At 48.0% G+C, this 54,129-nt stretch carries 54 protein-coding genes, 4 pseudogenes and 1 riboswitch; of the genes and pseudogenes, 41 read left to right on the forward strand and 17 right to left on the reverse strand.

The features are described 5' to 3' along the window. Positions 1-258 precede the first annotated feature (258 nt). The 3 genes and pseudogenes from ACWGOO_RS21285 (at position 259) to ACWGOO_RS21295 (ending at position 3,637) form a co-directional block, all read left to right on the forward strand. On the forward strand, positions 259-714 hold the full coding sequence (locus ACWGOO_RS21285; RefSeq protein ID WP_452486724.1) for an AraC family transcriptional regulator: 456 nt from the start codon (positions 259-261) through the stop codon (positions 712-714). A gap of 367 nt (positions 715-1,081) precedes the next feature. Further along, positions 1,082-1,393 (forward strand): annotated as a pseudogene (locus ACWGOO_RS21290) (transposase); the annotation flags it as partial. 261 nt (positions 1,394-1,654) lie between these two features. Beyond that, positions 1,655-3,637, forward strand: coding sequence for a heavy metal translocating P-type ATPase (locus ACWGOO_RS21295; RefSeq protein WP_452486726.1), 1,983 nt, complete (start codon positions 1,655-1,657; stop codon positions 3,635-3,637). A gap of 115 nt (positions 3,638-3,752) precedes the next feature. Here ACWGOO_RS21295 and ACWGOO_RS21300 read toward each other — a convergent pair whose 3' ends face one another. Next, positions 3,753-5,276, reverse strand: a complete 1,524-nt coding sequence (locus tag ACWGOO_RS21300; protein WP_452486631.1) for a DHA2 family efflux MFS transporter permease subunit — start codon at positions 5,274-5,276, stop codon at positions 3,753-3,755. 9 nt (positions 5,277-5,285) lie between these two features. Next, positions 5,286-5,921 (reverse strand): HlyD family secretion protein, encoded by a 636-nt coding sequence (locus ACWGOO_RS21305; protein WP_452486633.1) that lies wholly within the window; start codon positions 5,919-5,921, stop codon positions 5,286-5,288. Positions 5,922-6,053: 132 nt separating this feature from the next. Here ACWGOO_RS21305 and ACWGOO_RS21310 point away from each other — a divergent pair, with 132 nt between their 5' ends. Both ACWGOO_RS21310 and ACWGOO_RS21315 read left to right on the forward strand, forming a co-directional pair. Then, on the forward strand, positions 6,054-6,608 hold the full coding sequence (locus ACWGOO_RS21310) for an NAD(P)H-dependent oxidoreductase (protein WP_452486635.1): 555 nt from the start codon (positions 6,054-6,056) through the stop codon (positions 6,606-6,608). 10 nt (positions 6,609-6,618) lie between these two features. Continuing rightward, positions 6,619-7,062, forward strand: coding sequence for a hypothetical protein (locus ACWGOO_RS21315; RefSeq protein ID WP_452486637.1), 444 nt, complete (start codon positions 6,619-6,621; stop codon positions 7,060-7,062). A 79-nt stretch (positions 7,063-7,141) separates the two neighbouring features. On the opposite strand, the gene ACWGOO_RS21320 is transcribed toward ACWGOO_RS21315, so the two are convergent. Beyond that, positions 7,142-7,873: a ZIP family metal transporter gene (locus tag ACWGOO_RS21320; RefSeq protein WP_452486639.1), complete on the reverse strand. Its 732-nt coding sequence runs from the start codon at positions 7,871-7,873 to the stop codon at positions 7,142-7,144. 282 nt (positions 7,874-8,155) lie between these two features. Here ACWGOO_RS21320 and trxB point away from each other — a divergent pair, with 282 nt between their 5' ends. Then, on the forward strand, positions 8,156-9,097 hold the full coding sequence (trxB, locus tag ACWGOO_RS21325; protein WP_452486641.1) for a thioredoxin-disulfide reductase: 942 nt from the start codon (positions 8,156-8,158) through the stop codon (positions 9,095-9,097). A gap of 62 nt (positions 9,098-9,159) precedes the next feature. Further along, the gene (locus ACWGOO_RS21330; protein WP_452486643.1) at positions 9,160-9,390 is read left to right on the forward strand and encodes a glutaredoxin family protein; all 231 of its coding nucleotides are present in this window, start codon (positions 9,160-9,162) and stop codon (positions 9,388-9,390) included. A gap of 159 nt (positions 9,391-9,549) precedes the next feature. Here the strand turns inward: ACWGOO_RS21330 and ACWGOO_RS21335 are convergent, their stop codons facing one another. Genes ACWGOO_RS21335 through ACWGOO_RS21345 form a run of 3 tightly spaced genes read right to left on the reverse strand, consistent with a single transcriptional unit; the run spans position 9,550 to position 12,070 of the window. Continuing rightward, positions 9,550-9,726 (reverse strand): FeoB-associated Cys-rich membrane protein, encoded by a 177-nt coding sequence (locus tag ACWGOO_RS21335; RefSeq protein ID WP_452486645.1) that lies wholly within the window; start codon positions 9,724-9,726, stop codon positions 9,550-9,552. A gap of 35 nt (positions 9,727-9,761) precedes the next feature. Next, positions 9,762-11,771 (reverse strand): ferrous iron transport protein B, encoded by a 2,010-nt coding sequence (gene feoB, locus ACWGOO_RS21340; protein WP_452486647.1) that lies wholly within the window; start codon positions 11,769-11,771, stop codon positions 9,762-9,764. Continuing rightward, positions 11,762-12,070 (reverse strand): FeoA family protein, encoded by a 309-nt coding sequence (locus tag ACWGOO_RS21345; RefSeq protein ID WP_452486649.1) that lies wholly within the window; start codon positions 12,068-12,070, stop codon positions 11,762-11,764. Before ACWGOO_RS21345 ends, feoB begins: the two co-directional genes overlap by 10 nt. A 216-nt stretch (positions 12,071-12,286) precedes the next feature. Here ACWGOO_RS21345 and ACWGOO_RS21350 point away from each other — a divergent pair, with 216 nt between their 5' ends. Together ACWGOO_RS21350 and ACWGOO_RS21355 are read left to right on the forward strand one after the other, a co-directional pair. Then, positions 12,287-13,414: a transglutaminase domain-containing protein gene (locus ACWGOO_RS21350; protein WP_452486651.1), complete on the forward strand. Its 1,128-nt coding sequence runs from the start codon at positions 12,287-12,289 to the stop codon at positions 13,412-13,414. Between the two features lie 51 nt (positions 13,415-13,465). After that, complete coding sequence (locus tag ACWGOO_RS21355; RefSeq protein ID WP_452486653.1) at positions 13,466-14,848, forward strand: MFS transporter; 1,383 nt, start codon at positions 13,466-13,468, stop codon at positions 14,846-14,848. Between the two features lie 128 nt (positions 14,849-14,976). Here ACWGOO_RS21355 and ACWGOO_RS21360 read toward each other — a convergent pair whose 3' ends face one another. The 4 genes from ACWGOO_RS21360 to ACWGOO_RS21375 all read right to left on the reverse strand — a co-directional run bounded on the left by ACWGOO_RS21360 (position 14,977) and on the right by ACWGOO_RS21375 (position 20,136). After that, complete coding sequence (locus ACWGOO_RS21360) at positions 14,977-16,443, reverse strand: amino acid permease (RefSeq protein WP_452486655.1); 1,467 nt, start codon at positions 16,441-16,443, stop codon at positions 14,977-14,979. A 134-nt stretch (positions 16,444-16,577) separates the two neighbouring features. Then, positions 16,578-16,779: riboswitch (Lysine riboswitch) on the reverse strand. 122 nt (positions 16,780-16,901) lie between these two features. Continuing rightward, the gene (locus ACWGOO_RS21365) at positions 16,902-18,035 is read right to left on the reverse strand and encodes a virulence factor (RefSeq protein WP_452486657.1); all 1,134 of its coding nucleotides are present in this window, start codon (positions 18,033-18,035) and stop codon (positions 16,902-16,904) included. Positions 18,036-18,271: 236 nt separating this feature from the next. After that, complete coding sequence (locus ACWGOO_RS21370) at positions 18,272-19,540, reverse strand: MFS transporter (protein ID WP_452486658.1); 1,269 nt, start codon at positions 19,538-19,540, stop codon at positions 18,272-18,274. Between the two features lie 41 nt (positions 19,541-19,581). Further along, entirely contained in the window at positions 19,582-20,136 is a 555-nt protein-coding gene (locus tag ACWGOO_RS21375; RefSeq protein ID WP_452486660.1) for a MarR family winged helix-turn-helix transcriptional regulator, read from the reverse strand. A gap of 327 nt (positions 20,137-20,463) precedes the next feature. Here ACWGOO_RS21375 and ACWGOO_RS21380 point away from each other — a divergent pair, with 327 nt between their 5' ends. The 4 genes from ACWGOO_RS21380 (at position 20,464) to ACWGOO_RS21395 (ending at position 24,123) form a co-directional block, all read left to right on the forward strand. After that, the gene (locus ACWGOO_RS21380; protein WP_452486662.1) at positions 20,464-21,810 is read left to right on the forward strand and encodes a cytochrome ubiquinol oxidase subunit I; all 1,347 of its coding nucleotides are present in this window, start codon (positions 20,464-20,466) and stop codon (positions 21,808-21,810) included. Then, positions 21,807-22,838: a cytochrome d ubiquinol oxidase subunit II gene (locus tag ACWGOO_RS21385; RefSeq protein ID WP_452486664.1), complete on the forward strand. Its 1,032-nt coding sequence runs from the start codon at positions 21,807-21,809 to the stop codon at positions 22,836-22,838. The genes ACWGOO_RS21380 and ACWGOO_RS21385 overlap by 4 nt, the downstream gene beginning before the upstream one ends. A gap of 6 nt (positions 22,839-22,844) precedes the next feature. Then, positions 22,845-22,955, forward strand: a complete 111-nt coding sequence (locus tag ACWGOO_RS21390; protein ID WP_430036791.1) for a cytochrome bd oxidase small subunit CydS — start codon at positions 22,845-22,847, stop codon at positions 22,953-22,955. A 163-nt stretch (positions 22,956-23,118) separates the two neighbouring features. Continuing rightward, positions 23,119-24,123, forward strand: a complete 1,005-nt coding sequence (locus ACWGOO_RS21395; RefSeq protein ID WP_452486666.1) for an MBL fold metallo-hydrolase — start codon at positions 23,119-23,121, stop codon at positions 24,121-24,123. A 113-nt stretch (positions 24,124-24,236) separates the two neighbouring features. On the opposite strand, the pseudogene ACWGOO_RS21400 reads toward ACWGOO_RS21395, so the two are convergent. Next, positions 24,237-24,359: pseudogene (locus ACWGOO_RS21400) on the reverse strand (heme oxygenase); the annotation flags it as partial. A 210-nt stretch (positions 24,360-24,569) separates the two neighbouring features. On the opposite strand from ACWGOO_RS21400, the gene ACWGOO_RS21405 reads away from it, so the two are divergent. Together ACWGOO_RS21405 and ACWGOO_RS21410 are read left to right on the forward strand one after the other, a co-directional pair. After that, entirely contained in the window at positions 24,570-24,761 is a 192-nt protein-coding gene (locus tag ACWGOO_RS21405; RefSeq protein ID WP_452486668.1) for a hypothetical protein, read from the forward strand. Positions 24,762-25,016: 255 nt separating this feature from the next. Further along, positions 25,017-26,645 (forward strand): ABC-F family ATP-binding cassette domain-containing protein, encoded by a 1,629-nt coding sequence (locus tag ACWGOO_RS21410; RefSeq protein ID WP_452486670.1) that lies wholly within the window; start codon positions 25,017-25,019, stop codon positions 26,643-26,645. A 178-nt stretch (positions 26,646-26,823) separates the two neighbouring features. On the opposite strand, the gene ACWGOO_RS21415 is transcribed toward ACWGOO_RS21410, so the two are convergent. Then, positions 26,824-27,006 (reverse strand): hypothetical protein, encoded by a 183-nt coding sequence (locus tag ACWGOO_RS21415; protein WP_452486672.1) that lies wholly within the window; start codon positions 27,004-27,006, stop codon positions 26,824-26,826. Between the two features lie 544 nt (positions 27,007-27,550). Here ACWGOO_RS21415 and ACWGOO_RS21420 point away from each other — a divergent pair. Beyond that, positions 27,551-28,420 (forward strand): cation diffusion facilitator family transporter, encoded by an 870-nt coding sequence (locus ACWGOO_RS21420; protein ID WP_452486674.1) that lies wholly within the window; start codon positions 27,551-27,553, stop codon positions 28,418-28,420. 187 nt (positions 28,421-28,607) lie between these two features. After that, on the forward strand, positions 28,608-29,777 hold the full coding sequence (locus tag ACWGOO_RS21425; protein WP_452486676.1) for a C40 family peptidase: 1,170 nt from the start codon (positions 28,608-28,610) through the stop codon (positions 29,775-29,777). 143 nt (positions 29,778-29,920) lie between these two features. Here the strand turns inward: ACWGOO_RS21425 and ACWGOO_RS21430 are convergent. Continuing rightward, positions 29,921-30,086: pseudogene (locus ACWGOO_RS21430) on the reverse strand (DUF1328 domain-containing protein). A 270-nt stretch (positions 30,087-30,356) separates the two neighbouring features. Here ACWGOO_RS21430 and ACWGOO_RS21435 point away from each other — a divergent pair. From ACWGOO_RS21435 to ACWGOO_RS21460, 6 genes and pseudogenes are all read left to right on the forward strand, one after another. Then, complete coding sequence (locus tag ACWGOO_RS21435) at positions 30,357-30,878, forward strand: DUF948 domain-containing protein (RefSeq protein WP_452486678.1); 522 nt, start codon at positions 30,357-30,359, stop codon at positions 30,876-30,878. Between the two features lie 513 nt (positions 30,879-31,391). Further along, entirely contained in the window at positions 31,392-32,600 is a 1,209-nt protein-coding gene (locus ACWGOO_RS21440) for a PP2C family protein-serine/threonine phosphatase (RefSeq protein ID WP_452486680.1), read from the forward strand. 60 nt (positions 32,601-32,660) lie between these two features. Then, positions 32,661-33,320, forward strand: a pseudogene (locus ACWGOO_RS21445) (ATP-binding response regulator); the annotation flags it as partial. Positions 33,321-33,469: 149 nt separating this feature from the next. Further along, positions 33,470-33,808 (forward strand): STAS domain-containing protein, encoded by a 339-nt coding sequence (locus tag ACWGOO_RS21450; RefSeq protein ID WP_452486682.1) that lies wholly within the window; start codon positions 33,470-33,472, stop codon positions 33,806-33,808. Positions 33,809-33,825: 17 nt separating this feature from the next. Beyond that, positions 33,826-34,278, forward strand: a complete 453-nt coding sequence (gene rsbW / locus ACWGOO_RS21455) for an anti-sigma B factor RsbW (protein WP_452486684.1) — start codon at positions 33,826-33,828, stop codon at positions 34,276-34,278. Further along, positions 34,275-35,048 (forward strand): sigma-70 family RNA polymerase sigma factor, encoded by a 774-nt coding sequence (locus ACWGOO_RS21460; RefSeq protein ID WP_452486686.1) that lies wholly within the window; start codon positions 34,275-34,277, stop codon positions 35,046-35,048. The genes rsbW and ACWGOO_RS21460 overlap by 4 nt, the downstream gene beginning before the upstream one ends. A gap of 250 nt (positions 35,049-35,298) precedes the next feature. Here ACWGOO_RS21460 and ACWGOO_RS21465 read toward each other — a convergent pair whose 3' ends face one another. Both ACWGOO_RS21465 and ACWGOO_RS21470 read right to left on the reverse strand, forming a co-directional pair. Then, positions 35,299-36,012, reverse strand: a complete 714-nt coding sequence (locus tag ACWGOO_RS21465) for a phosphatase PAP2 family protein (RefSeq protein ID WP_452486688.1) — start codon at positions 36,010-36,012, stop codon at positions 35,299-35,301. A 575-nt stretch (positions 36,013-36,587) separates the two neighbouring features. Next, positions 36,588-36,815 carry a DUF1128 domain-containing protein gene (locus tag ACWGOO_RS21470; RefSeq protein ID WP_452486690.1) on the reverse strand — a complete coding sequence of 76 codons (228 nt, stop codon included), beginning with the start codon at positions 36,813-36,815 and terminating at the stop codon, positions 36,588-36,590. 182 nt (positions 36,816-36,997) lie between these two features. Between ACWGOO_RS21470 and ACWGOO_RS21475 the strand changes: the two genes are divergently transcribed. Next, on the forward strand, positions 36,998-37,234 hold the full coding sequence (locus ACWGOO_RS21475) for a DUF1256 domain-containing protein (protein WP_452486728.1): 237 nt from the start codon (positions 36,998-37,000) through the stop codon (positions 37,232-37,234). A 110-nt stretch (positions 37,235-37,344) separates the two neighbouring features. Here the strand turns inward: ACWGOO_RS21475 and ACWGOO_RS21480 are convergent, their stop codons facing one another. Beyond that, entirely contained in the window at positions 37,345-37,692 is a 348-nt protein-coding gene (locus ACWGOO_RS21480) for a pyridoxamine 5'-phosphate oxidase family protein (protein ID WP_452486692.1), read from the reverse strand. 246 nt (positions 37,693-37,938) lie between these two features. Between ACWGOO_RS21480 and ACWGOO_RS21485 the strand changes: the two genes are divergently transcribed. Both ACWGOO_RS21485 and ACWGOO_RS21490 read left to right on the forward strand, forming a co-directional pair. Further along, entirely contained in the window at positions 37,939-38,646 is a 708-nt protein-coding gene (locus tag ACWGOO_RS21485; protein ID WP_452486694.1) for a DUF6483 family protein, read from the forward strand. Then, positions 38,633-39,847, forward strand: coding sequence for a class I SAM-dependent methyltransferase (locus ACWGOO_RS21490; protein ID WP_452486696.1), 1,215 nt, complete (start codon positions 38,633-38,635; stop codon positions 39,845-39,847). The genes ACWGOO_RS21485 and ACWGOO_RS21490 overlap by 14 nt, the downstream gene beginning before the upstream one ends. A 115-nt stretch (positions 39,848-39,962) precedes the next feature. Here the strand turns inward: ACWGOO_RS21490 and ACWGOO_RS21495 are convergent, their stop codons facing one another. Next, positions 39,963-40,286 (reverse strand): dehydrogenase, encoded by a 324-nt coding sequence (locus tag ACWGOO_RS21495; protein WP_452486730.1) that lies wholly within the window; start codon positions 40,284-40,286, stop codon positions 39,963-39,965. Positions 40,287-40,430: 144 nt separating this feature from the next. Here ACWGOO_RS21495 and ACWGOO_RS21500 point away from each other — a divergent pair, with 144 nt between their 5' ends. The 15 genes from ACWGOO_RS21500 to ACWGOO_RS21570 all read left to right on the forward strand — a co-directional run bounded on the left by ACWGOO_RS21500 (position 40,431) and on the right by ACWGOO_RS21570 (position 53,646). Beyond that, a complete protein-coding gene (locus ACWGOO_RS21500; RefSeq protein WP_452486698.1) occupies positions 40,431-41,045 on the forward strand; it encodes a DedA family protein in 615 nt (204 codons plus the stop codon). 1 nt (position 41,046) lies between these two features. Then, positions 41,047-41,616 carry a thioredoxin family protein gene (locus ACWGOO_RS21505; protein WP_452486700.1) on the forward strand — a complete coding sequence of 190 codons (570 nt, stop codon included), beginning with the start codon at positions 41,047-41,049 and terminating at the stop codon, positions 41,614-41,616. A 3-nt stretch (positions 41,617-41,619) separates the two neighbouring features. Continuing rightward, on the forward strand, positions 41,620-42,249 hold the full coding sequence (locus ACWGOO_RS21510) for an MBL fold metallo-hydrolase (RefSeq protein WP_452486702.1): 630 nt from the start codon (positions 41,620-41,622) through the stop codon (positions 42,247-42,249). Between the two features lie 245 nt (positions 42,250-42,494). Further along, positions 42,495-42,704: a hypothetical protein gene (locus ACWGOO_RS21515; RefSeq protein WP_452486704.1), complete on the forward strand. Its 210-nt coding sequence runs from the start codon at positions 42,495-42,497 to the stop codon at positions 42,702-42,704. A gap of 81 nt (positions 42,705-42,785) precedes the next feature. Beyond that, positions 42,786-43,172 carry an ATPase gene (locus ACWGOO_RS21520; protein WP_452486706.1) on the forward strand — a complete coding sequence of 129 codons (387 nt, stop codon included), beginning with the start codon at positions 42,786-42,788 and terminating at the stop codon, positions 43,170-43,172. A gap of 244 nt (positions 43,173-43,416) precedes the next feature. Further along, the gene (gene gatC, locus ACWGOO_RS21525) at positions 43,417-43,704 is read left to right on the forward strand and encodes an Asp-tRNA(Asn)/Glu-tRNA(Gln) amidotransferase subunit GatC (RefSeq protein WP_025684464.1); all 288 of its coding nucleotides are present in this window, start codon (positions 43,417-43,419) and stop codon (positions 43,702-43,704) included. Between the two features lie 27 nt (positions 43,705-43,731). Then, the gene (gene gatA, locus ACWGOO_RS21530; protein ID WP_452486708.1) at positions 43,732-45,189 is read left to right on the forward strand and encodes an Asp-tRNA(Asn)/Glu-tRNA(Gln) amidotransferase subunit GatA; all 1,458 of its coding nucleotides are present in this window, start codon (positions 43,732-43,734) and stop codon (positions 45,187-45,189) included. Positions 45,190-45,215: 26 nt separating this feature from the next. Next, positions 45,216-46,661 carry an Asp-tRNA(Asn)/Glu-tRNA(Gln) amidotransferase subunit GatB gene (gatB, locus tag ACWGOO_RS21535; RefSeq protein WP_452486710.1) on the forward strand — a complete coding sequence of 482 codons (1,446 nt, stop codon included), beginning with the start codon at positions 45,216-45,218 and terminating at the stop codon, positions 46,659-46,661. Between the two features lie 161 nt (positions 46,662-46,822). Continuing rightward, positions 46,823-47,284: a GNAT family N-acetyltransferase gene (locus ACWGOO_RS21540; RefSeq protein WP_452486712.1), complete on the forward strand. Its 462-nt coding sequence runs from the start codon at positions 46,823-46,825 to the stop codon at positions 47,282-47,284. Positions 47,285-47,359: 75 nt separating this feature from the next. After that, a complete protein-coding gene (locus ACWGOO_RS21545) occupies positions 47,360-48,073 on the forward strand; it encodes an MgtC/SapB family protein (RefSeq protein WP_452486714.1) in 714 nt (237 codons plus the stop codon). Between the two features lie 82 nt (positions 48,074-48,155). Beyond that, on the forward strand, positions 48,156-48,809 hold the full coding sequence (locus tag ACWGOO_RS21550) for a hypothetical protein (protein ID WP_452486715.1): 654 nt from the start codon (positions 48,156-48,158) through the stop codon (positions 48,807-48,809). 7 nt (positions 48,810-48,816) lie between these two features. Next, on the forward strand, positions 48,817-50,220 hold the full coding sequence (locus tag ACWGOO_RS21555) for a DUF4097 family beta strand repeat-containing protein (protein WP_452486717.1): 1,404 nt from the start codon (positions 48,817-48,819) through the stop codon (positions 50,218-50,220). Positions 50,221-50,329: 109 nt separating this feature from the next. Continuing rightward, entirely contained in the window at positions 50,330-50,764 is a 435-nt protein-coding gene (perR, locus tag ACWGOO_RS21560; RefSeq protein WP_452486718.1) for a peroxide-responsive transcriptional repressor PerR, read from the forward strand. A 177-nt stretch (positions 50,765-50,941) separates the two neighbouring features. Further along, positions 50,942-52,660 carry a glycosyl hydrolase family 18 protein gene (locus tag ACWGOO_RS21565; protein WP_452486720.1) on the forward strand — a complete coding sequence of 573 codons (1,719 nt, stop codon included), beginning with the start codon at positions 50,942-50,944 and terminating at the stop codon, positions 52,658-52,660. Positions 52,661-52,767: 107 nt separating this feature from the next. Next, the gene (locus ACWGOO_RS21570) at positions 52,768-53,646 is read left to right on the forward strand and encodes a nucleotidyltransferase-like protein (protein WP_452486722.1); all 879 of its coding nucleotides are present in this window, start codon (positions 52,768-52,770) and stop codon (positions 53,644-53,646) included. Positions 53,647-54,129: the final 483 nt, after the last annotated feature.

The raw sequence follows: 54,129 nt of genomic DNA on the forward strand, positions 1-54,129 counted from the left end.
CTAATTTCGGCGTCAAATTGGGTTTAGATAGTACGTAGAGATTTCTGAGGAATAGCTTGAGTGAAACAATTTCTTCAGATCATTGAGCTAACGGGGAACGTTAGTTGAATAACCAGGGAGCAGATTGCCGTTGCAACTGTTCCCTAGTTTTCATTGAAGTAATGGGCACTATTTTTAAAATTGAGTTGTTTCTCATTTTAAAGCATTATAAGATGGTTTCAGACATCGATGTACTTTAAAAAGAAAAGAGAAGAAAATATGAATGCTGAAATTGAAAAAATACCGTCTTGTAGAATTGCATACATGAGACAGATTGGTCCTTATGGAATTGCAAATTCACAACTAATGGAGAAGTTTAAATGCTGGGTTAAATCTAATAAATTATTTAATAATAAGTCTATTATCCTCGGTATTGCCCAAGACAATCCTGCATTTGTAAAACCGGAAAATTGTCGCTACGATGCATGTTTGGTTGTTCCTGATGATTACTGTGTAGATGCTGATGGAGTAAGCCTGGGCAACATTAGTGGAGGAAGATATGCTGTTTTTAAGATAAATCATACAGCAGAAGCTGTTCAAAAAGCTTGGGTTGAAATATTCCTGGGGTTGGAAAACCAAAGGTTCAGATTAGATGAAACAAGACCTATTTTGGAGCGGTATAAAGTTGAACTTGTTAATAATCATTATTGCGAAATTTGCGTTCCGGTTCAGTAAGACGTATTAAGATATAGTTTGAATAATCAGATTGTAAAAATTGAACAAGTATCATTCTGCAAACTTGAAGGGTAAACTTCTTAACAATTGAGCAGAAGGGGTAAATCGTATAATAGTGAATGTACCGGAGTTGGGATTTACATCAACCGGACGATTGGACCCGCGATTTTCTGCGAGACAGTCGAATGCGGATCAACAAGGGACTCTCGTTGATCGACGATGTTCTATAGTATCCAAGTGGTGGATGCATCGAACTAACGGAAACGTTAGTTGAATAAAATAGCGGCAGTCTAGGACTTTATTTTCTTGTCCATGGCTGCCGCTGTTTCTTTTATTAAGGTCAGTCTAATACTTCGTTTTCCTTGAACATCAGCAAGGGCAGAGTGCAAGAGCCATTTTCGCAAGAATTGGGAAGACACCATGCCACCATTTGCCGGGAAATCCGTCGGAATTCCGAGCAAAAGTTTTACGAAGCCGGACGCTCTCACAAGCTTACGAGCATCGTCGCAAAGCTTCGGTACCGAAGGGGAAATGGACCCAAGAACAGGCTGCACAAATCGAAGAGAAGCTGCATGCGACCTGGTCGCCTGAGCAGGTTGTGGAACGATTCAGGCAGGAAGGCAGGCCCATCGTGTGCTGGAAAACCATCTATTGTTGGATCTATGAAGGTCGCTTGGCGAACGTCCGAAGCTCAGCTTCGGCATCAAGGCACTGGGATAATCTCCTGTTTACAATTGGAAAAGAAAAGGTATATAATAAAATAAAGTTTCACTACAGCAAAATAATTGTACAAATGCAAAAATGATTATCATTCTCATTTCCAAACATGCTGCTTCGGGCTTCCCGAAGCAGCATGTGCTATTTTAAGGCACTTAACAATGGATATCATTCTCAATGAGATGCAGTTACAAAGAACAAAAAAGGAAAGGAATGTGACATGATGCAAGCAGTTCAACAGCTTCAAAAGACACTGTCTCCCTCTAATCGGATACTTTCAAAAAATAGTGGCAGCGGAAGGCCAGGCCCGAATCGCAAACCGCAATTCCAGCTCAAAAGCATGCTGAAAAACAAGGAGATGCAGGCTGCCCTGGGCAGTGGAACGCTTATGCTGATGGCATGGGGCGTCTCACATTGGTCGCAATGGCTGGCGGTCATCCTGTATGTGGTTTCCTACGCTCTAGGTGGCTGGTCTAAAGCCAGAGAAGGCATTGAGACGCTGATCCGTGAACGGGATCTGGATGTCAATCTGCTCATGATCGCAGCGTCATTGGGGGCTGCGGCTATTGGCTACTGGAATGAAGGAGCAATGCTGATCTTCATTTTTGCACTCAGCGGTGCGCTGGAGAGCTATACCACCGAGCGCAGCGGCAAGGATATTTCCGAGCTGATGGCGTTGAAGCCGGAAACGGCTTTGCGTCTGACCCGCGAGGGGACGGAGATGGTCGGTATTGAGCAACTGCTGCCGGGTGATCTGCTGTTGGTGAAGCCGGGCGAACTGATTCCGGCGGATGGCCGGATTTCCAAGGGCGTTTCGGCGGTGAATCAAGCCTCTATTACCGGGGAGTCCATTCCGGTGAACAAAGCGGCGGGTGACGAGGTATATGCGGGCACCATTAACGGGGAAGGCGTGCTGTACGTGGAGGTAAGCCAATCCTCCGAAGGCACTTTATTTTCAAAAATCATCCGTATGGTGGAGGAAGCACAGACAGAGGTCCCCGATTCCCAACGGTTTATCAAAAGGTTCGAGTCGATTTACGCCCGAATTGTTGTTGCGGTTACGCTGATCGTTATTGCAGGTGCGCCAATGGTATTGGGCTGGACGTGGGCAGCGGCGTTTTACAAGGCAATGGTATTTCTCGTTGTGGCCTCACCATGCGCACTCGTGTCGTCCATTATGCCAGTTATGCTGTCGGCTATTTCCAACCGTGCCCGTCGGGGCATCCTGTTCAAAGGTGGTGCGCATGTGGAAAATATGGCGCTGACCTCTGTCGTCGCCTTTGACAAAACAGGTACGCTGACCATCGGATCGCCTGTTGTAACAGACTGGATTACCGCCACAGGCTACGATGCCGATGAGCTGTTACGCATTGTTGCGGTAATAGAAAGCTACTCCATGCATCCGTTGGCACGAGCGATTGTAGCCAAAGCTGAAGCCGAATTGGGGCAGCGAGAGCTTCCCGCAGTGGAGCAAGTACAGTCCCTGACGGGATGGGGAATGGAGGGCATGGTAGACGGGATGAGGTGGAAAATCGGGCGCACGGATGCGCTGGATCACGCTAGTCCGCTGGCAGAGCCGGAATGGGTGGAAACACGTGCCCGGCTGGAAGCCGAGGGTAAAACCGTATCCATTATCCTCGCGGATGACCGGATTGCCGGGATGCTGGCACTGCGCGACGAGCTGCGGCCACAGGCGCAGGAGGCGGTGAGACGCCTGCAAGCGCAGGGCATCCGGGTCGTCATGCTGACCGGAGACCGCCCGGAAACCGCCGCCGTGATCGCAGTGCAGGCCGGAGTCGACGCAGTATACGCTGGTCTGATGCCAGAGGACAAAGTCAGCCATATTCGCATGCTTCGGGAGCAGTACGGGCATGTCGTCATGGTCGGTGACGGTGTGAATGATGCTCCGGCGCTGGCTGCCGCAACGGTCGGGCTGGGCATGGGTATGCACGGCAGCGGAGCCGCACTGGAGGTCGCAGATGTGGTGCTGATGAACGATGGGATCGAAGAGATAGCCCCGACGGTAGCACTGGCACGAAAGGCACAGCGGGTGGTCAAGCAAAATATGATCTTCGCCGTAAGCGTCATTTTACTGCTTGTCATTAGCAACTTTGTGCAAGATATAGCTCTGCCATTTGGCGTCATCGGGCATGAGGGCAGCACGTTGCTTGTGATTTTGAACGGGTTGCGCTTGCTGCGATCATAGAAGCAAATAAGATCATGATCATAAGATGATAAACGAGAAGGAGCATTCACATCCCTTAAAGGACAGGGGATGGGGATGCTCCTTTTTTTGCGTGCCAGCCTATCGTGTTGCAGGCTTATCTCCGACGAGGTGTAGACCGCCGTAAAAACAGGGAGAACAGCAGTCCCGCCAGCGCGATTCCGGTAGCAATGATAAAGGCATCGTTAATGCCGTGGATCGTCGATTCTGTGACGGCACTTCGATATACCTGCTGTAACGCAAGCGCCGAGCCAGTTTCCGTCGAAACACCCGCCGTTTGCGTCAGGGTTTGCCCCAGTTCAGCTACGCCTTCAGTTAAAGGTACATTGGCGGTGGTAGCCACATTCGCATAATCCGCCAAATGAATCGTAGCCCGACTACTCATCACGGTAATGAGCCATGCGGTGCCGATGGACCCGGCGATTTGCCGTACCGTATTGGACATAGCCGTACCATGGCTGCCGAGATGGGGAGGTAGCTGGTTTAGCCCTTCTGTCTGTACGGACATCATTAACAGCGACATCCCGAAGCTGCGAATCGTGTAGATGAGCATAATGTGTCCATAGGTGGTAGCATCCGTCAGCAGACTGAATTCCCATGTTGTGGCCGCTGTAATGATCAACCCGATAATCGCCAATGGCCTCGCACCAATACGGTCGAAAATCGCTCCCGATATCGGTGACATGACGCCCATCAGCAGTGCGCCCGGCAACAGCAGCAAACCAGATTGCAGCGGTGTAAAGCTGCGTATATTTTGCAGATAAATCGGCAGCAGCAGCATTCCGCCGAACATCGTCATATTGACGGTAGCGCCGACCAGCGTGGATACCGTAAATATATCATACTTAAACACACGAAACTCCAGCATGGGCTGCCTCATATTCAACTCGCGTACGACAAACAATATAATGAACACAAGCCCGGCAGCGATTGTGAGTACCACTGTATTGCTGCTCCAGCCCTTGTCTCCAGCGGAACTGAAGCCATACAGCAGAAAGCCAAAGCCGAGGGTGGAAAAGATCGTTCCCAGCAGGTCAAAATGCGGATACGTCAGCTTGGACACATTTTTGAGCCAGCGTACCGCAAATAGAATATCAATAATCGCCAGCGGAATGACCAGTAAAAATAGCAGTCGCCAGCTGTAATGCTCCACAATATAGCCGGATAAAGTGGGTCCTATCGCTGGAGCGAACATCATGGCAATGCCCATCGTCCCCATGGCTGCCCCCCGTTTTTCCGGGGGAAATACGGTCAGGAACACGTTCATAACCACTGGCATGATAATACCCGCTCCGCCGGCCTGAATGATGCGTCCGACCAGCATAGGCGCAAAGCCGGTACTGACGGCGCAGACGACAGAACCGGCAGTAAACAGCCCCATCGCGGCAATAAACAGCGCACGTGTCCCGAACGACTCAATCAGGAAGGCGGTAATCGGAATCAAAATCCCGTTGGTCAGCATATATCCGGTGGAAAGCCACTGAACGGTAGTTGCGGATACATTGAAGTCATTCATCAAATGCGGAATCGCCACATTTAGCAGGGTTTGATTCAAAATAGAAATGAAGGCGCCCAGCAGCAGTACGGACAGGATTCGTCCGATGGACATTTTTTGTTCCATGACAGCCTCCTACTTGTGTACTCTGATAGTCGCACTCATGCCCGGGATAATGCCCAGTCCTTTGTAGCCTTGAATAGAAATGTTAACAGGCACGACCTGCGTCACCTTGGTATAGTTGGCAGTGGTGTTGGAGGTAGGAAGCAGTGAAAAGGTGGCGGCCGTCGCCAGACCGATCTTTTCGATTTTGCCGCTTAGGGACGTGTCGGGGTATGCATCAATATATACATCCACCGTCTGCCCGACCTGAAGATCCTGCACAGCTGTTTCGTCTATATTGGCGGTAATCCATAAATTGTTCAGATCAAAGGCCTTGGCCAAAGGCATACCCGCCCCCACAATCGAGTTGTTGACCGCAGATTGCTGCACAATGGTGCCATCGGTTGGAATGGTAATGCTAACCCGGCTTCCGCCCCCCTCTACACTGCCAAGTGTGCTTCCAGCCGTGTAGGTTTTGCCGACTTCAGCGTTCCAGCCTGTAAGCTTGCCTGCGCTTGGAGAGGCGACGGTGACCGCTTGTCCGCTCACTTGGGCATTGTCAGTTTTTATGTAGTTAGAGGATTGATTGTAGTAGTAGGCGGCGGCTCCGCCCCCTGCCAGAATAATGATAATAACCAGCAGGTTGACCAATATGGCGCGTGAATTCATGTGTACATGCCTCCCTAGTTCTTGGATCTTTAAAGTATGCGCCAAATGTTTCACAATATTCAGAGGGATTTTGGGGAACGATAAGAGCGCATATGAAAAGGATGATTTTTCTGACAAAGGATGATGCGCGTAATGACGACCAGAATCATGATTGTATATGACAGTGAAAATGGCCATACGGAGCGTCTTGCCCGTTCAATTGCAGAAGGCGCACGCCATGAGCACACGGAAGTGTTGTTGAAGCATGTCGATGAAGCCGATGTGAATGAACTGGTGAATGTGGACGCGATCATTTGGGGATGCCCGGGTCATTTTGGGACGATCAGCAGTGGTTTGAAAAGTTGGATTGATAAGCTGGGGTATCTGTGGGCGCAGGGTAAGCTGATAGATAAAATCGGAGCGGTGTTCTGCACGACAGCTACCGTTCATGGCGGCTTGGAATCCACACTGCTGAATTTGATTACTCCGATGCTGCATCAAGGCATGATTATCGTAGGGCTGCCCGCCAATATTACGGAAAATGCGCTCTACGGCTCCTATTACGGCGTAGGGGTGACTTGTCCGGTGGAGACAGACCCGAACGGTCCGCCCAATTTCCCAACGGGTGATGATCTTGCACTTGGTCGGTCCTTGGGCAAACGGGTCGCTGAGACGGCGGGACGGTACCGTAACGCTGGCAGAGAATAGGAGGCCGCTCATGACCATTGCTTTTATCGTAGTAGCTGCGGTTGCTTTCATCTTTTTGCTGGTATTCAACACGAAAATGGCGCGTAAATCCTCTCCCAAAGCGGTCAGCCCGTCCGATCAGGATTCACGGCAAATAAACAAACGTCCTCCTTATCCGATGGATGTGGAGCCCGAGACGAGGGAGTTGCCTGATCCTGCGCGAAAGACGCTGCATAAGGTTGCGGATGCGGAGGTTCATCACGAGGAACCAGACGTAGATACGAATACCAAGCCGCTGAGAGATAGCGTAGATTCCTACGGGGATCAGGACTATCGGGCGGCTTTGCGTGGATTTGCCGGAAAGGGCGAAGAAAAGGAAGAACCGCATAAAAATAACTATGGGGAACGTGAGACGCACAAAAGCGAGGACGAGCAATATCGTGAAGCGCTGCGCTCCATGAACCGAAAAAAATGAGTTGCGAACGAGACATCCCTAAAAAGGCTGTTCTTCTGTCTGGACTACAGGCAGAGGGCAGCCTTTTTGTGATACACAGCTATAGCCATTCGGTTAGGCCAATCATCGTAATCAGACCTAGAATAAAAGAGAAGGTGGCGATACGCTGGTTGCCGTCCCCGTGGCTTTCGGGAATCAACTCCTTGTAGACGATAAACATCATCGCTCCTGCGGCAAAGGCAAGACCGTAAGGAACCAGTCCATGAACCCAACTGCTCAAATAAAATCCAATCAGACTTGTAATAATTTCAACGGTCCCGGTGAGAGTGGCAATGCCCAGCGCCTTGAAGCGGCCCATGTTTTGATTCACGAGGAATAGCGCGACGATAAAGCCTTCCGGGGCATTTTGCAGGCCGATGGAGAAGGCAATGAGATTGCCAAGATTTTGAGTTTCGCTTGCATAACTGACCCCGACGGAAAGTCCCTCGGGCAAATTATGCAGTGTAATAGCCGCGATAATGAGAAAAGATTTGGACTCCAGATGAAAAGTTTTGGAATCCGGGTCCTCCAGATCGGCGTGTGGAATATACATTTCCATCACCAGCAGCACAAGACAGCCGAGTAAAATTCCCACAGACAGCACGAACCAATTAGAATGATGGATGGCCTCGGGAATGAGGTTGTACACAGATGCAGAAGTCATGATTCCCGCAGCATAAGCCAACAATACATCACGAAGACGGTGCGTAATTTTACGCATAAATAGTATGGGCACGGCACCGAGCCCGGTGGACAGGGCAGAAATAAGGCTGCCTACAAACACGTCATTCATAATCGGGATAATCCCTCCATACCTGATTAATCTTTAAGGTTCGCTTCATGAAAACTTCATTTGACTGTTTACAGCTCTTTCCGCATAATGGAATTAGGATTTAGAATGAGTCTAAGTCATAAAAAGACATTAAATATGTGAATCGATTTGCAAGATCCGGGTGTCCACATTTTTGAATGAGCGTCTGACAGAACTACTTTTAGAGAGTATATGCAATAGCCCATTTCCTGGTACCGAAAACTCGCTATATCATTCTTATCATATTTTAGGAGGAACAAAGATATGTACAAGTCCATTATTATAGGTACTGGCCCTGCTGGTTTGACAGCTGCTATTTATCTGGCACGCGCAAATATGAGTCCACTGGTAATTGAAGGCCCACAACCGGGCGGACAATTGACTACAACAACCGAAATTGAAAACTTCCCTGGCTTTCCTGAAGGAATCATGGGACCTGATCTGATGGATAATATGCGTAAGCAAGCAGAGCGTTTCGGTGCGGAATTCAGCACAGGCTGGGTGAACAAGGTCGACACAGCCGCTCGTCCTTTCACATTGGATGTAGAGGGCTTGGGCGAACTGGTTACAGATACGCTGATCATTTCCACAGGTGCGACTGCGAAATACCTGGATATTCCGGGTGAGCAGGACAACATTGGACGCGGCGTGAGTACTTGCGCAACATGTGACGGATTCTTTTTCCGTGGCAAAGAAATTGTTGTGATCGGTGGTGGAGACTCGGCGTTGGAGGAAGCCAACTTCCTGACACGCTTTGCCTCCAAAGTAACGCTGGTGCATCGTCGTGAAGAAATGCGTGCCTCCAAAATTATGCAGGATCGCGCTCGTGCGAACACCAAAATCGAATGGGCACTGAATCGTACTCCCGTAGAAGTGATTGCTGACGAGAACGGGGTAACTGGCTTGAAGGTGCTGAATAATGAAACAGGTAAAGAGGAAATTATTACGGTTAGCGGCGTATTCGTGGCGATCGGTCATCATCCGAATACTGGCTTCCTCGAGGGCCAAATTACAACCGATGCGAACGGTTATATCGTCGTAAATCCTGGTACTTCCGAAACGAACGTACCTGGGGTATTCGCTTGTGGCGACGTACAGGATACACGCTACAGACAAGCAATTACAGCAGCAGGCAGCGGTTGCATGGCCGCTATGGATAGCGAGAAGTATATCGAAAGCCTGGAGCACAGCGCGTTGGCCCTGTAATATTTCGTACAAAGAATGAATATGTATATTATTTATAACCATAATTGATGAGGTGATATTTCATGGAAAAAGCAATTGTATACACATCTACACATTGCCCGCATTGCCGTCAAGTAAAAAGTTATTTGACTGAGAAAGGTGTAGAGTTCGAAGAACGCAACATCGAAACCAATGATGCTTTCGCTCAAGAAGTTTGGGACATGGGCATTCGCGCCGTACCGTTGACCCTAATCGGAGAAGAACGTATTTCCGGCATGAACAAAACCAAATTTGAAAAAGTGCTCAACGCTTAATCCGACCTCATAACAGACGACGGTTCTGTGATCGTCATATGGTTTGAAATAAGGCTCTCGCCACAGTTACGTACTTTAAGCTTAATATAAAATGTGAACAAGCTGCTTCGGGTACAGGATAGATCCGAAGCAGCTTTTTTTATTTGATGTAGGTTTGGACTAGATATTTTCTTTGATTTTCGTATAATCCTCATTCATAGAACTTATGGCACAGCCCGGACATGACTTGCTTGATGAGCATCCGGCACAAGCACCTTGACGGCTTTTTCGCAAAAAGCGCACGAACACCCACGTGCTATAACCGAGAATCACCAATAAAATGATGATATTGATCACGGAATCCACTTCCTTCTATTTTCATAAGGCTCTAACTAACCCCAGCCTAATAACCTGCCACACTGATAGATCACAACGGCAATGAGATACGCAACGGTCAAAGGATAGATCACGGAAAATGCGGTCCAGCGCCACGAAAGGGTTTCTTTACGAATGACCGCTACCGTAGCTAGACATGGCACATACAACAGAATGAACACCATGAAGCTAAAAGAGGCCAACGGCGTAAAGGCATGGCTGACTTGCATTTCCAGCCCCTGCATGTCCGGAACGTGGTAAATGATATTCATCGTCGATACCACGACCTCCTTGGCCATAAAGCCCGTGAGCAGGGATGCGCCTGCTTGCCAGGTACCGAAGCCAAGAGGGGCCAGAATTGGGGCGAACCATCCTCCAACAGTGGCAAGCAGGCTATCGTTCATGTCTGCACCGAACCCTTGTGGACCGAAATTGGACAAGAGCCAGATGCCAACGGAGCCTGCAAGAATAATCGTTCCGGCTTTACGGACGAAGCCCTTGACCTTTTCCCATGTGCTACGAAACAACGTAAGAGCTTGCGGCACACGATAAGGGGGAAGCTCTACGATGAAGAGGGAAGGCTCACCCGATAAAATGGATACTTTGGAAAAGATTTTGGCAAGTATAAGCGATACGGTGATTCCTAACACATACATCAGCATGATGATGCTTGCGGCATGTGTTGGGAAAAACACCCCCGCAAACAACGCATAGACTGGCAGGCGGGCGGAGCAGGACATGAAGGGTACCAGCAACGTCGTAATGAGGCGTTCTCTGGGCTGTTCAATCGTGCGTGCCGCCATAATCGCAGGAACATTGCAGCCAAAGCCGATGATGAAGGGGATGAAGCTTTTCCCGTTCAAGCCGACGGCTTGCATGAGACGGTCCATTAATATCGTGACTCGTGCCATATACCCGGAGTCTTCAATCAGCGAAATTATCAGGAACAAAATAGCGATCTGAGGCAAAAAAACGAGCACGCCCCCAACTCCTGCCACGATACCGTCCACGATGAGACTCTGCGTAAAAGCGGACGCGTTCCATTGAACCAACACTTCAGAAATCCAACTGCTCAGTGTTCCTGAGAAGAATCCATCCAGCATATCTGAAAGGATCGTACCTGCCCAATCGAAGGTGAACTTGAAGGTAGCATACATCAGCAACAAAAAGATCGGAATCCCCAGATACCGATGTGTCAGCAATGCGTCCAGCTTGTCTGTCAGACTGTGCGGCTTGAGTTTGGTCTTATCCAGCGCCTTTGTACACAGATTAGCGATCCACGCTGTACGTATAGAACGGATATGCTGAGCAGGAGTAGCTGAATGGCCTTCACAGAGAAGTTCTTTCTCGCAACGCTGGATGCGATCAGTTACTTGTTCACGCTGTATCTCATTTGTCATCCATTCCATGACGACAGGATTGTTTTCCAGACACTGTAGAGCTGTCCACCGAGGGCTTGGCACAGGTGTATTCGTCAGCAAGCTACAAATATCTGTAATAGCAGCCTCGACGGCAGGGCCGTAATCCAACTGGAAGGAATTTGGCGAACGTCGTACCTCTCGAAGAGAAGCAAGCATTTGCTTACTGCCGCTGCCCGTGCGTGCCACCATGGGAATGATGGGAACGTTCAATTGATCAGCCAGCAATTCCTTGTTCACTAGAAGGCCTGTGGCATCGGCTACGTCGGTCATATTTAAGCCAAGCACGAGCGGACGGCCATATTCCAGCAGTTGTACAGTCAGGTACAGATTACGCTGGAGTTGGGAGGCATCCACGATGTTAATCAGAGCCGCAGGCGGTTCTTCCAGCAAATAACGGGTAGCGACACCTTCATCCAGGGAAAGTGGAAGCAAGGAATAAGTGCCTGGCAAATCCACCAAAACGGCAGACTTGTCGCGCAGCAGGCCTGTTTTCTTTTCCACCGTCACCCCGGACCAGTTCCCTACCTCTGCATACGTACGAGTCAGCTTGTTGAATAATGAGGTTTTCCCCGTGTTGGGATTACCAAATAGAGCAATCATGTCCATGAAGGATCGACCTCCAGTTGTTTTACCTGATTTTGACGGAGACCGACCAGTTGACCATTGCATTCAATAACAATAGGGCCGCCCAGCAGACTGATTTTTTTTAACTGTATAATGGAACCTTCGTCAATCCCCATGTCCGTTAAGCGTCGGCGCAATGAGGGGTGAAGAGAGGCAAGGGATTGGAGCCGCACGGGTTGCCCCGGTGGAGTACGAAGGAGCGAGATGCATTCTGGCATGGTACTCAGCCTTTCTAATGTAGAATGAGAATCAATATCAATGATTCCCGATGCCAGTACCATATCATGAGGATTACTGGATTGCTGTGATAAAAGTCTCTGTGAACAACATGTTTGTCTATTGTCCCATCTGTTATATAGCCGAGTAGGTGCCACAATCTGCCTTTAACTGCGCCCTGACTCGTCTGTAACCGACAAAACTAGAGCGTTTGGGGCAACTGTTTTTATGGTAAGATAGAACTGTTTACAACTATGCTAAGAAGGGCAGGAACGCTCTGTATGAACAGAAAAATCGGGGTTAGGCTTGTAAAATGCCTGGTGGCAGGTGCAGCACTGGCTGTGTTGCTGCCGCATGCTGTGGAGTGGGGTAACAACGTATATGCTGCGTCGGTCAAGCCGGCTCCATCCGTATCGTCACAGCAGCTTCAAAATAAGATTTTACAGGCAATGGCTACGCGGAGTGAAACGCTGACCTTTACATATCAAGGGCGGGTGAATGGTCTTAAGCAGCAGTTACAGACAGCCATCAAACAAGCGATGGAGAGCGACCCGTATGTGAATTATACGATCAAAAGCTACGCTTTCAGCTATACAGGCACAATCACGTCCGCCGAGGTTACGATCCGTCTGAGTTACCGGGAGACGAAGGAGCAGACCGCATATGTGGATAGCACGGTTAAAGCTGTGCTGGGGGACATCATTACGAAGGGCATGACAGATCATGAGAAGGTGAAGGCCATTCATGACTGGATTGTGGTTCGTTTGAAATATGATGAAACGCAGCAAAAGTACACGGCATACGATGGCCTGAAAACCGGAAGCACGGTGTGTCAGGGCTATTCATTGCTGGCCTACAAAATGCTGGAACGCGCCGGGATTACCAACCGGATTGTGGAGGGGAGAGCAGGAGGCCAGTTGCATGCATGGAATCTTGTTTTGCTGGATGGACATTGGTATCATATGGATACGACATGGGATGATCCGACCCCGGACCGTGGCAACGAGGTAAGCACTTCGTATTATCTGCTGACTGATGCCGAAATGCGCCGAGATCACTCCTGGGTTAAACAGTATCCGCAGGCGAACACATCGTATCGGCAGACATTGTCGGGATTGGTGGCTGCGGGAGGGCCCAAGGCTGCTGTGTATCAAAAGCTGTACAATAACCTGGAATATCCGCTGCAAGACGGCAAGGGTTTGGTTAAATCGTCCGCCGAAATTAAGGAGCAGGTACGCAAAGAGATCAATAAGGGCGGGGCCACGCTTAGCTTTGGCTATCAGGGAACAGAGCGAAATCTCAAAGAAGATTTACAGTCTTTGTACCAGCTCGGGTTAAAAACCATCTCCTACCAGATCACGGATTTAGGCAGCGCCGGAAATCTCCGTGTAACCCTGAAATGGACTTGAACATTTTAGTTAAATGGAAAAAGATACATTATAAGGGAGTATTCTATTTATATGCATAAGCGTTCTTTTACTTATCTGCTCGGCACGCAGACGATGTCGAATGCGGCCGATATCCTTTATATCATGGCACTGGTGTCTCTGGTGTTTCATGAAACGGATTCGATCTTTTCCTCGGTTCTCGTTCCGTTGTTGCGGATGGGCGCACAGATGATCAGCGGCTTTTTAGCGCCGCTGATATTGGCCCGGTTCCAGCTTCCATTTATTCTGTTCGTTTCCCAGTTCGGCCAACTGGCTTTCTTCGCTCTCCTGTTGGGGCATTTGTGGTCAGCGGGCACGAGCCCGATATGGGTGCTTGTGTTTACACTGGTAACAGCGATGTCCTTTCTGGACGGCTGGACCACACCTGCACGTAATGCGCTGATTCCGCGCCTTGCGTCCGGGGAAGGGCTGATGCGGGCGAACAGTCTCGTATCGGTCAGCGATCAGACCGTGCAATTGGCTGGATGGGGGCTTAGCGGTGTACTCGTAGCCGTGATGGGCCCGGTAAAAATACTGGTGTTGGCTTGCGTGCTGTATTTGGTGGCCCTGATCTTTACCAGCTTGATCCGCGATCCGTTAGAAGGCAAAGCCCATTATCTACTGCAACCCGGAACAAGGGTGCGAAGTGGAGATGCTATAGCGTCTGGAGCTGTGGCTGAGCAGGGGCAAGGGCATCATGATATGCCTCCCGTACAGCTGGAAGATACGCTGTATGGCCCGGAGTCGGAAAGCCCGGCTTTACATCCCAAGCGCAAAAATGAAATATTGCGCGAAGGCTGGAGTCTCATCGGAGCCAGCCGAAGGCTCAAGGCTCTTATTTTCATGGATATGATCGACCTGCTGGGTGGTTCGGTTTGGGTAGGCGCATTCACGCTTGCCTTCGCTCAGCAGGTGTTGCACAAAAGCGAGGCATGGTGGGGATACATTAATGCGGCGTATTTTGCAGGCGCGATTGGCGGTGGGATCATTGTTCTCGCTTGTGTCAAGTATTTGCAGCGCAGACTGCTGCCCGCGATGCTGGCGGGAATGGCTTGCTATGGGCTGCTGACGGCTTGGTATGCGTTTAACACATTACCGCCGCTGACGCTACTGATCGTGTTGTTGATGGGATTGCCTGCGGAAATGTCCGTCGTATCCCGCCGTACGATGATGCAAATGAGCGTATCTGCGCACGATCTACCCAAGGTGCTGTCCGCACAGGCTACGCTGACGAGCATGACGTTTTGCATCTCGCTATTGCTGATGGGCTGGATTGCAGATCATCTGGGCATCGTTAATTTATATTTGTTATCTGCACTGCTGACACTGAGTGCTGTGATTTATGGCATCTTTAGCCGCCGCGCCTTGTCTATGTCTATGTCTTTGACAGCTCCGGTAGCTTCTTCTTCCGAATAACAGAAAAAAAGCCCGTCTCCACATATCAGGGAGAAGATGCGGATGAACCTGAGCGATCCATAGGACCGTTCAGGTTCATCCGCATTTCCATCTGTATGTGCCTGGAGACGGGCTTTTATTACTATTGTTTATTTACCGGAAGACGCATCCGGGTTCAAATCACACTCGTTGAGTGGAACGATTTTGGTACGCTTGATCCATTTGTAGCCGAGCCACAGAAGAAGGAACAGCGGTATACTCATGTACGTAGCGATCATCGTTTTCCAGTCAATGACTTGCCCGGTAAAGGCATCGGCACCTTGCCCGATAATCACGATGATACACAGTGCGAAGGCAAACAAGGGACCAAGCGGGAACCAGCGGGCTTTGTACGGAAGCTCACTCAGACTGCGACCCTGTGCTGTAAAGGCACGACGGAAACGATAATGGCTGACAGCAATACCAATCCATGTAATAAATCCGCACATCCCGGAAGCATTCAGCAGCCAGTTGTAGACCACACCGTCCCCATACAGGGAGGCGAGGAAGGCCAGCATACCGACAGCAGTTGTAATCAGCAGTGCATTCATAGGAATGCCGCGTCGATTGATATGTCCGAGGAAACGGGGAGCTTTACCTTCCCGTGCCAAAGCGTACAGTACACGTGTTGCCGCGTACATCCCGGAATTACCTGCCGACAATACGGAAGTCAAAATAACGGCGTTCATCACAGATGCGGCAATGGCAAGCCCCGCCTTTTCAAATACCAGTGTGAACGGACTGACCCCGATGTCACTGATATCTCCCCGCAGCAAATTCGGATTGGTGTACGGAATAATCAATCCAATGACGAGAATCGCCAGAATATAAAAGAACAGGATGCGCCAAAAGATTTGACGGATGGCACGAGGCACATTTTCACGCGGGTTTTCGCTCTCTCCGGCCGCTACCCCGATCAGCTCGGTTCCCTGAAAGGAAAAGCCTGCGGCCATGAACACGCCCAATGCGGCGAAAAATCCGCCGTGGAACGGGGCATCTCCTACAGTGAAGTTAGCGAAGCCAATCGCTGGCCCCCCCATAATGCCGAAGATCATCAGCACACCCACGGTCAGAAAGATAACCACGGTCACAATTTTAATCATGGCGAACCAGTATTCGGATTCACCATAGCCTTTGACCGTCAGCGCGTTCAACGCGAAGATCATGGCTAGAAATAACAAACTCCACCAGGCGGAGTGACTTTCGGGAAACCAGTATTTGATCAGCACGGTCGCTGCTGCCAATTCGGCGGCAATGGTTACCGCCCAGTTGTACCAGAAGTTCCAGCCCATGGCGAAACCAAAAGCCGGATCGACGAAGCGACCTGCGTAGGTATTAAAAGAGCCGGATTCAGGCATAAACGTAGCCAGCTCGCCGAGGCTGGTCATCAGGAAGTAAACCATGAGGCCGACCGCTGCATAAGCCAACAGGGCGCCTCCGGGTCCGGCTTCTGCAACCGCGCCTCCACTGGCGAGGAACAGGCCTGTTCCGATGGAACCACCGAGGGCGATCATCGTCATATGTCGGGCTTTGAGACTTTTCCGCAAGGTTGCGGCAGGTGTTGCTTTGTGTTGCACGTTCAAACACTCCTTCATGAAATGGTATTTCATGTCAGGGCAAGAGCCAGAAGGAGGGGGATTACAAACGTCAAAAGACCGCAGGAAATACGCTTGCGGCCTTGTCTATGCATTCCGCACCATACCTTCTTCTATAACAAGATAGCTCAACACACGTGTCTGTGTTAGGACATCGCGTGACAGTTCTGCTCCTTTCGGTTAGCAGCCCCAGCATTCGGAGTATTACAAAGAGTCGGCTCCGCATACTTCGGCGGGTGTACCTTTCCACAGGAATCACAGACGGCTCTTGGCATCTCCTCCGGTGTACTGATTACATCCGCGACCTCTACCTCATCATAAAACAGGTTTGATGAGGTGTATGACATGATATTGTATTGTATAGTAAATTAGAGTATAGCGTACCTGTGCATCTTCTGACAATCTACAATTTTTTGAAGGTCCAGTCGTAAAATCACAAATCAAGAGTTGCGCTTGGCCATCTGCTGCCAAACCGTCCCCGCGGCTTGTTCGCCTGACTCAATGCGCTCCAGTGCCATTTTGGCCTGTAGACTGACCTCGAATTCGAGATCATCAACAGCCTTCTCCAGCGCGTCACGCGCGTCCTCGGTGCCGATCTCGTACAAAAAGCGGGCAGCTCGCCAGCGAACCAGCTTGCTGCTATCCGACAGGGCTTCGATCATAGCTCCGGTAGCCGCCGGGTCGCCGATATCCGACAGCGTATCGCCCGCCGTACGGCGTACTGCCGCTGAAGGGTCACGCAGCGCCTCGGACAGCAGCTCCATCGCCTCTGGTGTGCGCAGATCGCCCAGATAGACGACCCCTAGGCGCCGTAGCTGCATTTTGTCGTCATGCAGTGCTTGCCGGATGAGCGGCAAATGCTCGGGCGTCGGCTCCAGCCGATCCAGCGCGGCGTAGCGGATACGCCAATCCTCGTGCTGTAAGGCCTGCTCCAGCTCGGCATCGCTCCATTCGCGGCGTTCCTCCACGAATTCGCTGTTGTCCGCGCTGTGGGCAATCGCCTGCTGGATAATTTGCTCCAGCCGCTCCTGCGGGAAGGCTGCCTCCAGCTCCTGCTCCACCTCGCGTGCAATATCCGGCAGTTCTCCGTAGCGGACGCCGTAATCGCTCAACTTGCGCTCCTTGATCAGTGTCGCGCTGGCTACCCGGGTTACGGCTTGCACGAAACGGTCGGACAAGGAAATCCGTTCCTCCTGCTGGCCCGCTTTCACCCGGATTTGCATCGGAATGCCCCGGAAAAATTGTGCAAATACCTGTGCCTCACCAAACGCTTCCCCGGAAGTTTCCTCCGGCAAGTCCCATTTGGCGTCTGCGCCTTCCTCGCTTAGCTGTTCGCGAACCTGACCCAGAATGGTGGACCAATCTGCGTTCCCTTTGCGATCAAGGGCTACAAAATCCGTCGTGTGAAACACGCTTTTGACTCCTTCAATGCCCAGCATACGCCGGATAAATGGGGGAGCGGAGCGTTCATTATTCCGTGTATATGTTCTGCGAATGCCCGCTTCCAGCCGCTCATCCAGATGCAGCATCATGGTGTTCGGACTGGGAGTTGGCTCGATAGATGTTATTTTCATAGCTCGGTACAGCCTCCTATTCAAAAGTTCTCCATATATGGCTTATCTGTATTGTACATCATTCTACGAATGTCTCCAAAGAGATGTTCGCGTTTCTCATGAAAACACAATGACATATATCACACTGATCATGTAAACATTCCTTATGAGTATTCGGAGGTTCTTAAATAAAAAACAGGATGCTATATTTACTGAACTGGAAAATTACTATGGTGCCACAGTCGGATGATACTGTACTATGAACTCCACTTCCGACGGATCAGGAGGGAGGCGATAAAGCCCACGAACAGAACAGACGCCAGCATCATAAATGTAGTCATCTGATTACCACCACTCCCCATCAATCGAATGGAGAGTACCGGAGCCAGGCTGGTGCCTGCAAACAGAATGAAGGTGTAAAGAGAAACAGCTATCGCCCGTGCCGAACCGCCGAGTTGGCCGACAAGTGCAATGAGTGAAGGGACACTCAGAGCAATGCCGCTTACAAAACATACACTCAATACCAGCATAGCCATAAGAGAATACGTGAGTCCCATCAGCACCAGACTAAGGATGGAGAGCATAAGTGCTGTTCGCAGTACAAGATGCACACCGAATTTTCGGGCTAGTTTTCCGGCAAACGGTGAAAGGAGCATACCGACAATACCAGCAGATCTTACGTAAAGCATCTGCTTGCTAGTCAGGCCAAATTCGGGTCCGCTAAGATAGCTGCCCAGAACTGTATACATACTCACGAAAGACATCAGGAGAACGAAGGCGACCGTATAGCTTAACCATAATGGATACGACCGGAGAACGGTGCCTAGCTGACTGAAGGAAGTCCAAATACGGACGCTCCGTTGAGGTGTGGGTGCTTTCGGTAAGAAAAAAGTTACGATCAGGAAGGTTATGGCGTATAGTACGCCTAATACTCGAAATACCATATTCCATTCCATATGTTCGCTAATGACGATACTAAATACCTGTCCGGCAATCCCCGCCACCAGAAACCCGGTACTCATAAAGCCAATGGCCGTTACCCGCTTTTCGGACGGAAACATATCTACGGCGTAGGCGAGAGCTACAGGAGAAAAGGTGGCTGCCGCCAAGCCTTGAAGCAAGCGCAGTGTAATTAATAAAGGATACTGATTGGTAAAGCCAAGGCATAGCGAGATGATCGTTAATGCGAACAGCCCGGTAACGATCATTTGCTTTCGCCCAAAACGATCAGACAATCCCCCATACACAAGGCATCCGGCCGCAAACCCCAAGGAGAAGATGCTGCCCGGTATCGCAGCTTCAGCGAGCGTTTTGCCGAATACGTCCGCAAAGAGCGGAACTAAAGGAATGGTTACATATAGACTGGACATGACTGCAATCGCTGACCAACATAGAATGACGGTCATCCATGCGTAGGATAGAGCAACAGATTTTTGCTGTATAGCTGTCGTATGATTTGTTCGGAATTTACTCATCAATTGAACACTCCCTAAATAATAAAATAAGCTATCATTTAATACACACAATTAATTATATTAGATAACCTAATTATATGTTTAAAAAAATTTTATCTGCCCACCTCCAGTCTGCGCTCCATATGATGATGAAGCTTCTCTATAATCCGCGAAAAAATCATTTGTTCCTCAGGCTCCAAAATGCTCGTCAGGGAAGCGCAGGAAGACCAAAATACAGGCAGTACCTGTTGCACAAGCTTGGAGCCCGCTTCTGTAATACGTACATGAATCTTGCGTCGATCTGTGGAATTATGTTCTCTGATAATCCATCCTCTTTGCTCCGTCCAGTCCAGTATAGATGTAACGGATGCACGCCGGATTCCAAGACGGTCGGCAATCATGGAGGGGCTCATTTGCTCCTGTGATTGATGCAGTGTCAGCAGCAACAGCAAATCCAGCTTGCTCTCCGTCAGGCCAAAATCCGACAAATCCAGATCAATCGCGTCGAGTACGTTATCACCCGTCCATAGCAAGAAGAGACCCATACGGGCAAGATGACGGTCGGTTTCCGCAAGAGCGGTCTGATCCATTAAATCCAGATAAGGCTCTGGACCGAGACGGGGGAGGGGATGTTGAACGGTATCCCGCTTATTTTGTTTTGGCGGCATAGTTTCACTCTTTTCATATAATTAGGTTATCTAACTATATAGAAATATAACCGAATTAACTGCATATGGCAATATCCAAAATGGAATCTTGTAAATTTATAATGACAGCAGGGATAAAAGTAACAAAATTTAGCTAAACTAATACATGTTTCTCCCCATATTCCAAACGAAGAGTAAAGGAGGCGTTCCCATGTTCCGCAAGCAGGAAAGAACGCTCATTATTGTGTGTATTGTGGTAGCGGCTATTATGCTGTACGCAGTCATTAAAAGCATAGCCCGCTTGACTCCCTAGATTGTAATCCAAAGAAATGAAGGAGTGAGTAGCATTTGTCTTCACTGGACCCCGTATTGCTAAGCCGGATGTTGACCGGAATTACCCTGTTTGTTCATATTGTATTTGCATCCATCGGCGTTGGAGTACCTTTGCTGATTGCACTCGCGGAATGGCGCGGGCTGCGAACCGGTGATCCGCACTATACACTGCTGGCCCGACGTTGGGCGCGGGGATTTGTCATCTCCGTTGCCGTAGGTGTCGTCACAGGTACTTCCATTGGACTGCAGCTCAGCTTGCTTTGGCCTACCTTTATGCGAGTGGCTGGACAAGCGATAGCGCTGCCCCTCTTTTTGGAGACGTTTGCTTTTTTCATCGAAGCCATTTTTCTAGGTATCTACTTGTACACCTGGGATCGGTTTAAAAGCAAATATTTCCACCTGATGCTGCTTATTCCCGTAGCGATTGCCTCATCTGCATCAGCCGTTTTTATTACGACTGTGAACTCGTTCATGAACCAGCCGCAAGGCTTTACACTTAAAAATGGAATCATGACCGATATCCATCCCATCCAGGCGATGCTGAATCCGGCCACGCCAACCAAAGTTTCTCATGTGCTGGCTTCCTCGTATACGTTGAGCGCCGGGCTGCTGATGGGATTGGCTGCCTTTAGTATGCTGCGGGGGCGTAACCACCCGTATTTCAAAAAAGCGTTGAAGCTGACCGCCACCTGTACCATTGTATTTGCTATCAGCACGGTGATGATCGGAGATGCTTCCGGTAAATTTCTGGCCAAATATCAGCCGGAAAAGCTGGCTGCCGCCGAATGGCATTTTAATACAATGACGCACGCTCCTTTCGTATATGGCGGTTATATGGACAAGAATGGAGACATCAAGTATGCCCTGAAAGTGCCTTATGCGCTTAGTGTTTTGGCCGGGAATCTGCCCAGTACAGAAGTTAAGGGACTGAATGATTATCCCGTGGATCAGCGACCGCCGCTGTCTATCCACTATATGTTCGATCTCAAAATCACCACCGGGGTGCTGATTCTCGTCATTCCACTGCTGTATCTATTCCGCAAACGTTTGCCAGGTCGCAAACCATACCCCAAATGGCTGCTACTGGCGCTCATTCTGGTGGGGCCGATGGCTATGGTAGCCATTGAGCTGGGTTGGATGTTCGCGGAGGTCGGCAGGCAGCCGTGGATTTTACGCGGCTACATGAAGGTGTCCGAAGCAGCGACCACCTCCACCAGTGTGGGATGGATGCTTGTGTTGTTTATCATTTTGTATCTCGTGTTGTGCTTCTCGGCCATTAAGGTTCTCAGCAAGCTGTTCCGTAATAAAGATGCATTGGAAGAGCTGAAGCAGCTAGGTCTGGAAGGGGCTGAAGGGAAGTGAGCTATGAAATTGTCGGTATCGCCATTTTGTGGACCTTCCTGTTCGGTTATTTGATTGTGGCATCTATAGATTTTGGCGCAGGCTTTTTCAGTTTTTACAGTGTGCTGACAGGTCACCAGAACAAAATCCACAACATTATTCAACGGTATTTATCGCCGGTGTGGGAGGTAACGAACGTATTTCTCATTTTTTTCGTGGTGGGACTGAACGGTTTCTTCCCGGATGCGGCTTATTATTATGGTACAGCGCTGCTCGTTCCCGGTAGTATTGCGATTGTGCTTATCGCGATCCGAGGGGTGTATTATGCGTACAATACGTATGGACATTCCGGTAGAAATAATATCGTCTACATGGCACTGTATGGCGCGACAGGGCTGCTGATACCGGCGGCGCTATCGACGGTTCTCGCCATTTCGGAAGGCGGTATTATTGTGGAAAACAGCACAGGTGTTCATCTGCAATGGGGCGAGTTATTAAGCAACTCCTATACGTGGGCGGTTATTTTCCTGGCGCTGGTGAGTGTGCTATATGTCTCGGCGATGTTTCTTTCCTATTATGCCAAAAGGGCGGGGGACAAGGTCGCTTTTGAAATCGTGCGCGGATACGCGCTGCTCTGGAGCGGCCCTACGATTGTGGCGAGTCTGCTCGCATTTTTCCAGATTAACAAACAAAATCCGGACCATTTTTCCAATATGCTGAACATGGCATGGATGTTTGTCGCCTCCTTTGTCTGCTTTGTCGGAGCTGTTTATCTGGTATGGCGGCGACGTCATCTCGGCACCTCATTTATTCTGGTCATGCTGCAATTTGCATTTGCCTGGTATGGCTATGGTCGCTCGCATCTGCCGTATGTTTTGTATCCCTACATTAATGTGCATCACAGCTTTACGAACTCCGCCATGGCGTATGCATTGATTACGGCGTTTAGTGCAGGTCTGCTGGTGCTGATCCCATCACTGATCCTGATCCTGAGGCTGTTCCTGTTCGATGCGGATTATGTGCGAGGACAAGCAGGGAAGAAAGGGTGAGTACAAATGGCTGCTTTCGAGCATTTTACGATCATGTATGAGTCGCCTATTATTATTGTGGTGGCGATTGGGTTTTTGTTTATGTATTCGGCACGCTTTAAAAATCCACAGGACTGACAGCAACATCTGAGATGACCCTTCCTGATTGATGGGGAGGGTCCGTTTTGCATGCAAAAGTCGGATTGAATTATACTTTACATATACCAGCATGTAAAATGATCATCTAAAATCATAAAGAAAACGGCTTGGAGAACGAGTCCGTCAGGGGAGGAGTTACATCATGCCCAAAGTTCGTTTTAACAACATGGATCATGTCAACACCGATAAAACACTCAAGCAATTTAGACAATGGCGGCAGGAGCGCCGCAGCAAAACGAAGGATTATACGTTCGTTGTTCCGAACCATCCGCCGGAGCTGGAGTTTCTGCACAGTAACCGGAAAACGACGACGGCGACCTGGGTAGGGCATTCTACCTTTTTCATTCAATATCTCGGACTGAACATCGTTACTGATCCGGTGTGGGCTGAGCGTATGGCGTTTGATAAAAGACTGGCTCCACCCGGCATCCGCATTCAGGATGTACCGCCGTTGGACATTATTCTGCTGTCTCATTCGCATTATGATCATTTGCATATGGAATCGTTGCGCAAATTGTATCGTGCAGATACGCTGATGCTCGTGCCTTCGGGGTTGAAGTCGAAAATGGTCCGCAAAGGCTTCCGCAACTGCCATGAGCTGAAATGGTGGGATCATTTTACGGTAGGCGGGGTGCGATTCACATTTGTTCCCGCCCAGCATTGGACGCGGCGTACGCCGTTTGATACGAATACTTCGCATTGGGGTGGGTATGTGCTGCAAAGCGAGCAGCAGGTGATCGACTCTGCCACGTCCGTCACAGAATTGCATTCTAATTCAGATACAGTAGCTGTACCGACGTTGTACTTTGTGGGAGATACCGGGTATTTCCGTGGCTTTAAGGAGGTTGGCGAGCGCTTTGACATTGACCTGACCTTTATGCCAATTGGTGCGTATGAGCCAGAATGGTTCATGACCTCGCAGCATGTGACACCGGAGGAGGCGTTGCAAGGGTTTGTGGATTGCGGCGCGGATCAGATGATCCCGATGCATTACGGAGCCTTTAAGCTGGCGGATGATACGCCGAGAGAGGCACTGGATCGTCTCGAAGCGGAGCGTGAACGCTTGGGCATCGCCAAGGAGCGCATTCATATACTGGGACACGGTGAGACGCTGAAAATTCAAAGCCGCTGTTCAACTACAACCTGAGGATCTCGCCTAAAAAGCGACTCTGCGGACAATGATCTGCGGAGTCGCTTTTTAGGGTTGTTTTGAATGAGTGAATAGGTGCGGGCAGACAAGTCTGTCGCTGTGTTACAGGATTAAGCCTCTTTGGTATCGCTCACCAGCGAGGAATCGGAGTCGGTGTTGGCAATGGGATGCCGCACGATTTTGACTTCATAAAACGTGATTTTATTATCTAAAATATAGTCCGGAATTTGGCGGCGTGCCATATGATCACTGGTATACAGTTCAATTCCAATTTGATGAAGCGAGCCTGAAAGCAAAATAACATCGGGTTGCAGTAGCATCAAACCTGCTCAAATAACTGACCTTTACAAGGATGTGACTGATGTGGGTAATCCGATGAGTCCTGATATTCTGATCAGAAAGGCGGATCGCACCTATGGACATTAAGGATATTACCTTTTCATATGACCGGAAAACGGATTGTCTTCACGCCATCAGTGCTGTCATTGAGCCGGGACGGATTGGTCGTCACATCCGATATGATTCAGGCAGTCTACGGGGTGGAAGTAATCGTAAGGCAGGACGCTGAGGCGGGGATGTATCTTATTCCGATAGGTGTTGGAGCTTCCGTACATTTACAAGCACAGGGAGTGTAAATGCTGCCTACTGAATAGCTCGTCTGTCTCCTGGCGGCATCGAATTTGGAAACGAGAAAATGGTTCTGGCCCGCGTTTTCTCAGGAGATAACCGTGGGGACGGAAGCATGTTTTATTTTATTTTCAGGATATCGACGGAGGTTTCAGGGTTGTTTGGTTTACACACGGTTCGAATCCGACCCTTTGTGTGTTATACTATTGCCGTCGGTAATTTTGTGATTAGCACTTTACTAATGATAAGGATGGTATGCTTATATGATCAGTACAAGCGGCGTAACGCTTCGTTATGGTAAACGCCCACTTTTTGAAGACGTAAATATCAAATTTACTCCTGGGAACTGCTACGGCCTGATTGGGGCGAATGGCGCGGGTAAATCCACCTTTTTGAAAATTCTTTCCGGTGAAATCGAAGCCAATTCAGGCGAGGTTCACATGACACCGGGCGAACGGATGGCAGTGCTCAAGCAGAACCATTATGAATACGATGAATTCCCGGTTCTGGAAACCGTTATTATGGGCCATACGCGTCTGTATGAAATCATGAAGGAAAAAGACACGCTGTATGCCAAAACGGAATTTACTGAAGCGGACGGCCTGCGTGCCGGTGAGCTTGAAGGTGAATTTGCGGAGCTGAACGGATGGGATGCCGAGCCGGATGCAGCTTCCTTGCTGATCGGTCTTGGAATTCCACGCGACCTGCATGACAAGAACATGTCTGAGCTGAGCGGTAATGACAAGGTACGTGTTCTCCTGGCTCAAGCTTTGTTTGGTCGTCCGAACAACTTGCTGCTCGATGAGCCTACCAACCATTTGGACCTCGAGTCCATTCAATGGCTGGAAAATTTCTTAATGGACTATGAAGGCACCGTCATCGTCGTATCCCATGATCGTCACTTCCTGAACAAGGTATGTACGCATATTGCGGATATTGATTTCGGTAAAATCCAGATGTACGTCGGCAACTACGACTTCTGGTATGAGTCCAGCCAGCTTGCGCTTGCCTTGACTCGTGATGCCAACAAGAAAAAGGAAGAGAAGATCAAGGAACTGCAAGCCTTTATTCAGCGCTTTTCCGCGAATGCTTCCAAGTCCAAACAGGCCACTTCACGTAAAAAACAACTGGATAAAATTACGCTGGACGACATCCGTCCGTCGAACCGTAAATATCCTTTCCTGAACTTCAAGCCTGAACGCGAAGCGGGCAAACAGCTGTTGACGGTAGACCGTCTCAGCCTGTCCATTGAAGGCGAGCAAGTGCTGAATGAGTTCAGTCTGGTTGTGAACAAAGGTGACAAAATCGCGTTTGTCGGCCCGAACGGTTTGCCTAAATCAACGCTCTTTCAGGTATTGATGAACGAAACCGAAGCGGAAAGCGGTGAATTCTCTTGGGGGATTACCACCACTCAGGCTTATTTCCCGAAAGACAATTCCACCTATTTTGACGGTGTGGATATGAATCTCGTGGAATGGTTGCGCCAATATTCCAAGGATCAGGACGAAACGTTCCTACGCGGCTTCCTGGGACGTATGCTTTTCTCAGGGGAAGAAGCGCTTAAGAAAGCAAGCGTGCTGTCCGGAGGCGAGAAGGTTCGCTGTATGCTGGCCAAGATGATGCTGAACGGCGCCAATGTGCTGCTGCTGGATGAACCGACCAATCACTTGGATCTGGAATCCATTACAGCGCTGAACAATGGTCTGATCGACTTTGACGGTACCGTGTTGTTTACATCGCATGACCATCAGTTCATTCAAACCATCGCGAACCGTATCGTAGAAATTACGCCAAACGGTGTCATCGACCGTACGATGAGCTATGATGAATACTTGGAAAACGATGAAATCGCAAAATTACGTGAACGTATGTATCCGGTAGAAATCGGCTAAAACCAGCTAATTTGCAGTAAATAGATAAACGAAAAAGAGGAGCTCCTTCAGGCCATTGATGATGGCGGGGGAGACTCCTCTTTTTTCGTTTGCGCCATTACCAATGGCTTACCCCGTTAGGGCTACAGGGCAAAGACAACCCTGCCTGAGTCCGGTGTGGTTAGCCTAATGGGTTGGCTTATGATCCGCCTGTACGACGGCGTTGGTTGTTCGGCTTCTTCGTATTTTGGCTTTTCAGTGTTTTGGCGGAACCGCCTTGAAAGCCGCCCTGTGAAGCGCCGGACTGCTGTTTTTTTTGTGCCAGCTTTTCCCGAATGGCATCTGCGAGATTAACTTTACGTGGTTCATTAGCATCGCTCATGAATAAATTCCTCCTGTTGCCGCCAAATTCATGTCAATCATGCTGGATTGAAGGAAAACGCGGCTGTGTCCCCATTTTATACGTTTTTAAAAGATGGGACAAGGGCAACAATGATAACATGACGACGGGGCGGACCGGAAGAGGGGGTGCCTATTTTTTGCATAAAGGAAAAAATGTTTTATATACCCCACAGGAATGGAGCTTGGCAATACTTTTTCGTTGTTCCTACAGCGATGCGGAGCGGAAAGACTCTTTCTCTAGACCCACATAAAGATCGTCTGCTATCCTGAAAATAACCGTTACCCAAGGCAAATGGTTATTTTCAGGGCAACTACGCTGCGGGTTGGAAAAGCACTGTTTCGCGTAGAAGTAGGGATATAGTTTTAAAAGTTTATTTTCAGGCAGCTATGCTGCTATTTTTATTTTTGGGTTGGCGCAGCATGGAACGGTATAAGTGTTTATCCTGACTTTTAGGGTTCTCCCGTGATTATTGTGGTGAGACCGTTCTGTCGGGAACTCTAATTTTGAAGGAGTGTCCCCCGTTGTGGTGAATGTGTATGATGAAATACGAAAAGGTGAACGTGGGGCTTGGGTGAGCATTATCGCCTACCTTTTTCTGTCTGCCTTTAAGCTGATTAGCGGATATATATTTGCTTCCAGTGCGTTGCTGGCCGACGGATTTAACAATGTCACCGATATTGTGGTGTCCGTTGCCGTACTAATCGGTCTGCGAATATCTCAAAAACCACCGGACTCCGACCATGCCTATGGACATTTTCGGGCAGAAACGATAGCGGCGTTACTGGCATCCTTTATTATGGCTGTCGTTGGTCTTCAGGTGCTTATTGACGGGATCGAAAGTATTTTCAGAGGTGGCAAGCAGACACCTGATATCACTTCTGCGGGAGTGGCGGTAATATGTGCGGTCATTATGCTGGGAGTATACATGTACAACAACAGACTGGCGCGGAAAATTAACAACAAGGCGTTACTGGCGGCAGCCAAGGATAACCTGTCAGATGCGCTCGTCAGTATCGGTGCAGCGGTTGGTATTATCGGGGCACAGTTTGGATTGCCATGGCTGGATACGGTTGCGGCGATAGCGGTAGGATTTATAATCTCTAAAACGGCGTGGGATATTTTCAAGGACTCTACACACAGCCTGACGGATGGTTTTGATGAGCAGGAGCTGTCAGACTTACGTAGCACGATTGCCCATATACCCGGGGTGGAGGGCATTCGTGATGTCAAGGCGCGGGTACATGGCAATCATGCTTTGGTGGATGTTGTCATAGAGGTGGACCCGCAACTCAGCCTGATTGAAGGACATCTGATCAGCGACCGGATTGAGGAACGGCTGCAAGAGGTTCACAATACGATGCATGTCCATGTCCATGTGGAACCTAAATTATAGATTAATTAATAATTAGTGTTAAAAAATGACTTTAGACCTATGTATAAAGATGTATGTGCTTCCTTTTGTGACGTTTGGATTATATCTCTCTTCCCGTTGCTTTTACTATAATGAAAGCATGTCCGGCTATATTCGCCGGAATTGGACTTGCCCTTCAAATTTGTAAAAACAGCCAGGAGGTGCAATATTGAGAAGACGCGTGATAGGAATGCTCATGACGTCAGCCGCGCTGTTGGCAGCCATTCATGTCGCGCCGGGTCAGGTTGACGCAGCGGCATCGACAGCATCTACGGGACAGAAGGCGGTTATTCAGGCGGCTGTAAAGCTTAGATCCGGTCCTTCGACTACAGGAGATGTAGTCAGCTTTATGAAGCAGGGAGAGGCCGTAACGGTATTGGAGAAAACAAACAGCTATTGGTATAAGATCAAGACGTCTGATGGGGTAACTGGATACACAAGCAGCTCCGACAAGTACATAAAAGTAGGCGCTACCAGCGTCGCTGCTGCTGTCACCGAGCCTGCTATCCGTAGACCGGAAGCCAAAGAATCGCTTAAAACTAACAGTTCAACTAAAGAGGCTCCAGCCTCAGTGAATAGTTCTTCCGGTCAAACGAAAGCCACGATTCAAACGTCCGTTCGTTTGCGGGCGGAGGCATCCACTTCATCCGAGGTTTTGGGCTATTTGAATGCAGGAGATATCGTCACCATTACAAATCCAAATAACGCCTATTGGTTCAAGATTACCAATGCTGATGGCACGGCGGGGTATGTCAGCTCGTCCCCGCAGTATATTCGTATTGGTAAGGGCGTTGTTGTGCAGCAGCCAGTGACTGCTCCGGTGACGTCTGCTCCTGACACCACCGCGATTCCTGCTGTAGCAACTCCTGCGGAAGCCATTAACTTGCCCTTTGGTGACGCAGTGACTGCCATTGATCAGGTTATTAACACAGGGATGACTTATCTCGGTACTCCGTATGAATATGGTTCCGATCGCAGCAGTACGGCTACTTTTGATTGCTCGGCATTTACCCGTCAGATTTTCCGTCAGGCTGCAGGTATTCAACTTCCGGCGGATTCCCGTTCACAGGGTGAATGGATCAAGCAGAATAGTCATCCCAACACAGATATGACCACGCTGAAACGTGGCGATCTGCTTTTCTTTACCAATTACAATGCGTCTTCCGGGGCGTATACGTCCTTGGACAATTCCTCCCAAATGATTACACACGTAGCCGTATATCTGGGAGACAACAAGATTCTTCATACGTTTTCTGTAGCGGGTGGCGGTGTGAAAGTTACGGATTTCAGCAAGCCTTGGCAGGATCGTTTCCTGTTCGGGGGTAGCGTGATCCAATAAAAGCGTCATTAACCTTAAACAATTTCGTATCAAAAATAGGATGTTCCACAACCCTGTGACCGGGGCGGGAACATCCTATTTTTAAAGCTATAAAAATGATGTATCCTCACTACTACACGTATCTCATACTTCTTCTATTACGCTTATGATGCTCCTTTCATTCCGGTAAAGAGTGAAATGACGAACAACACCAGAAATAACACAAACAATCTTTTGGCGATTGTAGCAGCTATGGATATAACGATACCAAAAAAACTAAGATCCCGGCGATCACGGAAAAAATAAAAATAAAACGGACCATTTCTGGATGTTCTACATCCTCCTTCAATTGTATATAATGTGGCATACTCACGCCCGGTAGAGCATGACTGCGAATGACGGCTGAATCATTTGAATCTTTTGAATCTTTCGTGGCTGTGCCATTGTTATATGTTGTTTTAAACCGTGCCCGAATCCGTGAAACATAGCGTCAAGATTGAAGAAAAGGCAAGCTGCAACGTTGTTTCGTGTCTGGTACGTAAGGGGTAACTATGCAGTAATCATAAACAACATCGTGAAGAACGAAAGAGAGGTTAGGCCATGTTAACACAGGTCAGTATTTTTATTATTGCTATCGCATTTGCAGTTCTCGTTATTTTCCTCATTGGAGCACTTAAAACAGCACAAGGTTCTCTGGAAAAGATAACTCAGACTCTACAGGATGTACAAAAAACGGTAGATGAACTGAGCTATGAAGTGAAGCAAACGGTTCGACATGCCAATGACATTACCGCAGACGTTGATCATAAATTGAAGCAGGTGGAGCCTGTGATGGAATCCGTTAAAAACCTGGGCGAGGTGCTTAACGAAGTCACCTTGGCTGCGAAGCAGGCTTCCGCGGCATTAATCGTCCGGTTTCAGAAGCCGCATCATACAGTGGATAAAAAGCCCGGTTTGGAAACCGAGATTAAGTCAGCTGCGTCGAACAGGCCGCTCACTTCAACGGAACGGACGGTTCAGAGCTACAATACGACCTACGAGGAGCCTGCAGCAAAGCCGGCCAAAGATTGGTTGGGTTATATAGATATCGCTGCCGAGGTGTGGCAGAAAATGCGTCAGTAGCATAGCGACGGACAGGATACGGTTCAGCAAGCCGTTTCCGCGCATAAGGCGGGGCATGTAGTAAGGGCTGTACAGACAATTCCCGCCCAAAATGCCGTACTGGCTAGTTTTCATACGCTAAACGGTATATCTTTGGACGATACGCGTGCGGATGTGTTAAAAAAGCTGGGCAAGTCCCTTCGAGTGAAGGAGGATACGCGGCTGCTTTCTACGGAATATCAATACCTGACGTGGTGGTTGGTTTGCGAGATGATATGGTTTCTTATGTGCACGTAGATGTGTAATAGTCAGAGAAGTCAGGCCTATCAGACCCATCATAAATCTTATGCCAAAGTGGTAGAGAACAGTGTCAAGCCGTCGAAGCGGTGAATGAATTGTGCAACACAGGCTATCGTTATGAGGATCAAAAACATAGATAAGGAATGAGGCCCGCGCCCCATTCCTTATCTATGTTTTTGAAATACCTTCTTATGGAGACGCTATAATACATGGATTACAGATAAGGAGAAAGAAATGAGAATCCTAATTGTTGATGATAATCCGACCAATGTCATTATTATTCGTGAAATATTAAAGAAAGAAAATTATAGGGATATCTTCTCTGCCAGCTCAGCCGCAGAAATGCTGGAGCATCTGGGGATCGGCGACCGCACCATTAGTCTGCGTCCCCGACCTTCCGATATTGATTTGATTCTGCTGGATATGATGATGCCTGAAATGGATGGTATCGAAGCTTGCAGTACCGTGCAGGAATACGAACATCTGAAAGATATACCCATCATCATGGTGACTGCTGTAGGCGATTCTAAGAAACTGGCAGAGGCGCTGGACGTAGGGGCTGTCGATTACGTCACCAAGCCTATTAATAAGGTAGAATTAATGGCCAGAATACGGCTTGCCTTGCGTCTCAAACAGGAAAAGAATTGGCATAAAGACCGGGACCAGCGGATTCAGGACGAGCTGAAGCTGGCCGCGATGGTGCAGCAGGCGGTGCTTAGTCCTGATATTCAAGACCCGGTGCTGCAAGTCAACGCACTGTATCAGCCTTCCTTCGAACTGGCGGGAGACCTGTATTCCTGGTATCCGCTCGGGGAAGGCAGATATGCAATCATTTTGCTGGATATGATGGGTCATGGCATCTCTTCTTCACTGTTCTGCATGTTCATTGCATCTGTGCTCAAGGATATCGTGACTACGTACGTAGAGCCAGAGAAGGTGATTCAGGAGCTGAATCGTCGCTTTAATCAACTGGATCTGGGCAAGCAGCTCGTGCAGTATTATTTTACGGCGATTTATATGGTCATTGATACCTGCTCTCGGCGAATTGATTATGTGAATGCGGGGCATCCACCGGGGCTACTGTTTAGTCAGGACGGCAGCATCACCCAATTTGACTGTACGTGCAGTCCGGTAGGTTTGTTTGATAAAATTGATGCGGAAATGCACACAGTCCATTATGAAGGAACGGGGCATATCGCTTTGTATACCGACGGCTTGCTGGAGGCTGTAGAGGGAGAATATGAGGGACAACTGGAATATTTGTCCTCGTGTCTGCGCAAGCATGAGGAATGGAATGAAGAAGCGATGCTGGATGCTTTTTTTCGTAAAGAAGCACCTCAGGATCGAGATGATGATAAGTGCCTGATCTGGATTTCATTGAAAGATAATCGTTCCAAGTGTTTTGAAGCGGGCGCTTCCGATTATGTGAAAAAGCGGATTTAAACCGAACAGCTTCTGTCATTAATGCGGGTGTGGTTATATTCGTAACTCAAAATTATTTGGAGGGCTACATCCGGGGAAGAAGCGCTGCGGTATCTGTTAAAAGATGAATTCGCACTGGTAGTCCTCGATGTGCAAATGCCGGGTATGGATGGAATTGAGGCCGCAAAGCTGATTAAGGCCAGAGATAAAACGAAAGATATTCCGATTACCTTCATTTCCGCTAACAGTAAGGAAGCGGAGCATTTGTTTGCCGGTTATTCAGCGGGGGGATTGTATTACATGGTGAAGCCATTCATCCCTCAAATTCTCAAGTCCAAAATTGAAGGCTTTGTGCAAATGTATTTGACAAACAAACAAGGTGGAGCCAGGTAAAATGGAGGTAGAGGAATATCCATTCGATCTGATTTCCTGTATCAAGGAAGTTTTCAGCCTGTTACGGTGGAAGTCAATCGAAAGCATCTGGAGATGGATTATTTTCTGGATGAACAGCTACCTTCAGTGTTATACGGTGATATGGGAAGACTGCGTCAGGTTCTCATTAATCTGGTATCCAATGCTGTCAAATTTACAGATTGTGATGGTGTATACGTCTTCGCATCCGTCAAAGAGCGTAGCGATGAAGGACTTGCCGTTGAGTTTTCCGTGAAGGATACAGGCATTGGTATTAAGTCAGCCAAGGTTGGAAGGCTGTTTCAGCCCTTTTCCCAGCTTGATTCCTCCAATGCAACCAGGCAAAGATCAAATTCATGAGGCGTAGCCTGATGTGTAGATGGTGGCATTGGGAAAGTGTAGAAAGCATCATACGGTGATTCAAGCGCTCGTATAATGGGTTAGTATGTAAGGAAATCTTTTTTCGGGAGAGTAGGCCTATGAATACTAATAAAAATGAGAAGTTCAATGCGGTTACAGAAACTAACGATGGAGTAAATATCGTTTATCTGAGCGGAGAGCTGGATCTTTCGGTGGCACCTGATTTTCGTCTGGTGATGGAGCCTTTGGTAGGGGAATCCGGCCAGAACTTGATTATTAATTTAAAAGAACTTAAATATATTGACAGTACAGGTATCGGTATTTTGTTATCTATTTTGAAGGCAAGGCATGGAATGGAGTCCCGGTTTGCCGTTCAGGAGGTACCATCTCAAATTCAAAAACTGTTCGATATGACCGGTATTGCCAAATTTTTTGTCCCCCAGGAGAATTCCCAATAGGAAAGGAAAGAAAAAGAATGAATGCTCAAATTCAAAAAGTAGTTCTCAATTTGCCGGCAACTGCTGACTTTGTCGATATTGTAAGATTAAATTTGTACGGAATTGCTGCGAAAATGGGATTCTCTTACGAGGAAATAGAAGACATGAAGGTGGCTGTATCTGAAGCCTGTAATAACTCTGTTCTTTATGCATACGGTCATGAAGGCGGAGTGGTGGAAGTAACATTCGAATTTGACGAAGATTCGTTGTCCATCTGTGTCAAAGATGGAGGGGAGAGCTTTGAACGCGTGGAGAACCCGTCGCGTCTTGCATCCTTGCATGACAAAGAGCTGAATGATGCGCAGATAGGCGGACTAGGCTTCTATCTCATGCAGGCGCTTATGGACGATGTCCATATCTTGAATGGGACTGGAAAAGGCACTGAAGTCGTGCTTGTAAAGCGTCTGGTCAGAAGCGAGGAAAAAGTATGAATGAAAAGGTAACTCCCCCGAAGTCGATAGATGAAGCCGTTGGTCTAATCTGGGAGTACCAGCAAACCAAAGATAACGAGATTGCTACCGTGCTGATCCGCAAGTATGAGCCGATGGTCAAGATGGCTGCCGGGAAAATCTCCCGTAACCGTCCGGACTTATACGAGGATTTATATCAAACCGGTCAGATGGCCTTGATACGTCTGCTTCAGCAATACGCTATCAGCTTGGGTATCCCCTTTGAACCGTATGCTATGAAAAGTATGCTGGGACATATGAAAAATTATTTGCGCGACAAATCCTGGTACATTCAGGTTCCCCGCCGCATCAAGGAAAAGGGGGCGCTCGTTCAGCATGCCATCGACGAACTGACCGTTAAATTGGAACGTTCGCCGAATGTGAATGAGATTGCGGAGTATTTGGACCTTACCGTGGAGGAAACGATCGAAGTGCTCGCAGGCCGTGAGTGCTACCATTATGTGTCACTGGACTCACCTTTATCCCAGGAGGAGAGTGCGGCTACGTTAGGCGAGCTTATCAGCTCGGATGCCAACGACTACGACACCGTGGAAAAACGAATGGATTTACAACAAGCTTTAAGCCAGTTGAAAGAGCAGGAACAGAAGGTGCTCCTTCTGGCATTTCAGGATGGCCAATCTCAACGTGCAATTGCGCAGACCTTGGGCGTATCGCAGATGAGCGTATCCCGCATCCAGAAGCGGGCAACCGAAAAGCTGAAACAGATTATGTCTAATTCGTCTATCTCATGATAGGAAGACGGCCTTCATGGTTTCGATTACTGGACGTCACATCGTAAGGACACGCTATTCCATAAGGGAAGCGTGTCCTTTTTTAAAGCGGAAAAGGAGAGAGAGGAAGGGTGAATTGATTATCAAAGTTACTCATGTCATATCACTCCTCTTATAGAATAAAAAATATATATAAATGTTAGGTAGCCCTTGCTTACTTCGTATATAAACGCCGTGACTCCGTGTGAAACAAGAAACCGTCTCGAACCGCTTACCGGCGGGGAGTTGATGGAGGCAAAGAACGTGGCAGACGTGCTCGCCAATAGATAACAGGAACAGTAAACACTATCCATATCATTCCAGCAATATAACCACCCGCTATGTCGGTTGGAAAGTGAACCCCCAGATAGACACGGCTTAGCCCGATCAGGAGAATCGAAAGTGCGCCAAGAACGCAGGGAAGGAAGATCGAGCGCTCATGAATTTTTCGTTCTATCGCCCAAATGGCAAAAATCATGCCGTAAAATCCCATGGAAATCATGGCGTGCCCGCTGGGAAAACTATAGCCGCCGACTTCTACCAAATGCTGAAGTGCCGGGCGCTCCCGTTGCAAAACTTCTTTAATGAGCGTGTTCAACACCCACATCGCCGTAAAGCTGCTTATTACTGCAAAGGAATAAGCCTTCGAGCAGAGATATATCCAGCACCAGGCGGCGACACCCAGAGCAACCAGCAACGATACACGGAAAGAACCGAAAGACGTAATGAATACAGCGACAGGCAGAAGCTTGTGATGAGCAGGCGTTGTGCCTGGAAAGACTACATCCTGAATGCGTTCATCCCAATATAGAAAAGGAGCTGTACCGGTCCAACGAACAGAGTAGGCAATAAGAAGCAAAGCGACAATCATAACGATGGACGCGTACAGACTGCGACGTAAATAGCATGGTAAAAAACGGGATGGTTGAGGTTCTTGGGACAGCATATGTAGGGAATCTCCTCCTTATGGCTTCGTACATAGATTTATCTTTTCGTACTATAAACTTAACCTATGTTGAACTTGAGAGCCAAACGTGACCGGAACACCGCTCTGATTGACCCGTATAAGCCGGGGATAAAAGGAACGTATCGTAGCGTTTGTAATGCCGGGGCCGGAAGTGGCTCGGAAAAAACGAAGTAAGAGCTGCTTTACGGAACGGGAATTCATGGAGGTGTTAGGGATGATTAAAATAGCGACATCGGCAGAGAGGTATACCTCAAATAAAGGATAGATTCATAATGAGTTTAGCTTTTCATTTGCAGATTATGAAGATCCGAGCAATGCGTATTTCGGCTGTATGATGGCCCATAATGACAATGAGCTTAAACCGCAGCAGGGCTTCAAAAGACATCCGCAAAGAATCCATGAGTGAATAAAATAAAGCTCGTATCTCCGTTGCGCGTCTGTTGATGCGAACGGAGATACGAGCTTTATTTACGGGGACAGGGCCACTTTCATGAACAGTATCAACCAGGATGATAGGCTGTAAGTAAGCTAAACGGCTTGCATCCATTTTCTGATCAGGAGGGCTTACGTAATCTGCCCAGCTCGGAGACGATGGCCTCGACTTCTGAAATACTCAGATTAGGCTTGCTTATCACCATATCATAGACATCACGGAGATCCTCGTATTGCTCCAGAGAGAAAGCGGAGGACTGCATAGCAGCGCCACTCGCCATACGAAGCTTGGTTTTGATGCCTTCAACCATATGTTCAATGTTGGCATGAGACGGTACAGACAAATCCATCGTTAATGTTCCATCCTTTCATATCAGGGGAAGTTGCCTGTATTGTACCATGTTTTTGTTGTAGAATGTACTGTAAGTCGAATTATCGGTCAACGGCCGGATCATCATTCTCGGCATAAGGTGATAAGCTGGCCTTTGTTTGTATCGGCACGGATCGTTCGTCAGGCGATTCACTGGGACCGCTGGTCGGCACCATGCTTATGGAACAGGGCTTTCCGCACGTGATCGGCACCATGACTGAGCCGTGCGACGCGGATCATCTGGTTTCGTATTTGGAGCGTGTTCCTCAGGACCATCATGTGCTTGCCATAGAAGCTTGTCTGGGACAGCAAGGATCGGCGGGGATGTTTCTGGTTGCCCGTGAGCCGCTGACTCCGGCGCGTTCGGTAAAATATACAATAATTCAGTCCGATCGGTAGAGAAAAAACCAGGTACTATCTGATGAAAGCACAGATGGTATCCGGTTTTTTTGTTGTAAAGTGCCTAACTTAAATTGTTTTTATTCAAAGCAAACGATGTCGGTAAACCGTCAACTCTCTAAACCTTTCTCATACGAATACTTTTTAATTGCTTCTTCGCCCAACTGAATTGCCACTTCTTTTAGCTTATCTCGTTCGCTCGTGTAAGTTATGAAAAGAACCGCGAAACCGCATGGATCCTGCACCATGTGAACTTCAACGACAATAATTTGTCTTGCTCCAGGAAGCGGATTGAAGAGAGGATACAGCTCATCCCATCGCTTTGTACCTGGCAATACGACTGTACCCTTACCGTAGAGCCGCAATACACTGGGCTCACCCTCGAACGCGCAGAACATGATAGTCAGTCGTCCGTTCTCTATAATGTGTGAGCTTGTCTCGTTGCCGCTTCTCGACAAGTCGAGATAGGCCACCTCATTATCCGACAGGATACGAAAAGAATCTGATTTTATATTTTGTTTCCATTGAAATAATGTGATTTGATCATATCTTTTTATTTAAGTTACTGAAATGTTTCGAATATTGTTTCTTAATTGAAACAAAAATAGCACGGATGTAATTAAGAATCAATTATGAAGTTCTTGAACACTCGTAGTTTTGACTGAGCCATTTGGCTTTTGCACAAGGATGACTTACAATCAGAAGTGAAATGGTTCCTGGTTGTCGAGGCATCGGGATGGAAGGAAGGGAACGGTTTGCTTAGAAAAGATTATTTGCTCAGTATGATGGAAGAAATGACATCCGCAGTAGCATCGGTGCTCGGTCTAAAGCGTGAAAATAAACACGTCGAAGCGCTGAAACAACTGGATGACCTGCTGAACAAGCAGTTTCGTCTTCGTTCAGATTTGCTCAGACGATTGCCGCCGGAACAAATGATAGAGCTTTTTCGACTGGGTCCCGGTATTGAAGCGGACAAGCTTCAGCAGGTGGCTCGCATTTTGGAAGAAGAGGCCACTATTTACCTGGAGACCGACAGAACAGACGAGGGTATACGAATCTTGATTAAATCCCTTCATCTATACTTGTACAGTGATTTGAATGGCGCGACCCGTGACATTCAGGTTCTGCCTGAGCGAATTGCGTGTATCGTCAATTTGGTTCGGGAATATGAGCTGCCAGCCGACACAAGCAAGCTGTTGGCTGCTTATTATGAGCGTGAGGACAGGCTGGACGAAGCCGCTGATGTTTGGTTCGGACTGGCATGGGAGCAGCCGAAGCTGCTGCCGGAAGCAGAGGCATTTTATACTCAATTGCTGGATCAGACTGATGCGGAGCTTCAACGGGGTGGACTTTCACGCCGGGAAGTAACCGAGGGTCTGGTCGAGATTACCCAATTACATGGAAGAAAGTGAGATGTACCCTTTGGATTCACTGCGTGAACTTATATACCAACTAACCACAGGAGGGTCCCTCATAACTGCGACGCTGAGTCAGCTTCGCAAACGGGAGGATGCTTCCTTTACTAAAGTGCAAATCAAGCCTGTGGAATTGAAGAACAAACTGCATTACCAGTTTGCCTTTCATTACAGCAACAAGGTCATTCATGAGAATCTGACCCCTGATGAAACTAACGAGCGCATGACTGCCTTGTTTGAGGATACGTTCCGTCAAGGACTTTTGTGTGCGAAGAATGCGGACTATCAGGTGCTGATCAGTAAAAAATATAAAGTGTCCATTTTGACAAAATCACCGAGCAAAAGTACAGCCGACCTGTCTCATAACCGCAAAAAGCAATACGTGCTGGAAGAAGGAGAACGGATTCCTTTCCTGATGGAACTGGGGATCATGAATGAGGACGGTAAGATACTGGCCCGCAAGTATGATAAGTTCCGGCAAATCAACCGTTTTCTCGAAATGGTGCAGGATGTACTGCCTAACCTTCCAGAAGGCCGCCCGTTAACAATTGTGGATTTTGGCTGCGGCAAATCATATTTGACCTTTGCGCTGTATCATTATTTGGCAGTACAGCAAAAACGACCTTTGCAGATCGTCGGTCTGGATTTGAAGGCAGATGTTATTGAAACCTGTAATCTTCTGGCTCAAAAGCTGCAATACCGCCAATTGGAGTTTTTGGTCGGTGATATTGCGGACTATAACGAGCTGGAGCAGGTGGATATGGTCGTGACTTTACATGCCTGTGATACCGCAACGGATGCTGCGCTGGAGAAAGCTGTTCGCTGGGGAGCGTCCGTTATTCTGTCAGTTCCGTGCTGTCAGCACGAGCTGTTTAGCCAGTTGGAAAATCCGTTGCTGGAGCCGTTGCTTTCCCATGGCATTTTGAAGGAGCGCTTTTCAGCGCTGGCGACAGACGGTATCCGGGCCAAGCTGCTGGACATGATGGGATATCGGACACAGTTGCTGGAATTTATCGACATGGAGCATACGCCTAAAAATATTTTGATCCGTGCCGTCAAAGGCCAAGCAGGGGAACGCTCTGTTTTATGGCGTGAATACACGGCATTTCGGGATTTTATTCATGCTGATCCTTATTTGGAGCGTGCTTGTGCGGATTTGCTTCCCGAGGGAGCAGGACAGACGAAGAAACAGGGATAGAAATATAGCAAAAGTGGGGCCACTGCGGGGTGGCTCCACTTTTTGGTGATTCACAGTTTACAGGTTGCAGTTACAGGTTGCTTCCCTTGCTTCGCATATTCTTGGATGCGCAGAACTACCCGCCATAGGCACTTCTAAAGGCAGCGCACAAAACGGCGCGATCCACCTTCCACAACGGCGCGAGTTCCTCGCTGACATCCTCATCCCACCAGTCGCACAGAAGTCTGCGGTTGCTGTGGTTTTCGGCGATCCAGATGAGGTGTCCGGCGACCTTGCGACAGTACAGCTCCTCGCCCTGCTTGACCAGATCGGGAGCGATGTGAACAGGCAGACGCTTGCAGGTTCGGTACAGCTCTTTGCTGCATGCGCGCCGGATACCACGAGCCGTGGGTAAACGGGATTGCGGATTGTTATGTTTGGGGATTTTGCCGGGAGGCATATCGTATCCCCTCCTCTCTCTCACAACTTATGCGGGCAGAAGAGTGGGGGTCACTGGCCTCCCTGCTTGGGCGAAGTGGGCACTTGTTCTGCCGCTGTGATACACTAATGAAAATAGAGAGACGGGCAGGGAGTGGGAAGATAAATGGATCATATATCTAGTATCATTAATTATTTGTTTGAGATCATTCGTAGTCTTGGGTATTTTGGCATTATGCTAGGCTTGATGGTTGAGGTCATTCCAAGTGAAATTGTCCTCGCTTATGGTGGCTTTTTAGTGTCCTCGGGTCATATTAATTTTTTTGGCGCGGTCGTGTTTGGAACCATTGGCGGGGTGCTGGCACAACTGTTTATTTACTGGATTGGACGCTATGGCGGCAGGCCAGTATTGGATAAGTATGGAAAGTACATACTCATCAAAAAAAGCCATGTCGACCACGCCGAAGCCTGGTTTAACAAATACGGCACAGGGGTCATTTTCACAGCACGCTTTATCCCTGTTGTGCGTCACGCGATCTCAATCCCTGCCGGGCTGGCTCGCATGAACGTATGGCGCTTTATGATTTTGACGACGCTGGCGATTATCCCCTGGTCTGTTCTGTTTATATATTTAGGAATGCTGCTTGGAGACAAGTGGGAGCAGATTGATAAAGTGGCAGCACCTTATATCAAACCGATTTTGCTGGTTGCCCTTGCGCTCTTGATCATTTATTTTGTTATCAAATGGATTGTGTCCAAAAACAAGAAAGGGAGTGTATAACATGAGTCGTACTAACGTATCGCAATATTTTGGAAAAGGTCTGAGCCCCGAACAGTTTATGGAGGGTATGGAAAAGAACAAGGAAGCCTTCGGCTCCGGGTATGATCAGTTTGTGTGGAACCGTGAAGAGGACCGCGAGTATTTTGAAAGCCTGAACCATCGGGACGATCTGCGTGTACTCATATTGGCCGCCGACTGGTGTGGAGATGTAGTACGCAACGTACCGGTTGTATTCCGTGCGCTGGAGAATAGCGGGATTCCAACCGAAGTGTTAATTTTGGAAAATCACCAAGCGCTGATGGACGACTTCCTGACGATGGGCGGACGTGCTGTGCCGATTGTGATTTTTGCGGATACAGGGGGGCATGTACTGGGTCACTGGGGACCGCGCCCTGCGCAGGTCCAAGAAATTATGATCGCGTTCAAACGTGAAAATCCGGATCGGGAAGCCGATGATTATCAAGAAAAAATTGCGGTGGCCCGTAAAGAAATGGCTGAGAAATATGGGGAGGGAACCGAGGCTCATCCTGTGATAGTTCAGGAATTGCGCGAGCTCATCTCGGGATTTTAAAATATGACGTTGTCTATTCGCAGCTTTAATCTGGGCCCGCTCCAAACGAATGCCTATTTGCTTCAGGGGGATGACCCGCAGCGTGCCGTTATTATTGATCCCGGTATGAATCCAGGTCCTTTGCTGAGAGCCATTGAGCCACTGGAGATTGAAGCCATCTTGCTGACCCATGCTCATTTTGATCATATCGGTGGAGTGGATGAGATTCGCAAAGCGAAGAGCTGTCCGGTTTATCTGCACCCTTTGGAGCAGGACTGGCTTACATCCCCTAAATTAAACGGCTCTTTGATGTGGCCGGAGGCATCCCCGCCGATCTCGACGGAGCCTGCCGAATATGATTTGGCGGAAGGTCAGCAATTGAACCTGATCGGGCATACATTCAAGGTGTTCCATACACCTGGACACTCACCCGGAAGCGTCAGCTTTTTGTGTGGTAAGGACTTGTTCTCCGGGGATGTATTATTCCGTCAGGGTGTCGGCCGCACAGACCTGGCTGGTGGGCGGGAACGGGACTTGTACGATTCCATTCAGAACAAATTGTTCCCGCTTGGGGATGACGTTACCGTGTATTCCGGTCACGGTCCCAAAACGTCCATTGGTTATGAAAAAGCCAACAATCCGTATATCCGGTAAAACGTGATGAATGTTTTCAGTTGGGGCAGAATCAAAGCTGTGACAGGTTCTGCCCCATTTCGACAATAAATTATCAATAATATATAGACAAAGGTTTTTATTTTTGTTAACATACACATATTGAAGTTACATACTAAACTCGCGAAGCACGCAAGCTGTGGATGAATCCCGGTTTGCGTTCTTTTTTTTGCCCATTAAGAGGATAAAGAGGCATTTGGCCGTCAGATCACAAGGGGGGAGCATGAATGAAAAGGAAGTATATGTCTGGGTTACATCGTGGGCATGGAGATAGCCGCCATTTTTCCATAAAGACAGGAGATGGAGCTTCTGTACAAGGTTCTGAATCGAAGGTAATAACTTGGAAAAGGGTAACAAAACAAGGTGGAACCATTGCACAGAATTGGCACACAAGGCTGAATGAGCACAGGCTGGGACGTGGAGACGGACAGTTTTGAAGATACATAGATGATATAGACAAGCTACTTTTTTTTTAGTAGACTTAGCAGATAAGTTCAGACAAACGGGGGGGGCTAACGATGCATCATTTAGGAACTAGAATTATGATCGTCGCGGATGCTTTTGAGCAGAATCTTCCTGTGGGCGAACATGGTTATATCATTGCTTACGACCGTAATGCGGACAATGCTTTTGACTATGTCATTCGCGTCCCGAAGGTGAATCGCAACTTTTTTGTACCATCGGGGGACATCGAGCCGGAAGAAAGTATTTTGAAGCTGGAAGCCGAGTGGGTTGAGCGTGAAGCGCTGATCGATTACGCCCTTGCTACGCATAATGAGAAACTGTTCAGACATGTGATGAACGGTGGTCTTGATTCGGTAGAGGCTGAGGAAGAAGAAACCGCGACAGAGTTGTTGTCACAGGCTGATTTTATTAGACAAGTCAATTTACGTGCTTGGATATAGGGAGCGGTTAATGCCGACTCTTTTTCAGAATATATAATTGGCACGTTTTTAGCTCCTATCGCTTTTCAAAAGAGCACCGAGAGGTGCTTTTTTTATATACATTTAGTAACATTTTGCCGCCCGGTTGCACAGTTTGCTTCTGTACTGCGTCAAAGATTGAATTGTAAAGGGTTCTATCCTATAATTAAAAACGTTATTTCAAAGTTCGGTGCAGCATTTTTAATATACACGAGGAGGTTTTTGTATGAACATTTCCACGGAAGATGTCCGTCACGTAGCCAAGTTGTCCCGGTTGAATCTGACCGCAGCCGAGGAAGACACGATGACAGGGCAATTGAACGCCATTCTCCACTATGCGGAGAAGCTGAATGAGCTGGATACGGAACAGGTAAAACCGACCACTCATGTGCTGCACGTTAGCAATGTCATGCGGGACGACGAAGTTCGCGAAAGTTTGACACACGAGCAAGTGATGCGCAATGCGCCTGAAGAAGAAGACGGACAGTTTAAAGTTCCTGCTGTTCTGGAATAGATTTCACATTTGAAAGGAGGATGCAAATTGAGCTTGTTTGATAACACATTGCCGGAAATACATAACAAGCTGCATCAAAAAGAAATTTCAGTGAGCGACCTGGTGGGTCACGCTCTGGAGACGATTGGTGCGCGGGAAGACAAGATCAGGGCTTACATTACCGTTGACGAGGAGCAGGCACGTGCATCCGCACGTCAGCTTGATGATCATCTGATCTCGGGAGAGGAACGCGGGTTGCTGTTTGGCCTGCCGGTCGGCATTAAGGATAACATCGTGACAGAAGGTCTGCGTACAACGTGCGGCAGTCAGTTTTTGAAGAATTTTGATCCCGTGTACGATGCAACGGTTGTCGGCAAATTGCGTGCGGCGCAAACCGTGACACTGGGCAAAATGAACATGGACGAATTCGCCATGGGCGGCTCTAACGAGAATTCCAGCTTCTTCCCAGCACGAAATCCTTGGGATCTGGAACGCGTTCCCGGTGGCTCTAGCGGCGGCTCGGCTGCGGCTGTAGCAGCGGGTGAGGCTTATTTCACCCTCGGCTCCGATACAGGCGGTTCCATTCGCCAGCCCGCTTCTTATTGCGGCGTAGTCGGCTTGAAGCCAACCTATGGTCTGGTATCACGTTTTGGTTTGGTGGCCTTTGCTTCTTCTTTGGACCAAATCGGACCGATTACGAAAAATGTTCAGGATTCGGCGTACGTACTGCAAGCCATTGCAGGCTATGATCAGAAGGACTCCACTTCTGCGAAGGTAGACGTTCCTGATTACTTGAACGCTTTGACCGGAGATGTAAAAGGACTTCGTATTGCTATACCTAAGGAGTATCTGGGTGAGGGCGTCGATCCACAGGTCAAGGAAAAGGTGCTGGACGCGCTGAAAACGCTGGAAGGACTGGGCGCGGTATGGGAAGAAGTTTCTCTTCCGCACACCGAGTATGCGGTAGCCACATACTATCTGCTGGCTTCATCCGAAGCATCGTCCAATCTGGCCCGTTTTGACGGTGTACGTTATGGCGTACGTGCAGACAATCCGGACAACCTGCTGGATTTGTACCATCGGTCCCGCACGCAGGGCTTTGGCCCCGAGGTGAAGCGTCGGATTATGCTGGGCACCTATGCGCTGAGTTCCGGGTACTATGATGCTTACTACTTGAAAGCTCAAAAAGTGCGTACACTGATCAAACAGGATTTTGATCGTGTGTTTGAACAATATGATGTCATTATCGGACCTACTGCGCCGACCACAGCTTTTAAAATAGGTTCGCAAGTGGATAATCCATTAACGATGTATTTGAATGATATCTTGACAATTCCGGTGAGTTTGGCTGGCGTGCCAGCCATCAGCATTCCTTGTGGTCTTGCAGATGGAATGCCAGTCGGACTACAAATTATCGGAAAAGCCTTTGACGAGTCTTCCGTGCTGCGTGTAGCACATGCATTTGAACAAAATACCGAATTCCACAAGCAGCGTCCGCAGCTGTAATTCGCCGAAAAGGAGGGAACCCATTTATGTCTACAACTACATCCAAATATGAGACGGTTATCGGACTGGAAGTCCATGTGGAATTGCATACGAAGTCTAAAATATTTTGCGGATGCTCGACATCCTTCGGAGCACCACCAAACTCGCATACATGTCCAGTTTGTCTTGGACATCCAGGGGTACTGCCGGTATTGAACCGTCAGGCTGTTGATTATGCGATGAAAGCGGCGATGGCGCTTAATTGCACCATTGCTGATGTGAGCAAGTTTGACCGCAAAAACTATTTTTACCCCGATTCACCCAAGGCTTACCAAATCTCGCAATACGATCAGCCGATCGGCGAGCATGGCTGGATTGATATTGAAGTGAACGGCGAGACAAAGCGTATCGGTATTACCCGACTGCATCTGGAAGAGGACGCAGGCAAATTAACACATATCGATGGCGGCTATGCGTCTTTGGTTGATTTTAACCGGGTCGGTACACCATTGGTCGAGATCGTTTCGGAACCGGAAATAGCCTCACCTGAAGAAGCCAAGGCTTACCTGGAAAAAATACGTGCTATTATGCAGTATTGTGACGTATCCGATGTGAAGATGGAGGAAGGCTCGCTTCGCTGCGACGCGAACATCAGCCTTCGTCCGCATGGACAGAAAGAGCTAGGTACTAAAGCAGAGCTAAAAAACATGAACTCCTTCCGTGGCGTACAGCGCGGATTGGAATATGAGCAGTTCCGCCAGGAACAGACGCTGGAGGAAGGCGGAACGATTGTACAGGAGACACGCCGTTGGGATGAGGCCCAAGGTAAAACTCTGTCTATGCGTGGTAAGGAACAGGCGCATGACTATCGTTATTTCCCGGACCCGGATCTCGTTACGCTGCATATTGATGCAGAATGGAAAGAACGCATCCGTGCTTCGATTCCTGAACTGCCTGACCAGCGTAAAGAACGCTACACCTCGGAATACGGATTGCCTGAGTATGACGCAGAGGTAATTACGTCTTCCAAGCCACTGGCCGATTTGTTCGAGGATAGTCTTCAATACACGAAGGATGCCAAAGCAGTATCCAACTGGATTATGGGGGATTTGCTCGGCTATTTAAACAGTGCCGGTGTGGAGCTGTTGCAGGTTAAACTGACAGGCCGGGGCTTGGGTGAAATGATCGGACTGCTGGAGAAGGGGACGATCAATAGTAAAATCGCTAAAACGGTCTTCAAGGAAATGCTGGAGAGTGATAAACTGCCGCAGCAAATTGTTGAAGAAAAAGGGCTTGTGCAAATCAGTGACGAGGGTGCGATCATGACGATCGTCGAGCAGGTAGTAGCGGCTAACCCGCAATCGGTTGAGGATTACAAAGCTGGCAAGCAGAAGGCCATTGGCTTCCTGGTTGGTCAAGTGATGAAGGAGAGCAAGGGGAAAGCAAACCCTGGCCTCGCCAACAAGCTGCTGACGGAAGTGCTAAACCGCTAATGGCATAGATTTGAAAGGGGCTTGTCTTATAGGGACAGGCCCCTTTTTGTATAAGATCTGTAAGAGTTGCTGTACGGAATTTGGAAGCGCAATGACATGTTACGAGTTTTTCTTTAGAAAATAGCAGCATAGCCTGCCCTGAATAAAAGGAGGGATACAGCATGATGAGCATATGTTCATTGGAAGACAATGAAATGGTCAGCCAGATATGGCGTCTTCAGCACATCGCCTACAGGTTGGAGGCTGAGCGGATCGGTTTTGATGAAATACCACCCCTTATGGACACGTTTGATACGCTGCGAAGCTGCGGAGAGACATTCTATGGCTGGATTGAGGATGGCAACCTGTTAGGGGCGCTGGCGGTGCAGTCTGAGTCATCCGGTTCGCTCACACTTACACGTATGATGGTTCATCCGGATCATTTTCGCAAAGGGATTGCCGACTCCTTAATGGAGCATGCTTTGAATGAATATCATCATATACCACTGTTTATCGTATCTACAGGAACTTTAAATGCTCCTGCGGTGGCCCTTTATCGAAAACATGGCTTTCGCCCCGTATCGGCTGCAGAGGTGGCTCCGGGCGTGGAATTAACCACATACCACCTGCATAACGTGAAATAGCGTTAGCAAATTGAAATAGCAAACAAACCGCATACCCGGAGAGGTAAGCACGACATAACCGGGAGGGGAACTTTAATGGATAACCCGTGGATTATAGACGATTCACATATCATTTTACGACTTTTGCTATCCATGCTCCTGGGCGGATTCATTGGTATTGAGCGCGAACGTTCCAATCATGCTGCAGGTTTGAGGACTCATATTATGGTTAGTCTCGGTTCGACGCTGATTATGCTGCTCTCCATTTATGGCTTTGCCGATTTTATCAAAGAAGCCAATGTACGTATAGATCCAGCACGTTTGGCTACGGCGGTAATTACTGGAGTAGGATTTTTGGGCGCAGGAACAATTATGTTTACAGGCAAATCCATTACAGGCTTAACGACTGCGGCTTCCATCTGGGTTGTAGCAGCTATTGGTCTCGGGGTCGGAGCGGGCTTTTATTTTCCATCTATAGCGGCGACTGTACTTGTATTTTTGAATTTATGGGTGTTTAACAAAGTTGAATTGCGGTATATGCGTGGCAGACAACGTCATCTTATAACACTATGCGGATTGTCATCTCATAGATTGCTGGAGCAAATTTCGACTTATTTAGAGCAAGAAAAAGTAGAAATACGTAAAATCATAATTAAAGAGCATGAGAATGTCCCCTTTCACGAACTGCATCCAAATCGGCAGAGTATGGAGGTTTCTTTGGAAGTGTTGGCTCGCCGCGATTTTAATCCGGTTCGTATTGCAGCCGATCTCCGACAGTGGGAGGATGTAGCGGCAGTTTCCGTGGAATGAAGGTTCACCTCATTTTTTCCAGTTACTCTTCAATCCGATTGGGGTACTACCTAACCATTGGAGCATTTGCTGCGGATCACGCATGGAATTCAAAGGGGAGGATGGTATGAACTCGGAACAACCCCTACTGTCTGGAGAGGGTCAACAGTCACCCGATTCGGAACAGCGGGAACACCCCCAACAGGGTAAACGTCTAAAATACGCTAAATTTCGCAAAGTGATTGCCATTATCATGGCATCATTATTACCCGGTCTGGGGCATCTTTTTTTAGGGCTGTTCATTAGGGGACTTACATTTATCGTATTGCTTCTGTTAGATATTTTTGCGATGCTGTATGTTGCCTCTGATAGCTTGAGGATTAACATTCCGTTGCTTATTTTGCTCGGCTTGTTCATTCCTGTCTTATATTTTTATAATGTATATGACGTGTTACAATCAGCGGACTACATGGTTCGCTATCGCCGTAAGCCCGATCGTAATGCACAGATGGATGCACGAGGGCAGCAAAGCAGCCCGTTCTATGCCTGGGAGAGAGGTTTTTCTTTTGCCGTGCTGCTCGTGGCGGGTGGCGGACTTATGATTCTGTTTCGTATGAAACCACGCTGGCTGGGCAACTTTTTCGAGGATTATGGCTTTTTGACGCTAGCTATTTTATTAATGCTGATCGGACTATTAGCCTTTCTGCGAGAAGTCGGCTTGTTGGTCAAACGTAAAAAGGTAAAGGAAAGAGGGTGAAGCTGGCGTGCACCGCAAAATAAGAATCGGGCGCTATACCTCTTCGCTTCTGTTAATGGCTGTAGGCGTTCTGCTTATCTTGGATGTTGTTCAACATACCGAATATATGCTTCAGCTCCTCGTATGGTGGCCCGTTATCTTTGTGCTGTGGGGATTGGAGTATCTGATTTTTTTTGGTGTGTACTACCGTAAGGAGGGCAAGCCCGACAACGGACGACGTTTCAGACCTGATCTGAAGGGAATTGTCTCTGCATTGGTCGTGACCGCCGCTGTTTTTATCGTAACCCAGCAAAATCATTATATGTATCTGTGGAACCGAGTTAGTTTGAATCTGACCGCGGCGTCCATGGATTTTAGTCAGGCGAAAGGAAATCGATATGATATGGGCGGCGTACTGGTGCCTGTAACGATGCGGACGTCCGATTTGATAGTTGATTCGGTCAATGGCGATATAACGCTGATCAGACGACCTGTATCCAATGTAGAGGTACGTGCGACTCTGTGGGTGGATCAAGCGCCTGCTGCTGAAGCGGACAAGATTGCCCAAGCCTCCTCGCTGACTTCTACTGACGGCAAGACTATTCAGATTCGTCCAGAGGTACAGTCATACGGGGTATCGAGCAGACGTCAGCCCCGTACGAATATGTTAATTACAGTGCCGGAGGATCGGCGATTTAATATACAGATCAGAACCTCCAACGGCGATATTACCCTGAACGGAGTAGATGCCATCGACAGCATCCGGCTTGAGAGCGGGAACGGGAATTTGACGGTTAATAATGCTATCGGCAATGTCAAAGGAGTCACCTTGAACGGTCAGATCAAATTACATCGTATCACCGGGGATGTAGATGTGCGAACCAATCGTGGCAATATGCAGGCAGGGGATATTGAAGGAACGGTTGAGCTGCGCACAATGGTAGGCGACATTCAGCTTGCCCGCTCGGAAGGTGATATTACGGTTGATACCCAAAATGGTGACATGAACGTTCTGAATCCCACAGCCAAGCTGAATGCAAATTCGCTCAATGGCGGGATCAAGGTGCATAGCGAGCAGGTAGGCGGAGATTGGAAAATATACAGTGCTGTCGGTGACATTGCGTTGGACCTTCCGTCGAATGGTGACTTTCAGTTGGAGGGGTCCAGCAGTTATGGTAACCTTCGATCAGACTTCCCTTTTAAAATAGACAGTAAAAGTATCTCAGGCCAAAATGGGACAGGTAAGTATACGGTCAACGTGGAAGGCAACAGTAATTTAACGATCAAAAGGCTACTAATGCCATCGCTACCTGGCTTGGACGAGTCGGCAGGATCGAGTATGCCTGATGCATCAGAAACGCCCTCGGCTGAATCTGAATCTCCCGCTACCGGGGCCTCCAACGGGACATCCAGCGATAATGAGGCGCGTTGACAAGAAACTTGAATTGACCGTACAATGTGGATAGACCTTACAACGTGAGTAGAATGTAAAATGGTTGTAATAAAGCGAATAGTAAGTAAGGGATAGGCGGTGGACATATATGGCAGCTCACGTCCAGCATGCTTTGGAACTTCTAAAGAAGACAGGTGTACGCATAACACCCCAGCGCCATGCCATATTAAACTATCTGATGGAATCTATGGGACATCCGACCGCAGATGAAATATATCGTGCGCTCGAATCCAAGTTTCCAAGCATGAGTGTGGCTACGGTTTATAATAACTTAAAGATGTTTATAGAAGCGGGTATGGTACATGAGTTGACCTATGGAGATAACGCCAGTCGTTATGATGCCAATGTTTCGGAACACTATCATATCATTTGCGAAAAATGCGGAAAGATTGAAGATTTCAGTTATCCGTACTTGGCTGATGTGGAACACCATGCCACGTTGGAAACAGGTTTCGAAGTGCATGGACATCGTATGGAGTTATACGGAGTGTGCAAAGCTTGTATCAGCAAGGAAATTCAGTGAAACAAGGAATAGAAGTTTTTTGGTGCGGTATGTATATATTGTAATGGGCTGGAAACGTGAGAGATTCCCCACAAGCGGGGATTTACCGCGTTTTTTTGTTTAAATAACTTTTGTTTAAGTAACCATTTCAGTTTACGTTATCCTGTAATTCAAAGTTCCGACAATGGAGGTTGAATATTGGCCAGAAATCATTCCAGACGCCGCCGTAAACGTTCACGTTTCAAAGGGGCAGCAAGCTTGCTATTGTTCGCAGCGATCATCTGCGCAATTACTGTCGTTTGGTTCGGTAATCCACTTCATGAAAAACCCGATTGGCAAGGCAGTGTACGTCCTATTTTTATCCAGGGAAAGTTGACCGGATATGAAGCCCAAAACTCCGGCAAGAACATGTTGGTACCGCTCAAATTTGTGCAAAGTAAAATTGATCCTACGATTCGTTATGAGAGCGACAGCCAAACTATTATTTTGGCTACTAGGCAGAATTTGCTGCATATGACCGTTTCAAAGCCCCAAGGGGAATTGAATGGAACATCATATACGCTCAGCGCAGCTCCCCAGATTATTAGTGAATCGGTATTTATACCTATGCAAGCTGTCCGTGAAGTATATGGTGTATCTGTTCATGAAGACACAGTGACGGGTGCAGTCATCCTGATGAAAGCCGGAGAGAAAGTCAAACTGGGGAACGTGGAGAAGAAGGATGGACGACAGGATGCCACAATCGCTTTGCGTAAAGAAGCCTCCAGCCTGTCTTTTATTTTGACGGATATACCTCAACAAACGAAGGTGCGTATTTGGTCCAAACAGGCTGATTGGTATTTTGTTCAACTGGATAACGGCTACGCTGGATATGTGCAGGCGACCAACGTCTCTGAAGGAGAGGAACTCACGATGGCCGCAGTTAAAGAGACTCTGTCCATCTCAGAGAAGCATTGGGAAGACAGGCCTGTGAATCTCGCCTGGGAGGCCGTTTACAACCGTAAACCTGATCCTTCCAAATTTGGACCTATGCCTGGAGTGAATGTGGTGAGTCCCACTTGGTTCAGTGTCATAGATAATGAGGGCACCGTACAAAGCAAAGCGGACCCTGCCTATGTCAGTTGGGCGCATCGCAAGGGGATGGAAGTATGGGGCTTGTTGAGCAACAGCTTTAATCCTGAATTAACGACAGAGGCCTTGTCTACCTTTGAACGGCGAAAGTCAATTATAGATCAGATGATTACACTTGCCGAGGAAAATGGTCTGGACGGTATCAATATTGACTTTGAAAATGTTTATACGAAGGATGGACCCAATGTCACCCAATTTTTGCGAGAGCTTAAGCCGATGGCACGTGAACATGATTTGATATTGTCTATTGACGTAACACCTAAATCTCAAAGTGAAATGTGGTCTGCTTTTCTGGATCGAAAATCATTGGGTTCCATTACGGATTATCTCATGGTTATGGCCTATGATGAGCATTGGGCAGCCAGCCCGAAGGCTGGTTCTGTAGCCTCATTGCCGTGGGTGAAAGCGTCGATCAAGCGAATCATTCAGGAGGATGAAGTACCATCTCAAAAAGTTGTTTTGGGCATTCCGTTATACACTCGTGTATGGTCTGAAACACCTAAAGGAGACACCGTCAAAGTTAGCTCCAAGTCGCTTGGTATGGAATCAACAGCGGCGATTATCGAGAAATTTAAGCTGAAGCCTAAATTCAGATCCTCGGAAGGCCAGAATTATGTCGAGTACACTGAAGACGGTATTGTCAAAAAGATTTGGCTCGAGGATCGTGTGTCTCTGGAAGCGAGGGTGCAACTTGCCAAGTCATTGAAACTCGGGGGAATCGGTGTATGGAACCGAACCTTTGCAGATCAGACCGCCTGGAATACGCTAAAAGAAATAAGTAAATAAAACTTAAAATTTTTAGAATTGAAGAAGGAAGTTCCTTTTTCATGTAGAAATGTTCACATATATTCAAATTTAGCGGTTATGGCCGCCTTACAGGGGTGGAGGGAGAAGTGCAGCCAACCAAATTAAGTTTGATGTATGATGAATTGTTGCAGGAAGATTCGATCGGCATTATTTCGTATAGAAAGCCGGGCGAATATTTTCATGGAGTCATGCTGTACGATTTTGATGAACTCATTCTAATTATTGGAGAAGGCCGGAAGCTAGCCCGTTCCATTCAGCATTTACTGATTAATGGATTAAGGTGTCAGGTGTTGTACGTAACACTGGATTGTCTGAAAGGGTGGATTATCGCCGGTGAACATGCCAACATAATAGATTATTTACTAGAAGGCCGTATCATGTGGGAGCGGGATGAAAGGGTCAGCCTTTTAAGGCGGGAAATTATCGAATTCAACGACCCGTTACGAGAGCAAAAGAAATTTCATGAGTTCGCCCGTTTTCTGGTCAATTACGTTCATGGCAAAAGAGCGACGAGAGAAGGGCGGACCATTGACGCTCATCAGAGTATTTTGAAGGCGTTGAATCATTGGGCCTCCATTGAGCTCATTGAGCGGGGGATTTATCCGACAGTTCACTTGTGGGTGCAGATACAGCCGTTGGATCGAACGATCTACAAGCTGTACAACGAACTCACGTTAAGTACAGAAACCCTTGAGCAGCGGGTTGAGCTCGTGCTGCTTGCTTGCGAATTTTCAGTGATGTCTAAAATGGAGGGGTGCTCAGCACCGCTATTCCGCATTTTAGGCAGCAGACGGGAACCTTGGTCCATAGATGAGCTTATTCATCATCCTGATCTAGAAAATCTCCAACTGGATCTTACCGTAGTGCTACGTAAGCTGGTATACCGCTCACTGATCAGGGAATCGGCTGGCGGGAATCTCAGGAATCGCGGACACTATAGTGAATTACGTTATTCCCTTATTTAATTGATACATCGAATCAGCGGGAGGAAGGCCCGTTAGACGGATTTTCTTCCTTTTTTTATGCGTAATGGAGTCACATTGATGCTCAAAACATAAAAATTTTCGTTAAAGGTTGACGAGTTTATAAAAGATATGCTAAGTTATAACTCGCCCCATTAAGCGGCTTGAATAATTTAGACCTGTTTACAGCAGGATAAATTTATTGCAAACAAGCATGAAAATAAATTTTAAAAAAATGCTTGACGTAAAATGAGGTTGTGTGCTATATTATTTAAGTCGCCGCTGAGACGCGGTGGTGAAAAAAAGTAAAACAAAAGCAAAACATCATGTAAGTTTGATCTTTGAAAACTGAACAACGAGTGAGTAAATGATTTTGTTCGCAAAATCAAACAAGAGATATTTTATCTCGTCAGTTTCAAAATGAGCGAATCGCTCTTTCTATAAACCAGCTTCGGTTGGTCTTTAATGGAGAGTTTGATCCTGGCT

The sequence above is a fragment of the Paenibacillus sp. NPDC055715 genome, from assembly GCF_053617595.1.

What these genes read in the sequence shown, in the direction of transcription:
- gatC (WP_025684464.1), top strand. Translation starts at nt 43,417, where the DNA reads ATGAACATTTCCACGGAAGATGTCCGTCACGTAGCCAAGTTGTCCCGG.
- ACWGOO_RS21540 (WP_452486712.1), top strand. Translation starts at nt 46,823, where the DNA reads ATGATGAGCATATGTTCATTGGAAGACAATGAAATGGTCAGCCAGATA.
- ACWGOO_RS21310 (WP_452486635.1), top strand. Translation starts at nt 6,054, where the DNA reads ATGACGACCAGAATCATGATTGTATATGACAGTGAAAATGGCCATACG.
- rsbW (WP_452486684.1), top strand. Translation starts at nt 33,826, where the DNA reads ATGAATGCTCAAATTCAAAAAGTAGTTCTCAATTTGCCGGCAACTGCT.
- ACWGOO_RS21350 (WP_452486651.1), top strand. Translation starts at nt 12,287, where the DNA reads ATGAACAGAAAAATCGGGGTTAGGCTTGTAAAATGCCTGGTGGCAGGT.
- ACWGOO_RS21460 (WP_452486686.1), top strand. Translation starts at nt 34,275, where the DNA reads ATGAATGAAAAGGTAACTCCCCCGAAGTCGATAGATGAAGCCGTTGGT.
- ACWGOO_RS21315 (WP_452486637.1), top strand. Translation starts at nt 6,619, where the DNA reads ATGACCATTGCTTTTATCGTAGTAGCTGCGGTTGCTTTCATCTTTTTG.
- trxB (WP_452486641.1), top strand. Translation starts at nt 8,156, where the DNA reads ATGTACAAGTCCATTATTATAGGTACTGGCCCTGCTGGTTTGACAGCT.
- ACWGOO_RS21545 (WP_452486714.1), top strand. Translation starts at nt 47,360, where the DNA reads ATGGATAACCCGTGGATTATAGACGATTCACATATCATTTTACGACTT.
- ACWGOO_RS21510 (WP_452486702.1), top strand. Translation starts at nt 41,620, where the DNA reads ATGACGTTGTCTATTCGCAGCTTTAATCTGGGCCCGCTCCAAACGAAT.
- ACWGOO_RS21515 (WP_452486704.1), top strand. Translation starts at nt 42,495, where the DNA reads ATGAAAAGGAAGTATATGTCTGGGTTACATCGTGGGCATGGAGATAGC.
- ACWGOO_RS21415 (WP_452486672.1), bottom strand. Translation starts at nt 27,006, where the DNA reads ATGAGCGATGCTAATGAACCACGTAAAGTTAATCTCGCAGATGCCATT.
- ACWGOO_RS21305 (WP_452486633.1), bottom strand. Translation starts at nt 5,921, where the DNA reads ATGAATTCACGCGCCATATTGGTCAACCTGCTGGTTATTATCATTATT.
- ACWGOO_RS21440 (WP_452486680.1), top strand. Translation starts at nt 31,392, where the DNA reads ATGAGAATCCTAATTGTTGATGATAATCCGACCAATGTCATTATTATT.
- ACWGOO_RS21405 (WP_452486668.1), top strand. Translation starts at nt 24,570, where the DNA reads ATGACCGGAAAACGGATTGTCTTCACGCCATCAGTGCTGTCATTGAGC.
- perR (WP_452486718.1), top strand. Translation starts at nt 50,330, where the DNA reads ATGGCAGCTCACGTCCAGCATGCTTTGGAACTTCTAAAGAAGACAGGT.
- ACWGOO_RS21345 (WP_452486649.1), bottom strand. Translation starts at nt 12,070, where the DNA reads ATGGTACTGGCATCGGGAATCATTGATATTGATTCTCATTCTACATTA.
- ACWGOO_RS21495 (WP_452486730.1), bottom strand. Translation starts at nt 40,286, where the DNA reads ATGCCTCCCGGCAAAATCCCCAAACATAACAATCCGCAATCCCGTTTA.
- ACWGOO_RS21435 (WP_452486678.1), top strand. Translation starts at nt 30,357, where the DNA reads ATGTTAACACAGGTCAGTATTTTTATTATTGCTATCGCATTTGCAGTT.
- ACWGOO_RS21505 (WP_452486700.1), top strand. Translation starts at nt 41,047, where the DNA reads ATGAGTCGTACTAACGTATCGCAATATTTTGGAAAAGGTCTGAGCCCC.
- ACWGOO_RS21500 (WP_452486698.1), top strand. Translation starts at nt 40,431, where the DNA reads ATGGATCATATATCTAGTATCATTAATTATTTGTTTGAGATCATTCGT.
- ACWGOO_RS21295 (WP_452486726.1), top strand. Translation starts at nt 1,655, where the DNA reads ATGCAAGCAGTTCAACAGCTTCAAAAGACACTGTCTCCCTCTAATCGG.
- feoB (WP_452486647.1), bottom strand. Translation starts at nt 11,771, where the DNA reads ATGGACATGATTGCTCTATTTGGTAATCCCAACACGGGGAAAACCTCA.
- ACWGOO_RS21365 (WP_452486657.1), bottom strand. Translation starts at nt 18,035, where the DNA reads ATGAAAATAACATCTATCGAGCCAACTCCCAGTCCGAACACCATGATG.
- ACWGOO_RS21355 (WP_452486653.1), top strand. Translation starts at nt 13,466, where the DNA reads ATGCATAAGCGTTCTTTTACTTATCTGCTCGGCACGCAGACGATGTCG.
- ACWGOO_RS21490 (WP_452486696.1), top strand. Translation starts at nt 38,633, where the DNA reads ATGGAAGAAAGTGAGATGTACCCTTTGGATTCACTGCGTGAACTTATA.
- ACWGOO_RS21450 (WP_452486682.1), top strand. Translation starts at nt 33,470, where the DNA reads ATGAATACTAATAAAAATGAGAAGTTCAATGCGGTTACAGAAACTAAC.
- ACWGOO_RS21285 (WP_452486724.1), top strand. Translation starts at nt 259, where the DNA reads ATGAATGCTGAAATTGAAAAAATACCGTCTTGTAGAATTGCATACATG.
- ACWGOO_RS21550 (WP_452486715.1), top strand. Translation starts at nt 48,156, where the DNA reads ATGGAATTCAAAGGGGAGGATGGTATGAACTCGGAACAACCCCTACTG.
- ACWGOO_RS21320 (WP_452486639.1), bottom strand. Translation starts at nt 7,873, where the DNA reads ATGAATGACGTGTTTGTAGGCAGCCTTATTTCTGCCCTGTCCACCGGG.
- ACWGOO_RS21410 (WP_452486670.1), top strand. Translation starts at nt 25,017, where the DNA reads ATGATCAGTACAAGCGGCGTAACGCTTCGTTATGGTAAACGCCCACTT.
- ACWGOO_RS21395 (WP_452486666.1), top strand. Translation starts at nt 23,119, where the DNA reads ATGCCCAAAGTTCGTTTTAACAACATGGATCATGTCAACACCGATAAA.
- ACWGOO_RS21330 (WP_452486643.1), top strand. Translation starts at nt 9,160, where the DNA reads ATGGAAAAAGCAATTGTATACACATCTACACATTGCCCGCATTGCCGT.
- ACWGOO_RS21375 (WP_452486660.1), bottom strand. Translation starts at nt 20,136, where the DNA reads ATGCCGCCAAAACAAAATAAGCGGGATACCGTTCAACATCCCCTCCCC.
- ACWGOO_RS21520 (WP_452486706.1), top strand. Translation starts at nt 42,786, where the DNA reads ATGCATCATTTAGGAACTAGAATTATGATCGTCGCGGATGCTTTTGAG.
- ACWGOO_RS21300 (WP_452486631.1), bottom strand. Translation starts at nt 5,276, where the DNA reads ATGGAACAAAAAATGTCCATCGGACGAATCCTGTCCGTACTGCTGCTG.
- gatB (WP_452486710.1), top strand. Translation starts at nt 45,216, where the DNA reads ATGTCTACAACTACATCCAAATATGAGACGGTTATCGGACTGGAAGTC.
- ACWGOO_RS21465 (WP_452486688.1), bottom strand. Translation starts at nt 36,012, where the DNA reads ATGCTGTCCCAAGAACCTCAACCATCCCGTTTTTTACCATGCTATTTA.
- ACWGOO_RS21470 (WP_452486690.1), bottom strand. Translation starts at nt 36,815, where the DNA reads ATGGATTTGTCTGTACCGTCTCATGCCAACATTGAACATATGGTTGAA.
- ACWGOO_RS21390 (WP_430036791.1), top strand. Translation starts at nt 22,845, where the DNA reads ATGGCTGCTTTCGAGCATTTTACGATCATGTATGAGTCGCCTATTATT.